We start from the raw sequence: 56320 nt of genomic DNA on the forward strand, positions 1-56320 counted from the left end.
CCCATGAAACAAAAGTACTCGGGCAACGCGACCAAACTGGCGCCGGACTCCGCCGCCTTTTGGATTAACTCACCCGCCTGTTTCAGGTTTTCATCAACATTCGGCGTGCTGACCATTTGAACAGCTGCCACGCGCCATGATCCACACAATTCTTTCGATTGCATTTCAGCCATGATACAAATTTGTCTCAGTCAGGATACAGTTTGAACGCAATAACCTAGTATTATTCACGCACAAAACCAAGCAGTAACTGTTCTACCAGCCGGCGAAGGCTATCAACTTATTGATAATCAGGATTAAAACTATGCCCCGCGAATCCTACGCAACGCAGCAAGCCAAGATCGAAAAAGAAATCACGAAGCTCCAGAAGCGAGCCGAGGCCCTGCTGACCAAGCGTCGCAAGCCAGTGCTTGCCTCCATCGTCAAGTCGATGCGCGACTACGATATTACTCCCGAAGAAATCACGGCAGCCTTCGGCGCTGCCAAGCCCGCCGCCACGCGCGCGCCCTCGGCCGGCGGCCGCCGCAAGGCAGCCCCCACCGGCGCCAAGCGCGCCGTGGCGCCCAAGTACCGCCATCCGCAGACCGGCGAAACCTGGAGCGGCCGCGGCAAGGCGCCGCGCTGGCTGGCTGCCGAGGAAGCCAATGGCGCCGATCGCGCCAGCTTCCTGATCGCCGCATAAGCTGGGATTACAGTCCCAACAAAATGGCGCGCCGAGGCGCGCCATTTTGTTGGGCGCAACATGGGGTATCGATGCGCCACCTGGATCCGCTTACCGGTCGATCGGATATTCAATCCGGCGCTCGCTGCCATTGTTGCCGGGAAACCCATCGAAAATGGCACGCACCAGATAAGGCATGGCGCGCAACAGGTTGTCGGCACGGCTGAGCGTATAGGACGAGGAACGATAGACCTCCGCCCCGCCCCGCTCCCGGTCATGGATCTCGACATTCAGGTAATGGCGGAACGCCGGTTCGGGCACATCGACCCAGTCGGGGCCCCAGAAGCCCGGGCCCCAGAAGCCATAGCCCCAGCGGCGCGGCCCGTAGTAACCTGGATAACCGCCATACATATACGGATCGTAGGCCTGACGGGTCATCACCGTGGTCTGCGACGTACCGTAGCTATATGAAACGGTGAATCGGGCCGGCTGGCCGGCGGGCGCTTCGGTCAGGCCGGTGGCGCCCAGGCCGGCGCGCAGGGTGTCGCGGTAGGACTGGTATTCGAGATTGTTGGATTGCTCGGGGGAGACCGCGGCAAAGGCATACGACTGCCCTTGCACGCCTTGCGGCCAACGTTGGAAGGAGGTGACGTGCATCGAGACGGTGGGCGCCGCGCAGCCGGCCAGCAGCACGCTGCCCAGCGCCAGCGACGCCCCGGCCATGCGCAGGCCGCGCGACCAGGAGAATTGGGACATGACTTGATTCCTCCGCGCCCCGTTCGGGCGACATGCAGATACGACCGCGCGCAGTCTGGAAAGTTTTCGCACGGCATGCCACTACAATAACCCGGTCTTCCCTTTGCATCGTGGAAACCCAATGCGTACCGACACGCCCGTGACGATTTACCGTAAAGATTACCGGCCCTATCCGTACGCAATCCCGCAGGTGGCGCTGGAGTTCGACCTGGACCCGGACACCACCACCGTCCGCTGCACCATGCAGGCCGAACGCCGCGCCGACGCGGCGGCGGACGCCGTCATGCACCTGGACGGCGAAGCACTGGAACTGGTCTCGCTGCGCGTCGACGGCCAGGCCTGGCCCGATGCGCAGTACAGCGTGGGCGCGCATGCGCTCGCCATCTCCGGCCTGCCCGAGCGCGCCGAGATCGAGATCGTCAGCCGCTGCCATCCGGCCGCCAACTCTACCCTGATGGGTCTGTACGTCTCGGGCGACAGCTTCTTCACGCAGTGCGAGGCCGAGGGCTTTCGCCGCATCACCTGGTTCGCCGACCGCCCCGACGTCATGTCGCGCTATCGCGTCACGCTGCGCGCGCCCGCCGCCTATCCGCTGCTGCTGTCCAACGGCAACCTGATCGCCACGCGCCAGTTGCCCGATGGCCGCGGCGAAGCCGAATGGGAAGATCCGTTTCCCAAGCCTTGTTATCTGTTCGCCCTGGTGGCGGGCCGCCTGACCCACCGGGAAACCCGCGTGGCCACGGCCTCGGGCCGTGAAGTGCTGCTGCAGGTCTACAGCGACCCGGGCTCCGAGAACCGCACGCAATGGGCGCTGGATTCGCTGGTGCGCGCGCTGCGCTGGGATGAAACCCGCTTCGGCCTCGAACTGGACCTGGACCGCTTCATGGTGGTCGCCGTGCGCGACTTCAATATGGGCGCCATGGAGAACAAGGGCCTGAACATCTTCAATGCGGCCTATGTACTGGCCGACCCCGACACCGCCACCGACGCCAACTACGAAGGCATCGAGTCGGTCATCGGGCACGAGTACTTCCACAACTGGACCGGCAACCGTGTCACCTGCCGGGACTGGTTCCAGCTCAGCCTGAAGGAAGGCCTGACCGTTTTCCGCGACCAGGAGTTCAGCGCCGACATGATGGCGCGCGACCTGGACCCGGCGGCCGCCGCCAGCGCGCGCGCGGTCAAGCGCATCGACGACGTGGCCACGCTGCGCGCGGCGCAGTTCCCGGAAGACGCGGGCCCGATGGCGCACCCCATCCGCCCCGACAGCTACCAGGAGATCGGCAACTTCTACACGGCCACGGTGTACGAAAAGGGCTCGGAAGTCATCCGCATGCAGCACACCTTGCTGGGCGAGGAAGGCTTTCGCGCGGGCATGGACGAGTATTTCCGCCGCCATGACGGCCAGGCCGTCACCTGCGACGATTTCGTCGCGGCCATGCAGTCGGTCTATGTGAAGCAGCACCCGGGCCGCAACCTGGAAGTGTTCCGCAACTGGTACCGCCAGGCCGGCACGCCGCGCGTGGCCGTGACGCTGGACTACGATGCCGCCGCGCAGCGCTGCACGGTCACGCTGGCGCAGCAATGCCAGCCCGTGGGCGTCGAGCGCCGCGCCGACAATCCCGCCAAGCAGCCCTTCCATATTCCGTTCGCGCTCGGCCTGCTCGACCGCCAGGGCAAGCCGATCGCGCTGCGCGTCGATGGCCGCGAACAGGAAACCGCCCTGCTCGAGCTCACCACCGCGCGCCAGCAATGGGTATTCGAAGGCGTGCCCTCCGCTCCCGTGCCCTCGCTGCTGCGCGGCTTCTCGGCCCCCGTCATCGTCGAGTACGGCTGGAGCGACGCCGACCTGGCGCTGCTGTCGGCCCATGACACCGATCCGTTCGCGCGCTGGGAAGCGGGCCAGGAACTGGCCACGCGCCAGATCCTGGCGCTGGCCCGCCAGCACCAGGCCGGCGACACGCTGCGCGCCGATGACGCCTTCATCGACGCCTGGCGCGCCCTGCTGACCGACCCCGCGCTGGACGCGGCCTACCGCGCGCGCACGCTGGCGCTGCCTTCCGAGAAGACGCTGGCCGAACGCATGGCGCAGATCGATCCGCCGGCGCTGGCCGCCGCGCGCGATTTCCTGCGCGCCGAGCTGGGCCGCCAGTTGCAAGCCGAATGGCGCGCCGCGTTCGACGGCAACCAGACCCCGGGCGAATACAGCCCCGCCCCTGGCCCCGCTGGCCGCCGCGCCCTGAAGAACCAGGCGCTGGCGCACCTGATGGCGGCCGGCATCGACGGCGCGCAAGGCCTGGCGCAGCAGCAATACGCGTCGGCCAGCAACATGACCGACAGCATGGCCGCGCTGTCCGCGCTGCTGAACTACGGCACGGGCGACGCCCCCGCGCAGGCGCTGGAAGCCTTCTACGAGCGGTGGAAGAACGATCCGCTGGTCGTCGACAAGTGGTTCACGCTGCAGGCCACGGCGCGCTCGGCCACGGTGGAAACCGTGCGCGCGCTGATGCAACATCCGGCCTTCACGCTGCGCAACCCGAACCGCGCCCGCGCATTGGTGTTCCAGTTCTGCCTGAACAACGCCCGCGGCATGCACCACGCCGACGGCACGGGCTACGCGTACTGGACGGAACAGGTCATTGCGCTCGATGCCCTGAACCCCGAGGTGGCGGCACGCCTGGCGCGCGCGCTCGACAACTGGTCGCGCTTCGTGCCTGCGTTGCGCCAGCCGATGCAGCAGGCATTGCAGGCCGTCAGCGCGCATCCCGGGTTGTCGCGCAACGTGCTGGAGATCACGTCCAAGGCGCTGGAGTTTGCGGCGCAATCGTAGGGCTGTTTTGTCGGGTTGGAGGTATTTGCTTCGTAGGGCGTCCTCGGTGGGGTTGGGGGGCGAGGGCCGGCCAAGTCGTCGGGCTCGGGCGCGCCATCAGGCGCCCTCGGTCCCCTTCGGGGACTGCCCCTCCTCCAATTGGCCGGCCCTCGCCCCCCAACCCCACCGAGGACTCACTGCAATGGCGCACGCAGGTCGCCGGCAAAGCCGCTGGCCTGCCGCTCGGCAAAAATTCGGCCTACGATTTGCAGAGGTATTGCACCCCGTACACCCGGCACCTGAGTTACGAGATCATTTGAACCAGAGATATTGTGAGCCTGGGTATGCCAATGGGGTCGAGCCGGCCAATTGGAGGCGGGGAAGTCCCGCGTAGCGGGACCGAGGGCGCCTGATGGCGCGCCCGAGCCCAACGACTTGGCCGGCTCGACCCCATTGGCATACCCAGGCGCCCCAAGAACCCAGATTCAGCCAAAGAACACCAACCTCACCCACCAATACGAAAGAACCTCCACACATCAAGACAGGAGAATCAATGAAACGTAAAACCCTCACTCAATACCTGGTCGAACAGCAACGTTCGGCCGAACTCGTCCAGCCCGAAGTCCGCCTGCTGATCGAAGTCGTCGCGCGCGCCTGCAAGGCCATCAGCCATGCCGTCAGCAAGGGCGCGCTCGGTGGCGTGCTGGGCAGCCTGGAAAGCGAGAACGTCCAGGGCGAAGTGCAGAAGAAGCTGGACGTGCTGTCCAACGAGATCCTGCTCGAAGCCAATGAATGGGGCGGTCACCTGGCCGCCATGGCATCGGAAGAGATGGAAACCATCCATCCGATTCCGAACCGCTATCCCAAGGGCGAATACCTGCTGCTGTTCGATCCCCTGGACGGCTCGTCGAACATCGACGTCAACGTGTCCATCGGCACCATTTTCTCGGTGCTGAAGGCGCCGCACACGGTGGATGGCGAAACGCCCATCACCGAGCAGGATTTCCTGCAGCCCGGCAGCCAGCAAGTGGCGGCGGGCTATGCGGTGTACGGCCCGCAGTCGATGCTGATACTGACGGTCGGCAACGGCGTGGTCGGCTTCACGCTGGATCGCGAGATGGGCTCGTGGGTGCTGACGCACGAAAGCATGCGCGTGCCGGAAGACACCAAGGAGTTCGCCATCAACATGTCGAACATGCGCCACTGGGCGCCGCCGGTGCGCCGCTACATCGACGAATGCCTGGCCGGCACCACGGGTCCGCTGGGCAAGGACTACAACATGCGCTGGGTCGCCTCGATGGTGACGGACGTGCATCGCATCCTGACCCGTGGCGGCATCTTCATGTATCCGTGGGATGCCCGCGAGCCGGGCAAGGCGGGCAAGCTGCGCCTGATGTACGAGGCCAATCCGATGAGCATGCTGATCGAGCAGGCGGGCGGCGCGGCCATTACCGGCACACAGCGCATCCTGGACGTGCAGCCCGAGAAGCTGCACCAGCGCGTCAGCGTGATCCTGGGGTCGAAGAACGAAGTCGAGCGCGTGGGCCGGTACCACGCCGAAGCGCAAGCCGTCGGCAAGGCCTGAGGCTGAAAAGACACAGGGCCTGTCTTGCACCGCCGTCAGGCGGGCGCAGACAGGCCCTGGTCATTTTTGCCGCGCACCGCAATGGGCGCGGCTGGCGGGCACGGCCGCCAACCGGATGCGGCCCCGTCCAGACTCGGTCAGGCTGCATGCGGCACAGCCGGAGGTCACGTCAGTCGACGTCCTCGATGGACTTCACGTCGTCCTTGTTGATGCGGACGATACGGCCACCCTGGTTGTATTCGTAGAAGCCGCTATCGTCGTTGTACTTCGGCCGGTCGGCCGTCGTGACCTGCGTGCCGTCGTTCTTGTGGATGATGGTCGGCGTGGAACAACCGGCCAGGACAGCCAGACTCGAAGCGGCAACGACCATCATCAGGGTTTTCGGGCTCATAAAGCCTCCGTGTGTTGTCATGAGGGTGACTCCACTGTAGAGGCGGCCCGCCCCGGCTTCCGTGACCGGATGTCTTGAAAATGTAAAGCCCGGGCGGGCTATGTCAGGCCTTGTATCCCGATCCCCGGGAAACCAGGCCTGCGTACCGAAGTCTTACACTTTGGCGTGCGCCTCAATGTAGCGCCGGACCGACACCGGGTCGCAATCCATGACCGTGACGCGCTGCGGCAACGATTCCAGATTGGCCAGGGCGGCGGGCGGCGGCGCGGGCTGGCCCAGCGCGGCTTCGATGGTTTCCGAGAACTTGGCGGGTAGCGCGGTTTCCAGCACCAGCATCGGAATGCCGGGCTCGACGTACTGGCGCGCCACTTTCACGCCGTCGGCGGTGTGCGGGTCGATCAGCACGCCGCACGTGTCGTACGTGGACTTGATGGTGGACAGGCGGTCGGCATGCGTGCTGACGCCGGCCACGAAGCCGTGATCGGCATCGAAGCGCGGCAGTTGGGCGGACAGGTCGAACTGGCCCTCTCGCGCCACGTCGTCCCACAGCGCCTTGACGCGCGCCGGATCGGCATCGACCAGGTCGTAGACGAAACGCTCGAAGTTGGAGGCGCGCGAGATGTCCATGGAGGGGCTGGACGTGGCGTAGGTCTGGGCCGGGGCGCGCGGACGGTAGATGCCCGTGCGGAAAAACTCTTCCAGCACGTTGTTCTCGTTGGTGGCCAGCACCAGGCGGCGGATCGGCAGGCCCATGCGGCGCGCGATGTGGCCCGACAGGATGTTGCCGAAGTTGCCCGAGGGCACGGCGAACGACACCTGCTGGCCAGCGCCGGTGGTGGCGGACAGCCAGCCGTGGAAGTAATACACCACCTGGGCCGCGATGCGCGCCCAGTTGATGGAGTTGACCGCGCCCAGGCGCCAGCGCGTCTTGAATTCCAGGTCGCCGGACAGGGCCTTGACGATGTCCTGGGCCTCGTCGAATACGCCGTGCACGGCGATGTTGTGGATATTCTCGTCCTGCAGCGAGTACATCTGGGCGCGCTGGAAGGCGCTCATGCGGCCGTGCGGCGACAGCATGAACACGGCCACGCCGCGCTTGCCGCGCAGCGCGTATTCGGCGGCCGAACCGGTGTCGCCGGAGGTGGCGCCCAGGATGTTCAGCGTGGTGCCGCGGCGCGTCAGCACATATTCGAAGACCTGGCCCAGGAACTGCATGGCCATGTCCTTGAACGCCAGCGTGGGGCCTTCGGACAGGCCCAGCAGATGCATCCCGTCGTGCAGCGGACGCAGCGGCACGATGTCTTCGCTGTTGAACGATTCCTGCCGGTAGGCCGCGCGGGTCAGCGCGCGCAGGTCGTCGGCCGGGATGTCGGTGGCGAAGCGCGACAGCACTTCGAAGGCCAGGTCGGCATACGGCAGGCCGCGCCAGGATTCGAGCGTGGCCGCGTCGACGCGCGGCAAGGTCTCGGGCACCGCCAGGCCGCCGTCGGGCGCCAGGCCCTCGAGCAGGATGTCGGAGAAGGCTTGCGGGGCCATGCCGCCGCGGGTGGATACGTACTTCATGTCAGCCTCGCTGGACCGCCGCGGCGGGCTGGCAGCCTGCCCGGCGGCAAGAAACGGAATGATCAGGACAGGTGCTCGACGCGCAGGCGCGTGACCTTGGACCGGACGAACGACGTGGCCTCGATCTTGGCGATGGCCTGGTCGACATCGCCTTCCCGCGCTTCGTGCGTCAGGAAGATGAGGTCGGCGCCACCGATGTGCGACGGCTGCTGGATCATGGAACCGATGGAAATGCCACGGTCGGCAAGGACGCGCGCGATGTCGGCCAGCACACCCGGCTGGTCGTCGACGCGCACGCGCAGGTAATACGAGGTGCTGACCTGTTCGATCGGCAGGATCTGCACGTCGGACAGCGCATCGGGCTGGAACGCCAGGTGCGGCACGCGGTTGCCCGGATCGGCGGTATGCAGGCGGGTGACGTCGACCAGGTCGGCCACCACCGCCGAGGCGGTGGGTTCTTCGCCCGCGCCCTGGCCGTAGTACAGCGTGGGGCCTACGGCATCGCCGCGCACCAGCACGGCGTTCATGGCGCCTTCGACGTTGGCCAGCAGGCGCTCGGCCGGCACCAGGGCCGGGTGCACGCGCAGCTCGATGCCTTCGGCGCGGCGCTTGGTGATGCCCAGCAGCTTGATGCGGTAGCCCAGGCGCTCGGCGTGGGAAATGTCTTCCTGCGCCAGTTGCGAGATGCCTTCGATGTAGGCGCGGTCGAACTGCACCGGCACGCCGAAGGCCAGCGAGGCCAGCAGCGTCAGCTTGTGTGCGGCATCCACGCCCTCGACGTCGAAGGTGGGGTCGGCTTCGGCGTAGCCCAGGCGCTGGGCCTCGGCCAGCACGTCGGCGAACGGCAGCCCGCGCGAGCGCATTTCGGACAGGATGAAATTGGTGGTGCCGTTGATGATGCCGGCGACCCACTGGATGCGGTTGGCGGTCAGGCCTTCGCGGATGGCCTTGATGATGGGGATGCCGCCGGCGACCGCGGCCTCGAAAGCCACCATCACGCCGCGCTCGGAGGCCGCGGCGAAGATCTCGTTGCCGTGCTTGGCCAGCAGCGCCTTGTTGGCGGTGACCACGTGCTTGCCCTGCGCAATGGCTTCGAGCACCAGTTCGCGGGCCAGGGTGTCGCCGCCGATCAGTTCGACCACGATGTCGATCCGCGGATCGCGCACCAGCGCATGGCCGTCGGTGGACACCTCGACGCCCTCGCCCACCTTGCTGCGGGCCTTCTCGACGTCGCGCACGGCGATGCGCGCGACCTCGATGCGGCGGCCCGCGCGGCGGGCGATCTCTTCGGCGTTGCGCGCCAGCACCGTCCAGGTGCCGCCGCCCACCACGCCCAGGCCCAACAGGCCCACGCGCATGGGTTGCATGCCCTGCGCCGCGGGCGAGGACGAATCGGAATGAAGCATGTGTACAGCCTGAGTCATGGTTAAGCCTTCCTGTCGCTATGCGACGCATCCCCAAGGGTGGGCGCGCCCAGCAGCCCGTCCTTGCGGAACATTTCCTTGATACCGCGCACCGCCTGGCGGGTGCGCTGTTCGTTTTCGATAAGAGCGAAGCGCACGTATTCGTCGCCGTATTCACCGAAGCCCACGCCGGGCGACACTGCGACCTTGGCCTCGGACAGCACGCGCTTGGCGAACTCGAGAGAGCCCATGGCGCGGTACGGTTCGGGGATGCGGGCCCAGATGTACATCGACGCCTTGGGGACCTCGACCATCCAGCCCGCCTCGTGCAGGCCGCGCGTGAGCACGTCGCGGCGGTTGCGGTATTGCTCGACCACCTCGTTCACGCAATCCTGGGGCCCTTCCAGCGCGGCGATCGACGCCACCTGGATGGGCGTGAAGGTGCCGTAGTCGTGGTAGCTCTTGATGCGCGCCAGCGCATTGACCAGCTCACGGTTGCCCACCATGTAGCCGATGCGCCAGCCCGCCATGTTGTAGCTCTTGCTCATGGTGAAGAACTCGACGGCGACGTCGCGCGCGCCGCGCACCTGCATGATGGACGGCGCCACGTAGCCGTCGAAGCAGATGTCGGCATAGGCCAGGTCGTGCACCACGAGGATGTCGTGTTCACGCGCCAGGGCCACCACCCGCTCGAAGAACGCCAGGTCGACGCACTGCGCGGTGGGATTGCTCGGGAAGCCCAGGATCATCATCTTGGGCTTGGGGATGGACTCGCGCACCGCGCGTTCGAGTTCCTCGAAGAAGTCCACGCCGGGCGTCATGCGCACCGAACGGATGTTGGCGCCGGCGATGACGGCGCCATAGATATGGATGGGGTAGCTGGGATTGGGCACCAGCACCGTGTCGCCCTGGTCGAGCGTGGCCAGCATCAGGTGCGCCAGGCCCTCTTTCGAGCCGATGGTGACGATGGCCTCGGCATCGGGATCGAACTCGACGCCGTAGCGGCGCTGGTACCAGTCGCAGATGGCCTTGCGCAGCCGCGGGATGCCCTTGGACACCGAATAGCCATGCGTGGTGGGCCGCATGGAGGCCTCGACCAGCTTGTCGACGATATGCTTCGGCGTGGGGCCGTCGGGGTTGCCCATGGACATGTCGATGATGTCCTCGCCGCGGCGGCGCGCCGCCATCTTCAGCTCGCCCGTGATGTTGAACACGTACGGCGGCAAGCGCTCGATGCGGGAGAACTTCCTCATGGGACCGGTCCTGGAAATGGGGCGGGAAAGAGAATGGCGGCAGCGCGGGGAATCACCCCGGGCAAACCCTGTAATCTAACGTAAGCACGCACTGGCGGCAAATAGGAACAAACCGTCTCCCGGCCCCCTTATTTCCCCTTGCGGCGCTGCGTCATCCGATGCGCTATCATCGGCACGTCTAGCGGAGTTTTTTATTGAAGCTGCATAACGATCCTGCGATGGCGCTCAATACCGTCACCGCCTATGGTGAAGGCTATATCGAGGTCAATCAGGTACGCTTTTCCCATGCGGTCGCCTTCGGTCCCGAAGGCAAGGTCGCCGACTGGCCGGCAACGTCGCCGGCCGACATCACTTCCGCCCTCCTGCTGCAGGCCGCCGGCGTGTCCATGGCCGCCCGCGATCCCCTGTCGTTCCTGGACGAACCCGAACAGACGCCCGCCCGGCCCGCCAACGCGCCGGAAGTGCTGCTGGTGGGCACCGGGCGGCGCCAGCGCCTGCTGCCCCCCGACGTGCTGCGCCCGCTGCTGGCCGCCGGCATCGGGGTCGAAGCCATGGACACCGAAGCCGCCGCCCGAACCTACAACATCCTGATGGCCGAGGGGCGCCGCGTGATCGTCGCCCTGATCCCCACCGACGGAGCCTCCTCCTGATGACCGCCCTGATAGGCAAGCCCGCCCCGCTGTTCGTTGCCGAAAGCACCATCGGACCGCTTTCCCTGGAACAATGCCGCGGCCGGGCCGTGGTGCTGTATTTCTATCCCAAGGACAACACCCCCGGCTGTACCACCGAGAGCCAGGACTTCCGCGACGCGCACGCCGAATTCCTGTCGTCCAGCACGGTGGTGGTCGGCATCTCGCGCGACTCGCTGAAGTCGCACGAGAATTTCCGCAACAAGTACGAACTGCCCTTCCCGCTGATCGCCGACACGGACGAGACCGTCTGCAACCTGTACGGCGTCATCAAACAGAAGAACATGTACGGCAAGCTGGTGCGCGGAATCGAGCGCAGCACCTTCCTGATCGACGCCTATGGCGTGCTGGTGCAGGAATGGCGCGGCGTGAAGGTTCCCAACCATGCGAAGGAAGTCCTGCAGGCCGCGCGCAGCATCGGCTGAGCACGTCCCGCAGACATCAGCAGGTCCCGTTTTTTCCAGGTCTCGTAGCCGCCCAGGGCCCATCGGCCCGCACAGGAGAGTGACGCGTATGCCGCTTCCGAAGTTGCCCACCCGCCCCGCCGCCATCCTGACCTTCCCAAAGGGCGAAGCCGCCCGCGCAGCAGTACGTAGCGAGAAACCGGCGGCCCCTGCCGCCAATCTGTCCGTTCAACCCGAGCTGGCCGGCCTGGCCGCGCTGCGCGCGCCGGTCGAGGACGACGAGATGCTCGAACCGCTGGACATGCCGCTGGCGCCGGCCGCCCCGGCCGCCAAGCCGGGCAAGGCCAAGTCCACGGCGCGCCAGCCCGCCACCGCGCGCGCCGGCAAGACCGCGCAAGCGTCCCCTGCCACGGCGGCGGCCACGCCCGCTGCCGCGCCCGTCGCTACGCAAGCGCGCAAGACCAAGGCGGCCGCGCGCAAGCTGTTCGTGCTGGACACCAACGTGCTGCTGCACGATCCCAGTTCGCTGTTCCGCTTCGAAGAGCACGACATCTTCCTGCCGATGATGACGCTGGAAGAGCTCGACCACCAGAAGAAGGGCATGTCCGAGGTGGCGCGCAACGCCCGCCAGGTCAGCCGTTCGCTGGACTCCCTGGTGCAGGACACGGCCAACCTGGACGACGGCCTGGCGCTGTCCGCGCTGGGCAACAAGGACGCCACCGGCCGCCTGATGTTCCAGACGACGGCCATCCACAGCACCCTGCCGTCCGACCTGCCGATGGGCAAGGCCGACAACCAGATCCTGGGCGTGGTGCGCGCCCTGCAGGAGAAATACCCGCAGCGCGAAGTCGTGCTGGTGTCCAAGGACATCAACATGCGCCTGAAGGCCCGCGCGCTGGGCATGCTGGCCGAAGACTACTACAACGATCACGTCCTGGAAGACAGCGACCTGATGTACACGGGCGTGATGCAACTGCCCGAGGACTTCTGGAACCGCCACGGCAAGGACGTCGAATCGTGGCAGCAGGGCGGCACCACGTTCTACCGTATCCGCGGTCCGCTGTGCTCGCAGTTCATGGTCAACCAGTTCGTGTTCTTCGAAGGCCAGATGCCGCTGTACGCGCAGGTGCGCGAAGTCAGCGGCAAGACCGCCGTGCTGGCCACGCTGCGCGACTACACGCACGGCAAGAACAACGTGTGGGGCATCACCGCGCGCAACCGCGAGCAGAACTTCGCCATGAACCTGCTGATGAACCCAGAATGCGACTTCGTGTCGCTGCTGGGCCAGGCAGGCACGGGCAAGACGCTGCTGGCGCTGGCCGCCGGCATCACCCAGGTGCTGGAAACCAAGCGCTATACCGAGATCATCATGACGCGCGTCACGGTGCCGGTGGGCGAAGATATCGGCTTCCTGCCGGGTACGGAAGAGGAAAAGATGATGCCCTGGATGGGCGCGCTGGAGGACAACCTCGACGTGCTGAACATGGGCGACGGCGAAGGCAGCGGCGACTGGGGCCGCGCGGCCACCATGGACCTGATCCGCTCGCGCATCAAGGTGAAGTCGCTGAACTTCATGCGCGGCCGCACCTTCCTGAACAAGTACCTCATCATCGACGAGGCGCAGAACCTGACGCCCAAGCAGATGAAGACGCTGGTCACCCGCGCGGGCCCCGGCACCAAGGTCATCTGCCTGGGTAACGTGGCGCAGATCGACACGCCCTACCTTACCGAGGGCAGCTCGGGCCTGACCTTCGTGGTCGACCGTTTCAAGGGCTGGCCGCACGCCGGGCACATCACGCTGCAACGCGGCGAACGTTCGCGCCTGGCCGACTACGCCGGGGACGTGCTGTAGCCATGTCCCACGACGCGCCCGTCAGGGCAGACGCCGGCGCGCCCGTCGGCTTCACGATGGGCGACGCCGCCGGCATCGGCCCCGAAATCATCGTCAAGGCCTACGCCCAGGGGCTGCAAGCCCCGGCGGTGGTCTATGGCGACGCCGGCGCGCTGCGCCGCGCGGCGCAACTGCTGGGCGCCCGCATCGATGTGGTTGAAATCGAGTCGGCGCGCCAGGCCCGCTGCGAGGCGGGACGTATCGAGGTCGTGGCCTGTCACCCCCCCCTGCCCGCTGACCTGCCCGTGGGCCAGGTCAGCGCGGCGGCCGGCGCGGCGGCCTACGCCTATCTGTGCGCGGCCATCGACGAGGCCCAGGCCGGCGCCTTGCGCGCCATCGTCACGGCACCGCTGAACAAGCACTCCATGCATCTGGCCGGCATCGACCAGCCCGGCCATACCGAGATCCTGGCCGAGAAGTCGCACACCGCCGACTACGCCATGATGCTGGCCAACGACGAGCTGCGCGTGCTGCTGGTCACCATCCACGTGGCGCTGGCCGACGTGCCGGCGCGCATCACGCCCGAGGCGGAAATCCGCGCCATCCGGCTGGCCGACATCGCCTGCCGCCAGATGGGCATTGCCCGTCCGCGCATTGCCGTGGCGGGCCTGAATCCGCATGCGGGCGAGGACGGCAAGTTCGGCCGGGAAGACATCGACGTCATCGCACCCGCCATCGCGCAGGCGCGCGCCGAGGAGCTGGATGCCTCGGGCCCGTGGCCCGGCGACACCATCTTCATGCGCGCGCGGCGCGGCGAGTTCGACATCGTGGTCGCGCAATACCACGACCAGGGCCTCATCCCCGTGAAGTATCTGGGCGTGGACCACGGCGTGAACGTCACCGTGGGCCTGCCCTTCGTGCGCACCAGCGTGGATCACGGCACGGCGTTCGACATCGCCTGGCAAGGCGTGGCGGACCATGCCTCGCTGGTGGCGGCGTTCGACCTGGCGCTGGCGATGACGCCGCCGCCCGCCTGAGCGGCGGCCGGCCGCACGGCGTTCAGTTCTTGCCCGCCTCCTCGTAGTCCGGGCTTTGCAATGCATGGTACTGGTGGCGGACCCGCGCCTGGTCCAGCCGCTCGCCGGCGCGGATCGCATCGCGGATGGCCGACTCCTTGCGCGTGATGTCCTCGGCCACCTCCAGCAAGGCCTCCTCGTGGCTGCGCGGCAGCACCACCACGCCGTCCGCGTCGCCGCGCACGATGTCGCCCGGACTCACCACCACCCCGCCGATCGTCACCGGCGCCTGCAGGGCCTTGAGCTGGATGCGGCCCTTGCCGGTCCGCATCCACCAGTCGCGGCTGAAGATCGGATAACCGATGCTGCGCGACAAGGCGACGTCGCGGCAGTTGCCATCGATCAGCGTGCCGGCCATGCCGCGCCGGTGCGCCATCTCGGTCAGGATGTTGCCCCAGGTGCCGACGTCGTCGCGGCCCCGGTTGTCGATGACGATGACGCTGCCGGGCTCGACGTCGTCGATGAATTCGCCGACATTGCCGTCACTGGTCGTGGCGGGCTCGTACTGCACGGTGTAGGCGCGGCCCGCCATGCGAAAGGACGGATCGCACGGCTTGATCTTGTAGCACTGCCCTGCGATGGACAGGCGGTCGAGCGCGTCGCTCAACGAGGCGCAATCGAGTTCCGCGGCGCGTGCGACATTGCGGTCTTGGTGGGTCATGCGTAAGGCTCCGGAGAAAGAGAGGTCAATCGACCTTGATGTTGGCGTTGCGGATGACGGGTTGCCACCGAGCGATGTCGGCATCGACCTGCTTGGCGAGTTCGGCGGGCGACAGGTAGCTGGGCTGGGCGCCAGCGGCATCCAGCGATCGCACCACGGCGGGATCTTTCAGGGCGTCGCTCACCGCCGCAGACAGCTTGTCGATGACGGGCTGCGGCGTCTTGGCCGGCGCGAAGAACGCCACCCAGGCTTCCAGTTCGAAGCCCGGAAAACCCGCCTCGGCCGCGGTCGGCACGTCGGGCAGCAAGGGCGAGCGCGTCTTGCTGGCGACCGCCAGCGCGCGCAGCTTGCCGGCCTTGATGAAACTGGCCACCGACGGCAACGTGGCGACGATGCTCTCGACATTGCCGGCCAGCACGTCCTGCACGGCCGGCCCGGCGCCCTTGTACGGCACGTGCACGACCTGGATCTGGTTGGTCTGCTTGAACAGTTCCATGCCCACATGGGGCACGGATCCGTTGCCCGAGGTGGCGTAGTTCAGCTTGCCCGGATGGCTGCGCGCGTATTCGACATATTCCTTCAGGGTGTTCACGGGCACCGAGGGATGCACCGCGACGACGTGCGGCGACACCACCAGCATGGCCACGGGTGCGAAGTCGCGCACGGGATCCCAATCCAGGTTCTTGAACATCACCGGATTGCCGACGTGGAACATCGAGTAGCCCGCCAACAGCGTGTAGCCGTCCGGGTTGGCGCGGGCCACGCTGTTGGCGGCGATGTTGCCGCTGGCGCCGGGCCGGTTCTCGACCACGATGGTCTGCCCCAGGCGCTTGGACATGGCCGGCGTAATTACGCGGGTGACCTGATCGATGATGCCCGCCGGCGGCACCGGCACGGTCACCATAATGGGGCGTTCGGGAAACTCCGCCAGGGCGGAAGGGGAAATGGCCAGGCAAAGCAGGGCCGCGGCGACGGCAAGGGCAAGGCCTACGCCGACCTGGTGTTGACCAGCGGCTGAACGCTTCTGGATAGACAGCGATATCGCCCACGCCGCCTCGTGCGTGCCACTACAATACGCGCAGCCTCTCCGTCCATCTCCCTCCTCATCTCATGTCACGCCTCACCCGCTTTCTGCCGGACCGCTTCACCCTCCTCCTGATCACCACCGTCATCATCGCCAGCCTGGTGCCCGCCCACGGCCAAGGCATCGTCGTGTTCGGCTGGATCACCAACCTGGCCGTCGCCGCGCTGTTCTTCCTGCACGGCGCGCGCCTGTCGCGCGACGCCATCGTCGCCGGCATCACGCACTGGCGCCTGCACGCCACGATCTTCTCGGCCACGTTCATCATGTTCCCGGTGCTGGGCCTGGCGCTCAAGCCGCTGCTCGAGCCCCTGGTCACGCCCGAGCTGTACCTGGGCATCCTGTTCCTGTGCTGCCTGCCGGCCACGGTGCAATCGGCCATCGCGTTCACTTCGATGGCGCGCGGCAACGTGCCCGCCGCGGTGTGCAGCGCCTCGGCCTCCAGCCTGCTGGGCATCTTCCTGACCCCGCTGCTGGTGGGCACGGTGATCGCGCAGGCGGCCAGCGCGCCGATCTCGTTCGATGCCGTGGGCAAGATCATGCTGCAACTGCTGCTGCCCTTCGTGCTGGGCCAGTTGCTGCGCCCCTGGATCGGCGCCTGGGTCACCAAGCGCAAGGCGATGCTGAAGTGGGTGGATCAGGGTTCGATCCTGCTGGTGGTCTACACGGCGTTCTCGGAAGCCGTCAACGAAGGCCTGTGGCAGAAGACGCCGGTGCCGGCGCTGCTGGGCCTGGTGGTGTGCTGCGTGGTGATCCTGGCGCTGGCGCTGATCGGCTCGCAATTGCTGGGCAAGCTGTTCGGCTTCAACCTGCCCGACCGCATCACGCTGCTGTTCTGCGGCTCGAAGAAGAGCCTGGCCAGTGGCATTCCCATGGCGCAGGTCATCTTCGCGGGCCAGGCTGTGGGCGCCATCGTGCTGCCGCTGATGCTGTTCCACCAGATCCAGCTGATGGTGTGCGCGGTGCTGGCGTCGCGCTATGCCAAGCGTCCTGAAGGCGAGGACGAGTAAGTCTCTCGTGCCGGTGATGCGCGGGTCTTCTTCTGAGTGCTCGTGAATTCGAGTTCTTGAGACGCCCGCGTATGCCGGCGGGGCCGAGGCGGCCAAGTCGCTCGGCTCGGGCGCGTCATCAGGCGCCCTCGGCCCCGCTACGCGGGGCTTCCCTTCTCCAATTGGCCGCCTCGGCCCCGCCGGCATACGCGGGCTCGCATTATCTGCGGCTCCGAAGATCTCCGGTCGTGCACCCCATATTTGCAAGAGTTAGCGGCCGTCTCAGATCGCGGTCTTGATTGTTGCCGCGCTGTTCGCCGGCGGCCATGCCGTCTGACCGACGCCTGTTGCTGGCGTGAGTCCTCGCCGAGGCGGTGGCGTGCGGGGCGGCCAATTGGAGGAGGGGAAGTCCCCGAAGGGGACCGAGGGCGCCTGCTGGCGCGCCCGAGCCTGACGACTTGGCCGACCCGCGCGCCACCGCCTCGGCGAGGACGCCCTGCGAAGAAAGAACGATCTCGACCGAACAAGATCGCCCTCGCCATCAATACTGCTGCGCCGCCGTGTAGTTCAGGAAGCGCGTGCTCATGCCCTGGAAGGTCAGGCGCACCGTACCGATGGGACCGTTACGCTGCTTGCCGATGATGATCTCGGCCGTACCCTTGTCCGGCGAATCGGGGTTGTAGACCTCGTCGCGGTAGATGAACAGGATCACGTCCGCGTCCTGTTCGATAGCGCCGGATTCGCGCAGGTCGCTCATCACGGGACGCTTGTTGGGACGCTGCTCCAGGCTTCGGTTCAGCTGCGACAACGCGATCAGCGGGCAGTTCAGTTCCTTGGCCAGGCCCTTGAGCGAACGGCTGATTTCCGACACTTCGGTGGCCCGGTTCTCGCCGTTGCCATTGCCCGACATCAGCTGCAGGTAGTCGATGATGATCAGGCCCAGTTGGCCGCACTGGCGCGCCAGGCGGCGGGCACGCGCGCGCACTTCCATCGAGCTGAGCGCGGGCGTTTCGTCGATGTAGACCTGCGCATCCTGCATCAGTTGCACGGCGTGCGTGACGCGCGGCCAGTCTTCGGCGACGAGCTTGCCGGTGCGCATGCGGTGCTGATCCAGCATGCCCACCGAACCCAGCATACGCATGGCCAGCTGCACCGCGCCCATTTCCATGGAGAACACGGCAACCGGCAGGCCCTGCTCGATGGCCACGTGCTCGCCGATGTTCATCGAGAACGAGGTCTTGCCCATGGACGGACGGCCCGCCACGATGATCAGGTCGCCGCCTTGCAGGCCCGAGGTCATCTTGTCCAGGTCGTCGAAGCCCGTGGGCACGCCCGTGACGTCGGACGTACTGTCGCGGTGATACAGCTCGTCGATGCGTTCGACCACCTGGCTGAGCAGCGGCTGGATCTCCTGGAAGCCGGCGGACCCCCGCTCGCTTTCCTGCGAGATCTTGAACACCTTGGATTCGGCTTCGTCCAGCAGTTGGCGCGCTTCCTTGCCCTGCGGATTGAACGCGGTGGACGAGATCTCGTCGGCGATGGACACCAGCTTGCGCAGCATGGAGCGCTCGCGCACGATCTCCGCGTAGCGCCGGATGTTGGCCGCCGACGGCGTGTTGTGGGCCAGCGCGTTGATGTACGCCAGGCCGCCCACGTCTTCGGACTTGCCGGCGCTGTGCAGCGACTCGTTGACCGTGATGACGTCGGCCGGGCGGGCCAGGCCGATCAGGCGCGCAATGTGGTGCCAGATCAACTGGTGATCGTGGCGGTAGAAATCGTCTTCGATCAGGACGTCGGCGATGCGGTCCCAGGCCGCATTGTCCAGCAACAGGCCTCCCAGGACGGCCTGCTCGGCCTCGACGGAATGCGGCGGAACACGCAGGTATTCAAGCTGGGGATCGGCGGGAGTATTCATGGATGCAATAGTAACTCTGGGCGTTGCGGCCGGGTACGCACGAGCCCTGCGGCAAGGCAACAACGGAGCGCGGCGACAGGCCACGGTTCCGGGGCAGCGCCATCAACGGCAGACGAAAAGAAAAAAGCCGGCACAGGCCGGCTCAAGGTCGAAACCGGGGCCGTCTGCTGGCCCCGGATCGAAACAGCACGAAGGAATGGCTCAGGCCATTTCGCCTTCGACTTGCACGTTGATGTCGACCAGCACGTCAGGGTGCAGCGACACTTGCAGGGGGAACTCGCCGACGGTCTTCAGGTGACCGTTCATCAGGCGGACCTGCGACTTCTCGATGCCTTCGAAGCCGGACTTGCGCAGGGCTTCGGCGATGTCGGCGTTGGTGACCGAGCCGAACAGACGGCCGTCCACGCCAGCCTTCTGGCTGATCTTCAGTTGGTAGCCGTTGACGCGCTCGCCCAGGGCCTGGGCGGCGGCCAGCTTCTCGGCCTGGACCTTTTCCAGTTCGGCGCGGCGGGCTTCGAATTCCTTCAGCGCGGCGTCGGTGGCGCGGCGCGCCATCTTCTGCGGGATCAGGAAGTTGCGGGCATAGCCGTCGCGCACGCGCACGACTTCGCCGAGGTTGCCCAGGTTGACGACTTTTTCGAGCAGGATAACTTGCATGTCAGCGCCCCGGATTAGTTGTGGTTGTCGGTGTAGGGCAGCAGAGCCAGGAAACGGGCGCGCTTGACGGCCGTGTCCAGTTGGCGCTGATAGATCGCCCGGGTGCCCGTCAGGCGAGCCGGGATGATCTTGCCGTTTTCTTGCACGAAGTCGCGCAGGGTGTCGAGATCCTTGTAGTCGATCTCTTCAACGCCGGCAGCGGTGAAGCGGCAGAACTTGCGGCGCTTGAACAGCGGGTTCTGCTGGGTGAATTTGCGTTTTTCCTTGCGTTTTCCGAAAGCCATGATGTATGCCTTTAGTTTGCTTGGGCCTGGGAGCGCCGTGTCGGCCTCTCGCCTGCCCTGATCTGTATTGTCCGAACTGCCCGCGCCGTCATGCCACGGCAGGATCGCCCCCGGCGCTGCCAGCGATGCGTCTCGCGCGCTGCAAATGCAGCTTGAGCTTTACCGAGTCTTTGCGCACCGGGGCCAGAAAGCCCTGTACGTGAAGGTCGGTGCCCAGCGGAACCTCTGCCAGCAACATCGCCAGGTCGCCCAATGCCACTGCGGCAATGGTGAGCGCGACGCGGCGCGGGTGACCTGCCTCGATGACGTCCGACTCGTGGGAGAACAGGAACTCGACCGCCGGCAATCCGCCTGGCGTGTGGCGCAGGGGTTCGCGTTCGAGAACGCGTACTTCCAACTCCACCGTGTTCATGCTGTGCTCCAGCGAGCGGGGCCGTCCGGCCGTCGTCCTGCTTACTCGGCGGCCTGAGCCGCGGTCGCTTCAGCCGAAGCCTTGCGGGCTTCTTCGCGCTCGACCGACTTCATCATGATCGAAGCGGCGGCCGGCGCCTTCTTGGTCTTGATGACCAGGTGGCGCAGCACGGCGTCGTTGTAGCGGAACGAGTGCTCGAGCTCGTCCAGGGTAGCCTGGCCGCACTCGATGTTCATGCAGACGTAATGGGCCTTGACCAGCTTCTGGATCGGGTACGCCAGTTGACGGCGGCCCCAGTCTTCCAGGCGGTGCACGGAACCACCCTGGCCCGTCACCAGCGACTGGTAACGCTCGACCATGGCGGGCACCTGCTCGCTTTGGTCCGGATGGACGATAAACACTACTTCGTAGTGACGCATAGGGTAAGACTCCTTGAGGATGTCTTGCGGAGAACGGGACCCATTACCCATCGGGGTTTGGCGCCGCTTGTTGTTTCAACCCCACGGCAGGGGTTTCAACCACGACGGCACTTCACCGGACACAGGCCAAAACCCCTGTCCGCCCGCCCGCAAGGGGCAGCCCGCCGCCAAAGAAACATGGCAGTCGAGCAAGAAAGCCTTCGATTATCGCCGAATTGTCACGCTATCGCAAGAAGTGCGTTGACAAACCGCAACGGCAAACCGGAACGCGGGGCCACGCCCCGGGTCCCGCTGGAGGATTCAGCCCTCGACCACGGCGTAGGCCGAGTGGTTGTGGATGGACTCGAAGTTTTCGGCTTCGACGCGGAAGCGCGCGATGCCGGGATACGTTTGCAGACGGGCAGCCACGTCGCGCACCAGGTCTTCGACGAACTTGGGGTTGTCGTAGGCGCGCTCGGTGACGTACTTCTCGTCGGGACGCTTCAAGAGGCCCCACAGCTCGCAGGACGCCTCGTCCTCGACCAGGCGGATGACCTGGTCCATGGCGACTTCGCCGCCCAGGACGGCCGAGACGGTGACGTGCGAACGCTGGTTGTGCGCGCCGTACTCGGAAATGGCCTTGGAACAGGGGCAAAGGCTGGTCACCGGCACCTGCACCACGAGTTCGAACTCGACCTGCTGGCCCACGGCGCGGGCGATCCACTGCACTTCGTAGTCCAGCAGGCTTTGCACGCCGGACACCGGGGCCGACTTGTTGATGAAGTACGGGAAGGTGACGGAGATGTCGCCGCGCTCGGCCTGCAGCAGGGGCAGCATCTCGCGGGCCATGTCGGCGAACGACGCCGGCGTCATGGGGATGGTGCGGTGCTTTTCGAGCAGGGCCACGAAGCGGGACATGTGCGTGCCCTTCTCTTCGGGCGGCAGCGCCACCGTCAGGGTCCAGGAGCCGACCGTGGGCTGCGCGCTGCCGTCGCCGGCGTGCACGAGCATGGGATGGCGCACGCCGCGGATACCGACGCGCTGGATGGTGATGTGCCGCGTATCCGCGGAGCTTTGCACATCGGGCATCACCACGGCGGGATCGATCGGGGAATTCATGTCGCTTACCTGTTCAGGGCGCGCGCGGGCGCGCTCACTGGAAACAAACTGGAGGGCCATTATGACCGAAATCGGCAACCGGGTCGGGGAAAACCCTTTTGGCGGTAGGCACGTGGCGCTGCAACGGTGCGTTCCAGACGCAGGGAACACCACGGCCCCCCAGGGCGTCGTGGCGGCTGTGTCACAACGGCGGGCGCGGGCGGACTCCGCCACGCTCGCCCGCGGGACAGCCCGCCAGGCGTCAGGCCTGCGCGTCGCCGAAACGAGTGCGGACCGACGCCTCGATGCCAGCGGCATCCAGCCCCACGCCGGCCAGCAGCGCGGCCTGGTCGCCGTGATCGATGAACAGGTCCGGCAGGCCCAGTTGCAGCACCGGCACGGTGACGCCGGCTTCGTTCAGCGCTTCGGTGACGGCGCTGCCCGCGCCGCCCATGACGGCGGCCTCTTCCACCGTGACCAGCGCGTCGTGGCGCGCGGCCAGGTCGAGGATGAGTTCACGGTCGATGGGCTTGACGAAGCGCATATCGGCCACGGTGGCGTCCAGCCGTTCGGCGGCCTGCAGGGCGGCGGGCACCAGCGTGCCGAACCCCAGGATGGCGATGCGCTTGCCTTCGCGGCGCACCACGCCCTTGCCCATCGGCACGGCGTCGAGCGATTCGCCGGTGGGCGCGCCCACGCCCGAGCCGCGCGGATAGCGCACCGCGGCCGGTCCCGGATGGAGATAACAGGTGGTCAGCAACAGGCGGGTCTCGGCCTCGTCGGACGGCGTGGCCACCACCATGTTGGGAATGCAGCGCAGGTAGGCAATGTCGTAGTTGCCGGCGTGCGTCGCGCCGTCGGCGCCGACCAGGCCGGCGCGGTCCAGCGCGAACGTGACGTCCAGGTTCTGCAGGGCCACGTCGTGAACCAGTTGGTCGTAGCCGCGCTGCAGGAAGGTGGAATAGATGGCGACCACCGGTTTCTGGTCTTCGCAGGCCAGGCCGGCGGCGAAGGTGACCGCGTGCTGCTCGGCGATTCCCACGTCGAAGTAACGCTGCGGGAAGCGCTTTTCGAACTCGACCAGGCCGCTGCCCTCGCGCATGGCGGGGGTGATGCCGACCAGGCGGGCATCCTGCTGCGCGGTGTCGCACAGCCACTGGCCGAACACCTGCGTGAAGGTCTTCTTGGAAGGCGTCTTGGCCTTCTGGATGCCGACCGCGGGATCGAACTTGCCCGGGCCGTGGTACAGCACGGGATCGGCCTCGGCCAGCTTGTAGCCCTGGCCCTTGCGCGTGACCACGTGCAGGAACTGCAGGCCCTGCAACTGGCGCAGGTTCTGCAGCGTGGGCACCAGCGCGTCCAGGTCATGGCCGTCGATGGGACCGACGTAGTTGAAGCCGAACTCTTCGAACATCGTGGCCGGCGTGACCATGCCCTTGGCGTGCTCTTCGAAGCGCCGCGCCAGTTCCAGCATGGGCGGCACGTGCTGCAGCACGGCGCGGCCGACGTTGCGCGCGGTCGCGTAGAAGCGGCCGGACATCAGGCGCGCCAGGTAGCGGTTCAGCGCCCCCACGGGCGGCGAGATCGACATGTCGTTGTCGTTCAACACCACCAGCAGGTTGACGTCGGGCGTGACGCCCGCGTTGTTCATGGCCTCGAAGGCCATGCCCGCCGACATGGCGCCGTCGCCGATGACGGCGATGTGCTGGCGCGAGATGCCCGCGTTGCGCGAGGCCACGGCCATGCCCAGCGCGGCCGAGATGGACGTGGACGAGTGCGCGGTGCCGAAGGCGTCGTATTCGGATTCGCTGCGCTTGGGAAAGCCCGAGATGCCGCCCTGCTGGCGCAGCCGGGCCATGCCGTCGCGGCGGCCGGTCAGGATCTTGTGCGGGTAGGACTGGTGACCGACGTCCCAGACGATGCGGTCGTGCGGGGTGTCGAACGCGTAGTGCAGCGCCAGCGTCAGCTCCACCGTGCCCAGATTGGAGGACAGATGGCCGCCCGTGCGCGAGACCGAATCGAGCACGAAGCCGCGCAGCTCGTCGGCCAGGCGCTTGAGCTCGCGGCGGTCGAGGCGCCGGAGTTCTGCGGGGGAAGCGATGCGGTCCAAAAGATCTGTGGTCATACCTGGGGGTCGGATATCCGGTGCGCGGACCAGCCGCGCGTTGTGTCAACGGTCTCGCAGGACGATGAAGTCGGCCAGTTGCGCCAGCCGCGCTCCACCCTCGCCCAGCGGCTCGAGCGCGCGGTGAGCGGTTTCGCCCAGCTCGCGCGCGAAGCGGCGGGCTTCTTCGAGGCCCAGCAGCGAGACGTATGTAGGTTTGTTGTCGGCGGCGTCCTTGCCGGGCGTCTTGCCCAGGCTGGCCGAATCGGCGGTGACGTCCAGCACGTCGTCGACCACCTGGAAGGCCAGGCCGATGGCCTGCGCATAGGCATCCAGCGCCTGGCGCACGCTGGAGCTGGCGCCCGCCACGATGCCGCCCAACGAGACGCTGCACGCCAGCATGGCGCCCGTCTTCATGCTGTGCATGGTTTGCAGTTCTTCGCGGGACAGGGTGCGCCCCACGCTGCCGAGATCGATGGCCTGGCCGCCCGCCATGCCCAGGCTGCCGGCCGCCCGGGCCAGCACACGCGTGGCCTGCAGCCCCAGCGCCGGGGCGATGGGCATCTCGGCCAGCAGTTCGAAGGCCAGCGGCTGCATGGCGTCGCCGGCCAGCATGGCGGTGGCCTCGTCGAACTGGATGTGCGTGGTGGGACGGCCGCGGCGCAGCGTGTCGTCGTCCATGCAGGGCAGGTCGTCGTGCACCAGCGAGTAGGCGTGGATCAGTTCGACAGCGGCCGCGGCGCGGTCCAGCGAGGCGTCGACGGCAACCGTGCTGCCGCTGATGGGGCAGGCATGGCCGGCCGCGTAGACCAGCGCCGCGCGCACGCGCTTGCCGCCGCCCAGCACGGCATAGCGCATGGCTTCGTGCAGGCGGGCCGGGGCGGCGTCGGCGGCGGGCAGCAGTTCGTCGAGCACGTGTTCGACGTGTTCGGCGCATTCCTGCAGCCAGTCCGCGAAGGCGAGTTGATTCTGCTTCATGCGTTCACTCGTCGTCGAGCGCGGTCGGGTCCAGCGGGCGCAACAGGTCGCCTTCCAGCACCCTGACCTGTTGTTCGGCCTGCGTCAGGCGTTCCTGGCACACGCGCGTCAGTTCGACGCCACGGCGATAGGCGGCCAGGGATTGTTCGAGCGGCAGGGTGCCGTCCTCCATGGCGGCCACCAGGGATTCGAGTTCGGCCAGCGCCGTCTCGAAATCCTGCGGCAGGGGCCGGTCGTTCCGGGTCTGAGGATCGGCTTGCTTCGTCGGGGCCAAGCGGGTCTCCGGGGCGCAACAAAAAATAGGGAGGGGAATCCCGGGATTGTACGGGATCGCGGCCCACGGGAAGCGGCCACGCCCGCCCGCCCCGCGGCGACCAGGCATTGGCCTGGCGCCGCGGGGTTCAGCGCACGGCGCCAGGGGCGGATAGCTGCGCCACCGCCGCGCGCAGCATCGCCGCGACACGCCCGCGCAAATCGGCTTCGGGCAACAAGTTCTCGGAGCCGCCGCAACTGAGCACGAAACGGCCCTCGCCCGTGATCGAGGTGAACGGCACGGCCACGGCGTTGATGCCCGCCTGCCATTCGCCGATGGCGTAGCAACAGCCGCCTTGCCGCAATTCGTCGGCCGCGCGTTCGATCACGTCCACCGCGGGCGCCGCGCCGCCCAATCGGGCCAGCAGCGCATCGCATTGCACGCGCGGCAGACCCGCCAGGCAGGCGCGGCCCATGGCGGTATCGAGGCTGGCGCGATAGCCCACCGGCAGCCGCAGGTACAGCGCGGACGACCCGTGCACCGCCTCCAGGTAGACCATGGCGTCGCCATCCAACGCCCCCAGCGCGACGGCGCCGCCGGTGTCCTGCGCCAGGGTCGTCATCGCGCTTCTGGCCAATTCGCGCACCTCCAGCCCGGCCAGCAGGCCGAAACCCAGCGCCAGCACGCCGTAGCCGGGCGAATACTTGCCCGTGTCGCCGTGATAGCGCAGGTAGCCCAGCTCAGTCAGCGTGTACGCCAGACGGCTGACCGTGGCCTTGGGCAGCCCCGTCAGCCGTGCCAGATCCTGGTTGCCCAGCGCGGGCGTATTGGGCTGAAAACAACGGAGCAAGGCCAATCCGCGCGCCAGGGCAGTGATGAATTCGGGACGGGCGGCGGCGTCCTCGGCTGCGCCGGCCCGCTTGCGCCGTGCCGGGCCGCTGGGCCCGGGAGTGGGGTTTTCCCCATTCAAAAAGGATTGCATGACGTCCGCAAGATTTTTATAGTTTGTTTCGAATGACAAAATTAAATTCCACTATACGGAATTTATTCCACATCAGCGTCACGCGCAATACAAGGGACTTACATGCTTCGCAACGGATTCAAACTGTTTGCCGCCGCCCTGCTGTCGTCGGCTATCGCCACCGCCGCCTCCGCAGCCGGCTACCCGGAACGCCCCATTTCGGTGGTAACGCCGTTTCCCGCGGGCGGGGCCACCGACGTGCTGACCCGCATCCTGGCCGAACGCATGGGCAAGGAACTGAACCAGTCGATGATCGTGGAGAACAAGGCCGGCGCAGGCACCAACATCGGCGCCGCCTACGTTTCGCGCGCCAATCCGGACGGCTACACCATCCTGATGGCAACCAACTCCACGCTGGTCACCAACCGGTTCCTGTACAAAGAACTGCCCTACGACCCGGACGGCTTCGCACCGATCGGCATGGTCGGCATCGGCCCGCTGGTGCTACTGGCCAGCCCCAAGGCGCCGTTCAAGAACACCCAGGACCTGGTGGCCTACGCCAAGAAGAATCCGGGCAAGCTGAGCATGGCCAGCTTCGGCCCGGGCACCTCGTCCCACCTGGCTGGAGAACTGTTCAAGGAGCAGGCGGGCATCGACATGCTGCATGTGCCGTTCAAGGGCGCCACCCAGGCCTTGCCCGCGCTGATCAGCGGCGACGTGGACGTCTTCTTCGACATGGTGGCCACCGGCATGCCGCAGGCGGACGCCGGCAAGGTGAACGTGTTCGGCATCTCCAGCCCGACGCGACTGCCCACGCTGCCGAACCTGGCCACGCTGGCCGAGGAAGGCTACCCCAAGTTCGACATGACGGCCTGGTTCAGCTTCGTCGCGCCCAAGGGCACGCCGGCCGACGCCGTGGCGCGTCTGCAGCAGGCCCTTCAGGCCACGCTGAAGGACGAAACCGTGCGCAAGAAGATGCTGGACATGGGCATCAATCCGCGCAACGGCACCGCCGAAGAGCTGACCACCCAGATCAAGAACGAGCAGCCCGTGGTCGGCCAATTGGTCAAGCAGGCCAACATCCAGGTGCAGTAAGCGCCGGCACGGTAACAATCCGTGCCCCCCATGCGCCCCCAGAGCGGGGCGCGCCGGCCGCCCGGGCTTTGGCCTGGGCGGCTAACAGCTCGAAACAGCAGGCCCGCAACGGGCGCTGCTAAGGTGAAAGCGGCCCGCATGTGAATCGACTTCCGGTTCGCGCGGCAGCCGCGATCCCGAGCCCATGCCCGCCCTCACCGACCGCTACGCAAGACTGGACGCCGCCCGTTGGGTGGCGGCGCTGGCCGTCGTGCTGCTGCACAGCGCCGCGCAGACCGTCTCCGATGCCGCCACTTACGGCAGCAATGCGTGGCTGGCTGCGAACCTGTACGACTCGGCGGCGCGCTGGTGCGTGCCGGTGTTCGTGATGGTCAGCGGCGCGCTGCTGCTGGATCCTGCCCGCAGCCAGGACATCCGCGGCTTCTACAGCCGCCGCGTGGCGCGCATCCTGGCGCCGCTGGCGTTCTGGACGCTGTTCTACCTGGCCTGGCGCACCGCGCTGGACTGGTGGGACGACGGCCGGCTGGACTTCTCGTACTGGCCGCGCAAGGTGGCCGAAGGCGCCCCGTACTACCACCTGTGGTACCTGTACATGATCGTGGGCCTGTACCTGTTCGCGCCGCTGGTCCGCATCCTGTATGCGCGCAGCAGCATCGAAGGCCGCAGGCTGTGGGTGGTCGGCATCCTGGGGGTGGCGATACTGGACGCGCTGTACCGGCAGGCACTGGGCATCAGCAGCGGGTTCTTCCTGACGTGGTGCCTGCCCTACCTCGGCTATTTCGTGGCGGGCCGCATGATCTTCGACGGCGAACTGCGCCTGCCTCGGCCCGGGCTGCTGGCGCTGGGCTGCATCGCGGCCACCGCCGCCGGCGTACACCTGCTGTCGCGCACGGGATCGCTGAACCTGTATTTCTATGATTATTTCAGTCTGACGGTGCCGCTGATGTCGCTGGCGGCCTTCCAGTGGATCGTGAACTCGCCGCGCATCCCCGCCCTGCCCCAGTTGGCGCCGCTGACCTTCGGCGTCTACCTGATCCATCCCGTCTTCCTGGACCTGGCCCATCGCGCCGGGCTGTATACAGGCGGCGCCGCGCAAGCCTGGCAATTGCCGCTGATCGCCGCGGGGGTCTTCGCGCTGTCGGCCGCCCTCAGTTGGTTACTGCGCAAACAGGCGATGACGCGAGCGCTCGTTTGAAAAAAGCCTGAAGTTTCATGACACTGTCATAAAAAGAGTGCGGGCATTTACCCCCCGATTCGGGTACACTCTAGGGTTTGGTATCGGCCAGTCCGATTTTTCTTCGCGCCAGGTAAGCAGCACGGCACGGGCGAAGCGAGACATATCTACCAAGATTCCTCCCGCTTATCCACGGCACCCACGTCAGCATTGCAACGTGGCCGGGACACCCTTACGCCGCGTCGCGAGACCTGGCTTTTTGATCCGAGCGGAGGGAATCATGACCGACGTTGGTCGGATGGCACATGTCGTGCCAGCTCGCACCCAGCTTCCTGTCAATGCGTATTTTGACGAAGCCCGTTTGGCGCGCGAGCAAGAGCTCATCTTCAAGCAGTCTGCCTTGTATGTCGGTCACGAGAAGCTCGTGCCCGAAGTCGGCGACTATCGCACTTTGGTCCAGGAGAATGGAGGCCGCGCGCTGGTTCGCAATCAGCAAGGCGTGGAACTCATCTCAAATGTCTGCCGTCACCGCCAGGCATTGATGCTTGGCGGCGCCGCGGGCAATGTCAGCGGCAACGTGAACACGCACGGCAGCCTGAAGGGCACGGGCGGCAATATCGTGTGCCCGCTGCACCGCTGGACCTACAACGATCGCGGCGAACTGCTGGGTGCGCCCCAGTTCGAGGCCACGCCCTGCATGAACCTGCAGCGTTTCCGCCTGCGCGATTGCCACGGCCTGCTGTTCGAAGGTCCGCGCGATCCGGCCGCCGACCTGGCGCCGCTGTTCGCGCGGCCCGAGTTCGACTTCGGCGACTACGTGCTCGACCACGTTGAAGTGCACCAGTGCAACTACAACTGGAAGACGTTCATCGAGGTCTACCTCGAGGACTATCACGTGGGGCCGTTCCACCCGGGCCTGGGCCGCTTCGTCACGTGCGACGACCTGAGCTGGGAGTTCTCCGACCAGTACAGCATGCAGCGCGTGGGCGTGCACCAGGCACTGGCGCAGCCGGGCTCGGACGTGTATCGCCAATGGCACGACCGCCTGCTGGATTTCCGCGCGGGCAAGGCCCCCGATTTCGGCGCGGTGTGGGTCACGTATTTCCCGACCCACATGATCGAGCTGTATCCGCACGTGCTGGTGCTGTCGACTCTCTATCCCAAGAGCCCGCAGGAAACCATCAACGTGGTCGAGTTCTACTACCCCGAGGAAATCGTCGCTTTCGAGCGCGAGTTCGTCGAGGCGCAGCGGGCCGCGTATATGGAGACGGCGATCGAGGACGACGAGATCGCGGAGCGCATGGACGCGGGGCGTCGGGCGCTGATGGAACGCGGCACGACGGAAGCCGGGCCTTACCAGTCGCCGATGGAAGACGGCATGCAGCACTTCCACGAGTGGTATCGGAAGGTGATGGGGGAGGAAGAAGGGGCTTGATATCTTCTCTATTCGGGAAGGTTTGGGCTTCTTCTTTATTGGCGACGTTTGATTGTTGAAGGGTCGTCATCGTGTTCTTGAGGCGTCCTTGTCCATTGGCAGTGCCCGCGCCGGCCAAGTCGGTCGGCTCGGGCGCGCCACCAGGCGCCCTCGGCCCCGCTGCGCGGGGCTTCCCTCCCTCCAATTGGCCGTCACGGGCACTGCCAATGGCCAAGGACTCACTGCATCAGCAGGGGCGAGTCCGATTCAACATTTTTCATATCCGGCGCAATGCTGATGGCAGCATCAATGGCTTGCCGGGACCGAGGCCGTGCGCGGCTTCCTCCCACCATTTGGGGAGCGGTTCATCCGCCTCGCTTGCGCATCGGGGAAGCCGGGAAAGTACTATCACTCCATCATGAATTCAGGAGCGATGATGACCCGCGCAGCATTCGGCAAAGCCATTCCCGTACTGGCGTCTCTCGACATGAAACGGACGCTCTCGTTCTACGAGTCAATCCTTGGCTTCGAGACGCGCCATTTTGAAAATGAATCGTATGGCATCGCGGTTCGCGGTGATACCGAACTGCATTTCTGGGCGTGCGACGACAGGAAAATTGCCGAGAACACGTCCTGCTATCTGCGCGTTCCCGATATCCATGCCGTGCATCGCGAGCTGAGCGCGAAGCTCCCCAAGCTTGGACAGGTGGTGCAAACGGCCTGGGGCATGGATGAGCTTTACATCCTCGACCCTGATGGCAATCTGATCAAGTTCGGACAGGAAAGGCTGGCTGCCAAATGACGGCATCGCCCTTCGCTATTGACGAAGCACGTCCGTCAGATGAACATCGCTGCTCGACCAGGCAATGATTACGACGCGACGGATTGTCGATGTTGCAGCCGCAGGCCGTCATGCGGGGCCGTGCCGGCCAATTGGAGGAGGGGCAGTCTCGCGCAGCGAGACCGAGGGCGCCTGATGGCGCGCCCGAGCCCGACGACTTGGCCGGCGCGGCCCCGCATGACGGCCTGCGGCGGTCCAAGAACACCAAAAACCTCCGCATCAAAAAAAGAAACGCCCGAGAAAATCAGAGACATCACAAATGTGATATTCCAATCACCTCGGGCATCACAAGATGACAGAAAACCGTCAACCAAGCACTGCGGCCACCGCGTTCTCGCCAATCGCCAATCCCACCGTCATGCCGACGCCCGAGTGCATCACCGACACCGTCGTCTGCGCATCGGCCTGAAGCACCGAGAAAGGCGCCGGACCATGCGCCCCGTACACCCCTTGCCAACGCTCGACCACCTTCAACCGGCAGGCCAGGGTCTGCTCGGCCAGATCCAGCATCATGTTGTCGACGTCTTCCGCATTGAACGGCGAGGCGTCCACGCCATACGCGTGCGAATCGCCGATGATCAGTTCGCCATACGGCGTGGGGCTGATCAGCAGGTGGATGCCGTTGTCCAGCAGTTCCGGATGCTGCTCCTGCAGCGTCGCGCGCAACACCTGCGCCGACGGCAGATCCGACCAGGCGCCGTAGTGCACGCATGACAGGCCCGTCAGCAGCGGACGGTCCAGCTCGAAGGCATGCCTCTCGAACTGCACGCGCAGCATCTGCAGGCGCGAGACCTCCAGGTTCAGCGGCGCGAACAGCTCGGGATACAGCGTCAGGTAGTCATGGCCCGGGCACACGAAGACGTGCCTGGCACGCAATGTACCGGACGAGGTGTGGACCTCGCCGCCCGCCGCCGCGCGCGCCAGCGTGGCGGTTTCGAAATGCACGCCCATGTCGTTGGCCAGGTAGGCCGTGATCGTGGGCAGCGTTTCGCGCGAATAGACCTGCAGGTCGTCCAGGCCGCGCAGCGCGGCGCGGTGGTGGCCCAGGCGGCCGCCGAACAGGCCGGCCAGTTCGCGGCCCGTCAGCATTTCCGCACGATAGCCTTCGGCGTCCAGGCGCGTGGCCATGAACTCCTGCAGCACGTCCTCTTCCTGCGCCGTGCGCGCCACCACCAGGCTGCCGTTGGCACGCACGTGGAAGCCCGCCTTGCCGGCCAGTTGCAGCCACAGTTCGCGCGCCTGCCGGGCGTGCCGGGCCATCAGGCCAGGCGCCTGGCCCGTGACCAGCACCTGGCCGAAATTGCGCACGGTGGCGCCATGCGCCTGGCGGCTGCGCTCCACCACGGCTACCGACAGCCCACGGCGCGCCGCGGCCCAGGCGTGGGCGATGCCGAGAATGCCGGCGCCGACCACCACTACGTCATACGTCTTCATTTTTTCTTGGGCTCGGACTTGCCGTCGTAGCGCTTCGTCCACTCGGCCAGGATCTTGTCGCGGTTGGAGGCAGCCCACACGAAGTCGTTCTTGATCATGCGGTTGCCCAGGTCCTTCGGCAGGTTGGGGTTCGACGTGGCCACCGACGGGATCGCCAGCACGGCGAAGTTGGTCTTGTACAGCTCGTTGGCCTCGCGGCTGGCGGAGAAGTCGGCCAGCTTCTTGGCGGCGTCCAGGTTCTTGGTGCCCTTCATGATGGCGGTGGCTTCGACTTCCCAGCCCAGGCCTTCCGAGGGGAACACGGGCTCGATCGGCGCGCCGTCGGCCTTCAGCTTGGCGGCACGGTAATCGAACGACACACCGATCGGGAACTCACCCGCGGCGGCCATGTTGCAAGGCTTGGAACCCGAGTGCGTGTAGCTGCCGATATTCTTGTGCAGGGCATCCATGAACGCCCAGCCCTTGTCTTCACCGAAGATCTGCAGCCAGGCGCTGACGTCCAGGAAACCCGTGCCCGACGAGGCCGGGTTCGGCATGACGATCTTGCCCGCGTACACCGGCTTGGTCAGATCCTGCCACGAGGTGGGCATGGGCAGGTTCTGCTTCTTGGCTTCGATGGTGTTCACGCAGACGGCGGCGGCGAAGGCATCCATGCCAACCCACGACGGCGTGGCGGCGGCGTCGCGCATCTTGGCGTCGATCTGGTCCAGGCCCTTGGGGGCGTAGGGTTCCAGCATGCCTTCCTTGGCCATCAGGCCCAGCGAAGTGCCGGCCAGGCCCCAGATCACGTCGGCCTTGGGGTTGTTTTTCTCGGCCAGCAGCTTGGCCGTGACGATGCCGGTGGAGTCGCGCACCCACTGGATCTTGATGTCGGGGTTGGCCTTCTCGAAGGCGGCCTGGTAGGCCTTGATCTGGTCGGCTTCCAGGGCGGTGTAGACGGTCAGCGTCGTCTCGGCGGCGGCGGCACTGCTGAGGCCGGCCAACGCCAGGGCGGCCAGGGTAAGGGTGTATCGCTTCATGGGTAACTCCTGCGGAGGTTTGTTGTAGGTGCAGCGAAAGATCGGGCCGCGCCATCGGCTTTCCGCCCCTGCGTGGCGAGCAGGCCACGCAGGGGCATCGGCCATACGGCAGCCCCCGTACGAAAATCAGCAGTGTTGCGGCCGGTCGCCGGCCGCCAGGCGTGCGGCGATCTGCGCCAGCACGTCGGGCAGGTCGCGGATGGTGTCGATCAGGTAATGCGGCGCGGCGGTGTCCAGTTCGGCGCGGGCACGCTGGCGCGCGGCCTCGCGGCCGGCCTCGTCCAGCGCCTCGTATTCCTCCAGGGACAGTCCGGCGGCATTGCCCGACAGCAGCAGCCCCACCGTCCACATGCCGGCGCGGCGGCCTTCCTCGATGCCGGGCGCGGTGTCGTCGACCTTCACGCAGCCAGCCACGTCGGCCAGGCCCATCAGCACGACGTTGCGCAGCGCCATGCCGGGCGCGGGCCGCGCGCGCGGCACGTCGTCGCTGGCCACCACGCAGTCGGGCCGGATGCCCGCGGGCTCGGCGCCCTCGCGCACGTGGCGCATGACGACATCCGGATAGCCCGAGCACGAGCCCAGCTTCAGGCCCTGCGCGCGCAGCGTGCGCAGCACGTCGGCCGCGCCGGGAATGGGCGCGGAATACTGCGCCACCTTGGCCACCTGCATGGGCAGGAAGCGCTCGTAGATGGCGGTGACGTCGTCATCGGTGGGCGTGCGGCCGAAACGTTCGCGGTACTGGCCGGCGATGCCGGGGTCGTTGCACAGCGTGCGGATGTGGTCCCACTTGCCCATGCCCATCGGGCCGCGCGCCTGCTGCAGCGTGACGGTCATGCCGAACTCGGCGAAGGCATCGACGAACACGCGCGTGGGCGCGAAGGATCCGAAGTCCACCAGGGTGCCAGCCCAGTCGAAGATCACCGCCTCCAGGCGGACGGGCAGTTGCGTTTGGGTCATGTCAAAAAAGCCTTTTCAGGAAAGAGCCGGACGGCGCCAGGCCTGGCTGCGCGCCACCAGCGCGCGGCTGGCCAGGTGCAGCAGCAAGGCGGCCACGGCCGAGGTGGCCATGATGACCGTGCACATCGCCGCGGCCGGTCCGATGAAACCCGCGTCGTCCATGTTCAGCACGGCCACTGAGGCCAGCACGGTTTGCGGGCTGTAGAGAAACACCACGGCCGACACGGTGGTCATGGCCGAAATGAAGAGATAGCGGGCGGTGTCGATCACCGCGGGCAGGCACATCGGCAACGTGACGCGCAGGAAGGTGACGGGCGCCGGCACCTTCAGGGACGCCGATGCCGCCTCGAACTCCGGATCCAGCGCATTCAGCGCGGTGGTCGCCGTCAGGTGCGCGCTGGTGTAGAAGTGCACGACGGAGCACGCCACCAACAGGGCCATCGTGCCGTACAGCGGCGCCAGCGGATTGGCCGGATGATTGAAGAAGAAGATGTAGCCCAGGCCCAGCACCAGGCCGGGGACGGCCATGGGCGTCAGCGCCAGGGCGCGGGTCACGCCGCGCAAGGCCTGCGCCGGCCGGCGGCGCGCGGGCAGCTTCTCCAGCAGCCACGCCCCCGTGAACACCAACGCGGTGCCCAGTACGGCCGTCCAGCACGCCATCTGGACGCTGTTGCGCCAGGCCAGCCAGCCGCCGCCGTCCATGTTGTCGAAGTCGTACGAACGCAGTCCCAGCGACAGGTTGTACGGCCACATCTTCACGAACGAGGCCCAGACCGCCACGCCGACGATGCCGACGATGACCAGCGCCAGCACGGCCAGCAGCGCCAGGAAGCCCGCGTCGCGGCCACGGTTGGGCCCGGGCGCATAGGGTTGGGCGCGGCCAGTGAGCGAGGCGCCGGCGCGCGCGCGCAGGTGGCGGTCGCACAGGAAGGTCAGTACCGCGGGCACCAGCAGCAGGATGCCGATGGCCGCTCCCTTGGCAAAATTCTGCTGCCCCACCACCGCCTTGTAGGCCTCCATGGCCAGCACGTTGTAGTCGCCGCCCACCACCTTGGGCACGCCGAAGTCGGTGACAGTCAGCGTGAACACCAGGCAGCAGGCCGAGAACACGGCGTAGCGCGTGCCGGGCAGGGTCACCGTCCAGAAGGTGCGCAGCGGGCCCGCGCCCATGGCGCGCGCCGCGTCGTACAGCCGGCCATCGGCCAGGCTCAGGCCCGTCAGCAGGATCATCAGCGCATGCGGGAAGGTGTAGAAGGCCTCGCCCACCACGATGCCCCAGAAGCCATAGATGGTCTGTCCTCCCGCCAGCGCCTTCAGCAAGCCCTGGTTGCCCAGCAGGTAGATCAGGGCAATGCCCGGCAGCAGCGACGGCGCCAGCAGCGGCAACAGGGCCGCCAGCCGCAGCGCGCCCTTGCCCGGGATGCGGGTGCGCGCCAGGCCGTAGGCGTAGGCATAGGCGCACGGCACCACCAGCAGCACGGTGGTGGCGCCCACCATCAGGCTGCGGCCGACCATGCCCAGGAAGGCGGCGTCGGCGACGATGTCCACGATCACGGCCGCGCCCGCCTCGCCGCCGAAGGCACGCAGCAGGATGGCGACCAGCGGCAAGGCCAGGAACAGCGCCAGCAGCAGCGCGTAGACCGACTGCCCGGCGGGCGTGCCCAGGCGCGAGGCCCAGCCTGGCAGCGGACGGCGGGCGGGAACCGCCCCGCCCTGCCCCGCCAGGGCAACAGGCTTCGATGCCGTGGCGCCTGCCATCAAGGGCGGCATGGGCGTGGCGTGCGCGGCGGGTTGGGAATCAAGCATAGGCACGGAGCGCATCCTGCGGCAGTTCCACCCAGCAACGGCCGGCGGCATGGGCGTCCAGCAGGGCGTCCCCGGTTTCGCTGGAGACGATGGACTGCAGCGTGGTGCCCGGCATGCCCTCGGGCCGCAGGGACATGCGATAGCCACGGCCCAGGAATACGCCGTCCAGCACCTCGGCCAGCAGCGCATTGGCCACGCCGTCGGGCCTGGCCGCCGTGACGCGCACGGCCTCCGGGCGCAGGAACAGGCGGCCCGCGCCATCGGCCAGGGGATGGTCCACGGCCAATACGTGCCGGCCCACGCGGGCGCGGTGCGCCTCGACGCGTTCGTAAGGCAGCCAGTTGGCCTCGCCCACGAAATCGGCGATGAAGGCCGAGGCCGGCGTGCGGTAGAGTTCGCGCGGCGTGCCGACCTGCTCGATCACGCCGGCATTCATGACGGCGATGCGGTCGGCCATCACCATGGCCTCTTCCTGGTCGTGCGTGACCATCAGCGTGGTGATGGACAGGCGGCGTTGCAAGGCGCGCAGTTCGGTGCGCAGGTGGTCGCGCACGCGCGCGTCCAGGGCCGACATGGGTTCGTCCAGCAGCAGCAGGGACGGCGACGGCGCCAGGGCGCGCGCCAGCGCCACGCGCTGCTGCTGGCCCCCGGAGATCTGGCCAGGATACTTGCCGGCGATGCCGGCCAGGCCGACCATTTCCAGCATTTCCTCAACGCGGGCGGCGACCCGGGCGCGCTGGCCCAGCCGGCCACTGAGCCCGTAGGCCACGTTCTGCGCGACGGTCAGGTTGGGAAACAGCGCATAGGACTGGAACAGGATGCCGTAGTCGCGCGCCTGCGGCGGCGCCTGCGAGATGTCGCGCCCGCTGAGCACGATGGCGCCGCTGTCCTGCTGCTCCAGGCCGGCGATGGCGCGCAGCAGCGTGGTCTTGCCGCAGCCCGACGGCCCCAGCAGGCAGACCAGCTCACCCGCCTGGATGTCCAGCGATACGTCGGACAGCGCGCGATGCGCCCCGTAATGCTTGACGAGATTGCGCACCGAAAGGAACGCCTGCTCGGGAATTGCCATGACGTCTCCTTTGGGCCTGGACAAGTACCCAGGCAGTATCGGAGGCGCGCATGCACCATTTATTACACATATCAAAAATGCAGTAATGAAAACATCAAGGAATTTTGGTGAACTGGCCGGTCCCTGATTTTTTGCGAAGGCTTCGCGCGCCGTGCTGGTCGCTGAACTGAAATCCTTCTATGCCGTGGCGCGCTGCGGCACTGTCACCAAGGCCGCCGCCCAGCTGGGCGTCAGCCAGCCCACCGTAACCGCCCAGCTACGCCAGTTGGAGTCGCGCTATGGCGTCGAACTGTTCCACCGCCAGGGCCGGGGACTGCACCTGTCCGAGGCCGGCCGCCGGCTGATGCCCCAGGTGGAAAAGCTGGTGCAGCAGGAAACCGAGATCGAATTCCGCCTGCGCGACGCCAGCGACCTGCGCGAAGGGCTGCTGCGCATCGGCGCCACAGGCCCCTTCTACATCATGGAGACCGTGCAGCGCTACAACCAGCGTTATCCGGGAGTGGATCTGGTGCTGACCATCGGCAATTCGCAGTCGATGTTGCAGGCGCTTCATGACTACCGTATTGAAGTCGCCACCTCGTCCTACCTGATGCAGGACGCCCACCTGTATCACCGCCAGATCGCCAGCGATCCGCTGCGCATCGTGGTGCACCGCAGCCATCCGCTGGCCAGCCGCAAAGAGGCCAGCCTGCAGGACCTCGCGCACTATACCTTGCTGTTACGGGAACCTGGCTCCATGACCCGGCAACTAACCGAACAGGCGTTGCAGGAAGCGGGGGTCGCCCCCAAGCGGGTGCTGGAGATCGGCAGCCGCGAATCCATCCGGCAGGCCGTCCTGTTCAACCTCGGGATCAGCCTGATTCCGAGCCGCGAGATTCCCGCGCATACTGAGCTGGCCACGCTGGCCGTGGCAGGCGCTGAAATCCTGATGCACGAATATCTCTATTGCCTGCGCGAGCGGCAGCCCGCGCAGTTGATCGCCCGCTTCCTGGAAATGGCTCCCGCCGCCACCACGGGTACGGGCTGAAAGGAGCGATCATGGCCCTGAGCCTGAGCGACATCGAACGGGTTTTCCTCGAGCGCGGCCACCGTGCCTACGACGGCGAACCGGTCAGCCACCTGAAGCACGCCCTGCAGACGGCCACGCTGGCCGAGCAGAACGGCGCCACGCCCGAATTGGTGACGGCCTGCCTGCTGCACGACCTGGGCCACTTGCTGGCGGATCATCCCGACACCCCGACCCTGGCCGGCATCGACGACAAGCACCAGTATTTCGTGCTGCCGTTCCTGCGCGGGCTGTTCGGCAGCGGCGTGCTGGAGCCGATCCGGCTGCACGTCGAGGCCAAGCGTTATCTCGGCTTCGTCGAACCGGGCTATCTGTCATTGCTGTCGGAGGATTCGCGCCGCAGCCTGGCGCTGCAAGGCGGCAGCTTCGATGCCGTGCAGGCCACCGATTTCGCCGCCCTCCCCGGCGCGCCGGACGCGATCCGGCTACGCCGCTGGGACGACATGGCGAAATCGCCGACCATGTCGACGGGATCACTGAATTACTTCCTGGGCGTGGCGGAAGGCATCGCGCGCGTGGCGGTGGCCCACCGGTAGCACGGCGGCATTGCGCCAGGCGGCGCCCGTCAGCACGACGTCGCCACCGCTGGCCTGGACTCAGCCCTTGGCCACCGGCCGGCTGGGATCCGCCACCCATTCGCTCCACGAGCCCGGATACAGGCGCGAACCGCCCAACCCGGCCATTTCCATGGCCAGCAGATTGTGGCAGGCCGAAATGCCCGAGCCGCATTGGTGCACGATGGATTCCGGCGCACGGCCCGCCAGCAGCGTGTCGAACTCGGCGCGTAGTTGCGCGGGCGCCTTGAAGCGGCCGTCGGCCTCCAGGTTCTCGCTGTTGGGCCGATTCAGCGCGCCCGGAATGTGGCCAGCCACCGGGTCGATGGGCTCGGTCTCGCCGCGATAGCGGTTGGCCGCGCGCGCGTCGATCAGCGAGAAGGCGGGCTTGTCGATGTTGGCCAACACGGCCTGCACGTCCACGGTGCCGGCCAGCGGCTTGCCAGCCTTGGCGTCCGCCAACGGCGCCAGCGGCGCGGCGGGCCCCGCCTGCACCGGCAGCCCGGCGGCGTTCCAGGCCTGCCAGCCCCCGTCCAGCACCACCACCCGATCGTGTCCGATCCAGCGCAGCATCCACCACAGGTGCGCGGCGAACGTGCCGCCGCTGGCGTCGTACGCCGCCACCAGCGTCTCGGGACGCACGCCGTGCGCGGCCATCAGGCCGGCGAAACGGTCCCGCTCGGGCAGCGGATGGCGGCCGTTGGCGCCGGTCTTGGGCGCGCACAACTCGGTTTCATGGTCCAGGAAGCGCGCGCCCGGCACGTGGCCCGGTTCGAAGGCGCGGCGGCCAGCGGTGGCGTCCATCAGGTCGTGGCGCACGTCGAAGATGCGCAGCGCGCCGGCATCGAGGTCGCCGGCATCGACGCGCGCGGCCAGATCAGTGGCCGAGATCAGAGGGGTCGTCATGGGAAGGGCTCCGAGGAAGGACTGCCGCAAGCCTGGCGAGCAGGCTGGCTCATTGCAGCAGTGTATCCAGATCGGCCGTCCGGCCGTCTATTTCGACTTCGTCCGAGCCGGCGCCGCCACCGGCTCGCGCATCGTGCGCCACACCGACAGCAGCCCCGCGCAGATGATCATGCCCATGCCGGCCCAGGCGAACTCGTCCAGCGTATCGCCCCAGAACCCCATGCCGATCAGCGCGGCAAAGATGATGGTGGTGTATTGCAGCGCCGCCGTCAGCAGCGCCGAGCCGTGGCCGAAGGCGCGCGTCAGCGCCAACTGGCCGAACATGCCGGCGGTGCCTACGCCCACCAGCGACAGATAGCCTCGCCAGTCGGCATCGCCCCAACCGCCGATGAACAGGCCCACCATGCTGCTGACGCACACGCCCACCGAGAAGAACAGCACGGTGCGCCACTCGGGTTCGCCGATGCGGCCCAGTTGGCGGATCTGCATCATGGCCACGGCAGACATGGCGCCAGCCACCAGGCCGGCCGCGGCGGCCATCCACTGGTCTTCACCGATGCTGGGCCGCAGCACCGCGATGACGCCGAAGAAGCCGATGGCCACGGCCATGATGCGCACGGGGTCGCGCTGCGCCCCGCCCCAGCCCAGCATGTAACAGGCGATGAACAGCGGCGCCGTGTAGTTCAGGCTGGTGGCGGTGGCCAGCGGCAGGTGCGAGACGGCGTAGAAACCCATCCACATGGACGTGACGCCGGCCAGATTGCGCCACAGGTGCAGGCGCCAGCTGGTGGGGATGATGGATTGCCGTGCCGCGCGGGCCCACAGCAACAGCAGCACCACCGACGGCAGGCCGCGAAAGAGAATCACCTGCGGCAGCGTGGCGCCGTGATCGACGCCCAGCTTCACGAAGGACCCCATGACGGCGAACATCGCGGACGCCAACAACATCCAAAGAGCCTGCATGGGGCCAACCGCCAGGGAATATTGAAATAAGGGAAAGCGATACTATACTCCCCCTCGAAAGGCCAGCCTCCAGCAGCCCGGTTCCGCGGGGAACCCGGCGCCGGACAGGCCGTCCAACCGGGTCACTCCGCTCGCAGAGGAATACAAGAAACATGAAGCGCATTTTCCTGTTCATCATCACCAACCTCGCGGTCATGGTCGTGCTGTCGGCCACGCTGCGTATCCTGGGGGTGGATCGTTACATCACCGCCCAGGGCCTGAACGTCCAGGCGCTGCTGATCTTCTCGGTGGTGGTCGGTTTCACGGGTGCGATCATCTCGCTGCTGATCAGCAAACCCGTGGCCAAGTGGAGCACCGGGGCACGGGTCATCGACCCCAACGCCCCCGCCAGCCACCGCGAAGCCTGGCTGGTGGAAACCGTGCACCAGTTGGCCGACCGCGCCGGCATCGGCCGCCCCGAAGTCGCCATCTACGAAGGCGAGCCCAATGCGTTCGCCACCGGCGCCTTCAAGAACGACTCGCTGGTCGCCGTGTCCACCGGACTGCTGGAGAGCATGACCGAAGAGGAAGTGGCGGCGGTGCTGGGCCACGAGGTCGCGCACATCGCCAACGGCGACATGGTCACGCTCACGCTGATCCAGGGCGTGGTGAACACGTTCGTGGTGTTCCTGGCGCGCGTGGTGGGCTACTTCATCGACAAGGCGATTTTCAAGAATGAACGCGGCGTGGGCCCCGGCTACTACATCACGGTGCTGGTCTGTGAAATCATCTTCGGCATCCTGGCCTCGATCATCGTGGCCTGGTTCTCGCGCCAGCGCGAATACCGCGCCGATGCCGGCTCGGCCCACCTGATGGGCTCGCGCGAGCCGATGATCCGCGCCCTGGCCCGCCTGGGCGGCCTGGAGCCGGGCGACCTGCCCAAGTCGTTCCAGGCTTCGGGCATCACCGCCAAGGGCGGCATCGCCGCGCTGTTCGCCTCGCACCCGCCCATCCAGAACCGCATCGCGGCGCTGCAACAGAACCGCGTGGGCTGATCGCCCTGCCCGTGATGGCTGCCTGGGCGGCCGTCACCGCCAGCAAGAAAACCGGGCCGGACTGCACCCTGCAGTCCGGCCCGATTTTTTGTGCCCCGCGCCCGGCGACGACCGCCGCCGGACGGGGATGCACCGGGATCAACCCAGCGTCAGCACCGTGGCGCCCGTGGTCTTGCGGCCTTCCAGCGCGGTCTGCGCCTGGCCGGCCTGCTCCAGCGTGTAGCGCTGGTCGATGCGGACCTCGATCTTCTTCCTGGTCACCAGGCCGAACATCTCGTCGGCGGCGGCCTTCAGCTTTTCCGGGGTGTTGACGTGCAGGCCCAGCGAGGGGCGCGTCAGGTACAGGCAGCCCTTCTGGTTCAGTTGGCCCACGTTCACGCCCGTGACCGGACCCGAGGCATTGCCGAAGCTGACCATCAGGCCGCGCGGCTCCAGGCAGTCCAGCGAGGTTTCCCAGGTGTCCTTGCCCACGCCGTCGTACACCACCGGGACTTTCTTGCCCTGGGTCAGTTCCAACACGCGCTCGGCGACGTTCTCGTGCGAGTAGTCGATGGTTTCCCAGGCGCCGTTGGCGCGCGCCAGCTCGGCCTTCTCGGGGCTGGACACCGTGCCGATCAGCTTCACGCCCAGGGCGCGGGCCCATTGGCAGGCGATCAGGCCCACGCCGCCCGCGGCCGCGTGGAACAGGATGGTTTCGCCGCCTTGCAGGCGATAGGTCTGGCGGAACAGGTATTGCACCGTCAGGCCCTTGAGCATCAGCGCGGCGGCGTCTTCGAAATCGACGCCGCGCGGCAGCTTGACGACCTGCGCGGCCGGCACGTTGCGCGCTTCGGCGTAGGCGCCCAGCGGGCTCTGGCCGTAGGCCACGCGATCGCCCACCTTCAGGTGGCCGACTTCGGCGCCGATGGCCTCGACCACGCCGGCCGCCTCGAATCCCAGGCCGTGCGGCAGCGGATGCGGATACAGGCCGGTGCGGTAGTAGATGTCGATGAAGTTCAGGCCGATGGCATGCTGGCGGATGGTGACTTCGTTGGGCGCGGGCGCGGGCACCTCGACCTCGGCGACCTTCAGGACTTCCGGTCCGCCGTGCTGTTCGATTCGGACTGCCTTGACGAGCTTGCTGGCCATGCCGGCCTCCTTTCTTTTATTACGGATGCAATGAACGAAACCCAGGGCCCGCGACAGGGGCCAAGGGAAGAAATGACGAAGACCTATCCCGCCCGCTTGCCGCGGCCCGACAGCACGAACACGCCGCCCAGCACCAGCGCCGTGCCGGCCAGTTGCCAGAGCGTGATCGGCTCATCCAGGAACCAGGCCGCCAGAAACAGCACCGACACCGGCCCCAACATGCCCAGCAGCGCCGCCGTGGGAGCGCCGATGAGCGCCACGCCCCACATCAGCATGAATACGGGCAGCACCGTGTTGAAGGTAGCGTGGATCAGCGAATAACCGTACACGCCGGCGGGCTGGGTGAACAGCAGCGACAGCGGATGCACCACGGCGAACTGCACCAGGCAGGCCACGCACGACACCGTCATCGCATAGGCCACCAGACGGGTGGCGCCGACGCGCTTGACGATCTCGCCCGAGCAGATCAGGTAAACAGCATAGCTGAGGGCGGACAGGAAAACGAAGAAAGACCCTGTCACGACATCGGAGCCGGCGTTCTGGCCCAGGTCGTGCGCGAACACCAGCACCACGCCCAGATACGACAGGCCCATCGCGATCCACTGCCGCGACAGCACCGGCCGCTTGAACCAGGCGGCCGACAGCAGCACCACCATCGACGGCGACAGGAACAGGATCAGGCGTTCGAGACCCGCCGAGACGTAGCGCAGCCCGATGAAGTCCATGAAGCTGGAGAAGTAATAGCCCAGCAGGCCGAGCAGGCAGATCTTCAGGCGCTCGCGCACGGTCAGCAGCGGCAATTCGCCGCGCACGGCGCGGCGCGACTGCCACCAGGCGATGGCGGCGAAGAACGGCAGCGCGAACAGCATGCGGAACGCGATCAGCGTGACCGCGTCGATGCCGTAGCGGTAGGTGAGCTTGACGACGATGGCCTTGGCCGCGAACAGGATCGCGCCCAGCGAGGCCAACAGAAAGCCCACCAGCCTTTGCTCGGAGGAAGAGCGGGGAAAGCGGGTGGGCACAGACTCGGCGGAAGGATTCATGCGATCATTTTATAGTTTGCCCGCGCCCGCCCGCGCGCCATGCGCAGGTTTTTCAGCGGGACGCGCCACGCTGCCGGCGGGATGCCGCCGCGAACACGACTCGAACAATACGCCCATCCGGCAGATCCCGTCACATGACTTCCCACCGCTCCGCCCTGATCCAGATCCACTTCGCCGCCGTGCTGTTCGGCCTGACCGGCGTATTTGGCGAGCTCATCCATGCCAGCGCCAGCGTCATCACGCTGGGCCGCGCGCTGTTCGCCGTGGCAGCGCTGATCTTCTTCGCGCGGCTGCAGCGCCGCAAGCTGCTCAGCCCGCTGACGCCCGCGCAAATGACCGGGCTGATCCTGGCCGGCCTGCTGCTGGCGGCGCACTGGGTCACGTTCTTCATCTCGGTCAAGGTGGGCGGCATCGCCATCGCCACGCTGGGCTTCGCCAGTTTTCCGGCCTTCATCACGCTGCTGGAAGGCCTGGTGTTCCGCGAGAAGGTGCGCCTGGCCGAATGGATCGTGTTGGGGCTGGTCACCGCCGGCCTGGTGCTGGTCACCCCCTCGTTCGACCTGGCCGACCAGGGCACCGTCGGACTGGCCTGGGGCCTCTTGTCCGGCCTGGCCTTCGCCTTGCTGGCGCTGATGAACCGCCGCTCGGCCGCCGGCATCGACGCCATGCAGGTGGCCTGCTGCCAGAACATCGTGGTCGCGCTGGCCCTGCTGCCCGCCGCCGCGTCGCAACTGCCCGCGGTCGCCGCCGTGGACTGGATGTGGCTGGCGCTGCTGGGCGTGTTCTGCACGGGCCTGTCGCACTATCTGTTCGTCTCCAGCCTGACGCGCCTGAATGCGCGCAGCGCCGGCCTGGTGATCGCGCTGGAACCCGTCTATGCCATCGCCTTCGCCTGGGTGCTGTTCAACCAGCAGCCCACCGTGCGCATGGTGGCGGGCGGCGTGCTGATCGTGGCCGCCATCGTCTGGTCGGGGTTGCGCAAGCCGGCGCATTGAAGACGCGATTCACGATACTGTCACGATCTTCTGCATTGACAGTAGCTGCCTAGTCAGATAAATTGGCGGCCATCATGACCGCATCCCGATCTTCCTCCGACGGCGTCCAGCATTACCGCAGCGACAGCCAGAACCTCAGCGACGACAACACCGGCTTTCTCATCAAGCAGGTGTTCTTCTCGATGAATCGCATGCTCGACCAGGAAATGGCGCCGCTGGAGCTGACCGCCATGCAGTGGCGGCCCATCGCCCTGCTGTGCAAGGGCCGCGCCGACACCCCGGCCGAACTGGCCCGCCTCAATGGCGTGGACACCGGCGCCATGACCCGCACGCTCGACCGCCTGGAAGCCAAGGGCCTGGTGCGCCGCAACCGCAGCCTCGAAGACCGGCGCGTCATCCGCATCGAGCTTACCGAAAGCGGCAAGGAAAAAGGCCGCCAGATCCCGCATTACATCGCCAAGGTGCTCAATCACCACCTGCGCGGGTTCTCGCCCGAAGAGGTCAACCAGATGCGCCACCTGCTGCGCCGCATGCTGGCCAACGGCTCGGACGACGGTCTCTGACAGCAGGCGGACAACCCTGCCGCGGGTACGGGCACCAAGGCTGCCCGTTTTTTCCGGACATATAATTGCCTAGGCAATTACAGATCAGTCAAATAATTTCAGCTTTTCGTCAGAATGAAACGCCTCCTCCTCACGACCCTGGTGCTTGCGCTCAGCGGGTGCGCATTGATGGATCCGGCCGCGCCGCCGGCCCCCGAAATCGACGGCGCCCGGCTGGGCCTGGTCCGGCAGGACGTCGCCTGGCCCGACGCCCAATGGTGGCGCCGCTACGGCGACACGCAGCTCGATCAGCTGGTCGATGAAGCCCTGGCCGGCAACCCGTCGCTGACCGCCGCCCAGGCGCGCCTGGCCCAGGCCAACGCCGCCGTGGCCCGGTCCCGCGCGCCCCTGCTGCCGCGCGTGGACGGCAACTACTCGCTGACGCGCGAGCACATGCCCAAGAACTACATCTATCCCGCTCCGCTGGGCGGATCGGTGGCCAGCGACAACCGCCTGGCGCTGGACTTCACCTGGGAACTGGATTTCTGGGGCAAGAACCGCGCCCTGCTTGCGTCCGCCGTGTCGCAGCGCGACGCCGCCTCGGCCGATGCCCAGGCCGCGCGCAACCTGCTGTCGCGGTCGGTGGTGCGCAGCTACCTGAACCTGCAGAACGGCTTCGCGCAGCGCCAGGTGCTGGAACGCACCGTGAAGCAGCGCGCCGACGTGCTGGACCTGACCCGCGGCCGCGTCGGCGCGGGGCTGGACACCCAGGTCGAGGTGAAGCAGGCCGAATCCTCGCTGGCGGCGGCCAAGGTGGAACTGACGCAGGAAGAGACCACCATTGCCCAACTGCGCAACCAGATCGCCGCGCTGGCCGCGGCCGGTCCGTCGCGCGGGCAGTCCGTGCAGCCCGTGACGCTGACGGCGCCCTCGGGCGTGGTGCCGGCCTCGGTGCCGCTGGACCTGCTGGGCCATCGCCCCGACGTGGTCGCCGCGCGCTGGCGCGCCGAAGCGGCGCGCAGCCAGATCGACGCGGCGAAAGCGCAGTTCTATCCCAACGTCAATCTGGTGGCCTTTGCCGGCTTCCAGGCCCTGGGCACGAACCAGTTGCTGGACGCGGGCTCGCGCACCGCCGGCATCGGCCCGGCCGTCACGCTGCCGATCTTCCATGGCGGCGAATTGAACGCCAACCTGGCGGGCCGGCGCGCCGACGCCGACGTGGCCGTGGCCGACTACAACCAGACGGTGCTGGACGCCGTACGGCAGACCGCCGATGCCCTGGACGCCCTGCGCCTGATCGACCGCGAGAAGCAGGAGCAGCGGCAGGCCCGCGAAGCCATCGAATCGGCCTACGACATCGCGGTGCAACGCTACAAGGCCGGCATGGGCAACTACCTGTCCGTGCTCACCGCCCAGACCTCCGTGCTGACGCAAGCCCGCCTGGACACCGACCTGCAGGCGCGGGCCTACCAGCTCGACGCCGACCTGGCCTATGCGCTGGGCGGCGGCTACCGCCCCGACCAGGCTGAGACGGCCCAGGCCCAGAGGGCCCAAGCCGACGCCATCCATTGATATCGAACGACACGACTACGACGTCATGACTACCGCCACCCCCAATCCCAAGCGCAAGCGCCTGCTGCTGATCGCCGCCGGCGTGTTCATCCTGCTGGCCATCGCCTACGCCGTCTGGTGGGCGATGTTCGGCTCCCACTACGAAAGCACCGACGACGCCTACGTGCACGGCAATCTGGTGCAGATCACCCCGCAAGTGGCCGGCACCGTGGTCGCCATCGAGGCCGACGACACCGACACCGTGAAGGCCGGCCAGCCGGTCGTGCGCATCGACCCGGCCGACACCGACGTGGCGCTGCAGCAGGCCGAGGCGCAACTGGCGCAGACCGTGCGCCAGACCCGCACGCGCTACGTGCAGAACGACTCCCTGGCGGCCAACGTCGAGGTGCGCCAGGCTGACATCGAGCGCGCCCAGGCCGAACTGAACCGCGCGCAGAGCGACCTGAAGCGCCGCCAGGAACTGGCCCGCTCCGGCGGCGTCAGCGGCGAGGAAATCCTGCATGCGCAGACCACGCTGAAGTCGGCCCAGTCGGGTCTGGCGCAAGCCCGCGCCGCGCTGTCCGCCGCGCAGGCCGAACTGACCACCAACCAGGCGCTCACGCAGGGCACCGACGTGGCGCGCCACCCCGACGTGCTGCATGCCGCCGCCGCGGTGCGCCGCGCCTGGCTGGACAAGTCGCGCACGGTGCTGCCCGCGCCGGTCGACGGCATGGTCGCGCGCCGCAGCGTGCAGGTGGGCCAGCGCGTGGCCCCCGGCTCGGTGCTGATGAACGTGGTGCCGCTGGACCAGTTGTGGATCGAAGCCAACTTCAAGGAAGGCCAGTTGCGCAAAATGCGCATCGGCCAGCCCGCCACGCTGACGGCCGACCTGTACGGCGACGCCGTCACATACCACGGCAAGATCGTGGGCCTGGACGCCGGCACCGGCAGCGCCTTCGCCCTGCTGCCCGCGCAGAACGCCACCGGCAACTGGATCAAGGTCGTGCAGCGCGTGCCCGTTCGCATCGCGCTCGATCCCGCCGAACTGAAGCAGCACCCGCTGCGCGTGGGCCTGTCGATGAACGTCGAGGTCGACATCGCCGACCAGGAACATGGCCAGGCCCTGACCGCCGCCGCGCGCACCGAACCCGCCTGGTCGACGCGCGCCTTCGAGCCCACGCATGACGACGCCGACCGGCAGATCGCCCGGATCATCCAGGCCAACCTCCAGTAATCCAGGCCCTGCCATGAGCGACGATACCCAGGCGACCGCCCCCGCGGCGGCGCCCAAACCCGCGGGGGCACCGCCGGCCCCGCGAACGTTCCCGCCGCTGGAAGGCGCCACGCGCATCCTGGGGTCGGTGGCGCTGTCCACGGCGGTGTTCATGAACGTGCTGGACACCTCCATCGCCAACGTGTCCATTCCCACCATCTCGGGCGACCTGGGCGTCAGCTCCAGCCAGGGCACATGGGTGATCACCTCGTTCGCGGTGGCCAACGCCATCACGGTGCCGCTGACGGGCTGGCTGACGCAGCGCTTCGGCCAGGTGCGCCTGTTCCTGGCCTCCACGCTGCTGTTCGTGCTGGCCTCGTGGCTGTGCGGCTTCGCGCCGTCCCTGGAAGCCCTGATCCTGTTCCGCGTGCTGCAAGGCGCGGTGGCGGGCCCGATGATCCCGCTGTCGCAGACGCTGATGCTGGCCAGTTTTCCCAAGGAAAAGGCCGGCATGGCCCTGGCCATCTGGGGCATGACCACGCTGGTGGCGCCGGTGGCCGGGCCGCTGCTGGGCGGATGGATCTCGGACAACTACACCTGGCCCTGGATCTTCTACATCAACGTGCCGGTGGGCCTGTTGGCCGCGTGGATCAGTTGGTCCATCTACAAGGACCGCGAATCCGTCACCCACAAGCTGCCCATCGACAAGGTCGGCCTGGCGCTGCTGGTGGTGTGGGTCGGCGCCATGCAGATCATGCTGGACAAGGGCAAGGAACTGGACTGGTTCGCCAGCGGCACCATCCAGATCCTGGCCCTGATCACCGTCGTGGCCTTCGTGTTCTTTTTGATCTGGGAGCTGACCGACAAGCATCCCATCGTGGACCTGCGACTGTTCAAGGTGCGCAACTTCACAGTGGGGTCCATCACGCTGGCCGTGGCCTACGGCGTGTTCTTCGGCAACGTGGTGCTGCTGCCGCTGTGGCTGCAGAGCAATATGGGCTATACGGCCACCTATGCCGGCCTGGTGACGGCGCCGGTGGGCATCCTGGCCATCGTGCTGACGCCCATCGTGGGCAAGCTGCTGGCCACGCGCGACCCGCGCCAGATCGTGACCGTGTCGTTCATCATTTTCGCCACGGTGTTCTTCATGCGTTCCGGCTTCAACACCGACGTGGACGTGCGCGGGCTGATGATTCCCACCATCATCCAGGGCGCGGCCATGGCGGCGTTCTTCGTGCCGTTGACGTCCATCACGCTGTCGGGCCTGGAGCCGTGGCGCATTCCGGCCGCCTCGGGGCTGTCGAACTTCCTGCGCCTGACCCTGGGCGCCTTCGGCACCTCGATCGCCACCACGCTGTGGGAAAACCGCACCACGATGCACCACGCGCAACTGACCGAAGTGGCCAAGCCCGGCGAACAGGCCTTCGACCACTTCATGAACACTTTCCAGCAGACGCTGGGCGCGACCCGCGAACAGGCGCTGGTGATGATCGACCGGCTGATCAACACGCAGGCGGCCACGCTGTCGGCCACCGACGTGTTCCATGCCTCGGCCATCATCTTCCTGTTCCTGACGGTGCTGGTGTGGTTCGCCAAGCCCAAGCCGAACAAGGGCGGCAAAGATGGCGGCGCGGCAGAGGCCGCGGCGGGCGCGCACTGATACGGTGCTCATGATGGTGCGCGGGATCCGTACGGCGCACCATCATCGAGTATTCGCGGCGGTAATAGACAGTATTAGCACAAAGACATTGACCGCCAGGCCGCAACGACCGAACACTAGCCTCCTTTGATCGCATACAAAGAGAGGCCATGAGTTCCCCACCCGCCGACATGGACTGCACGCCCGAGGAATGGGCCGTCCGCACCGATCTCGCCGCGCTGTACCGGCTGGTCGCCCATTTCCGCATGACGGACATGATCGACACGCACATCTCGGCGCGCCTGCCGACAGACGAGCCCACGTTCCTGATCAACCGCTACGGCATCCTTTTTCACGAGATGCGCGCGTCCGACCTGGTCAAGATCGATCATCTGGGCAACGTCATCGACCCGCGCGCCCAAACCGAACCGCAGCGCTTTCGCGTCAATGCGGCGGGTTTCACGATCCACTCGGCCATCCATCTGGCGCGCCACGACCTGCACTATGTGGTGCATACGCATACGGCGGCCGGCATCGCGGTATCGGCGCAGCGCGACGGCCTGCTGCCCATCAGCCAGCATGCGCTCAAGTTCTACGGCAAGCTGGGTTACCACGACTACGAAGGCGTCGCACTGGACCTGGCCGAACGCGACCGCCTGGTGCACGACCTGGGGCCGCACAAGGCCATGATCCTTCGCAATCATGGCCTGCTGGCCGGTGGCGCCACGGCGGCCGAGGCCTTTCACGAGATCTACTTCCTTGAACGGGCTTGTCAGGCGCAGGTGCAAGCCATGGCCGGCGGCGCCGCACTGATCTTTCCTCCCGAGCAGGTGCGCACCCGTGTCGCCGGGCAGTTCGCGCGCGACGAGTCGGAAGAGATCCGCAATACCGCATGGCTTGCGGCGCTGCGCCTGATCGACGACAGCTATCTCGGATGAACCGAATGGCGCGACCGCACGGCGCGGCGGCCCGCGATGCCGCTCACGCGCCGCCGCGCCGCACCACCAGTCCCGTCAGCAAGTCCTGCTTCTCGATGAAGCCGTGCAGCGCAGCCATGAATTCGCTCTCGGCCACGCTCAGCTTGCGGTTGCGAGACCACAGCAGATGCACATCCACGTCGGCCACGCCCTGGTCGGGCGGCAGCCGCTGAAAGCGTCCGCTGCGCACGTCGTCATACACGGTATGCTCGGGCAGACAACCGATGCCGAAGCCTGCATAGATCAGGCGCTTGATCTCCGTCATGCTCGATGACGAGCCGATCACCCTGCCCGTGAATCCCATCTCGTCGCGAAAGATCGCCAGGGGCGACAGATGTCCGCCCACCCTGTCGCTGTTGAAGGACACCAGCGGATAGCTGGTGATGTCCGCGATGCGCAGGTCATCGCGGCCGAACAGCGGATGGTGCTGCCCACAAAACAATGCATAGCGCTGACGCAGGAAGATGCGCGCATCGATGCTGGCCGGCAGCGTGCGGCGAGGCGTCAGCCCCAGCGTGATGGCCTTCTGCTGCAGGCCATTCACGACGTCGGCGCTGCGCATGACCTGCACCTCGAATTCGATGCGCGGATAAGTGCGATGGAATTCGGACAGGAATCCGTCATAGGCCGGGTAGTCGATGCCGCTGGCCGCTCCGATGCGGATCGTGCCCGAGATGTCGGTATCGCGATCCACGTCGGCCAGGGCCAGGCGGGAAACCGTGCCGTAGATTTCCTCAGCGATCTTCTGCACCTCGATGCCGGCCTGCGTGACCTCGATGCGCGGACCATGGCGGTCGACCAAGCGCATGCCCAGCCGGTCTTCGAGCCGGCGCAGGGCCTGGCTGACCGCGGGCTGCGTCAGATGCAGATGCATGGCGGCGCGGCTGACGCTGCGCTCGCGCGCGATGGCCAGGAAAGTTCTCAGCAGGTTCCAGTCCAGGCGGTCGTTCAGGTAGGTATCGGGCTGGTCGTCGCCCATCTCGGATTTCATGGCTCGCGCGCGGGAATTCCATGCCGGCTGCACGGTTTTGTGCATGTTGCTCGCCTATATGCACACCGGTCAAGCATAAATGCTGCTAATACTTCGAATTGAAAAAGCGAATTTTACGAACGCCGCCGATGCGGTGACACTTCAGTGACCGCCCGGCCACAGGCCGTGCGCATAACGCGACGGGAACCCGTCCAAGACACTTTGCAAGGGGAAATCTTGCAGCCTGATACGCAACGCATCACTGATGCGGTCGATGCGCTGGAGCCCTATATGCTCCAGGCGCTGGCCTGCACGGCGACCATCAACGCCAAACACTTCCGCCACGCAGGGGGGCCCGTGACCTGCCATGGCCCTGAAGCCCGCAACATCCGCGACATCGACGAAGCCGTTTCCCTTGCCAGCATGAAGCGCGTGACGGTCGCCATGGCGCAACTCATGGTCGATTGGTGCGGCGTCGAGCCCGCCACGCACTGACCCGCGGGCAGATCTGCCCATCCACCCTCGTTGTCCCCAGCCGGAGATTGATCGTGAAGTTCAAGCAAATCCTGAAACTGTCGGCCGGCGCACTGGTCCTGTCGGCCCTTCTGCCCCTGAACGCCGTGCAGGCGCAAACCCGCGGCGGCACCCTCAACATGATCGTGCAGCCCGAGCCGCCCATCCTGGTGCCGGCGCTGAACCAGCAAGGCCCCACGCAGTTCGTCGCCGGCAAGATCTACGAGAGCCTGCTGACCTACAGCTTCGATCTGAAACCGCAGCCCGGCCTGGCCAAGTCGTGGGAGGCCGCCCCCGATGGGCTGAGCTACACCTTCCATCTGCAGGACGGCGTGAAGTGGCACGACGGGCAGCCGTTCACCGCGGACGACGTGGTGTTCTCGCTGACCGAAATGCTGCCCAAGACGCACGCCCGCGCCAAGGTCATCCTGGGCAACTTCATCGACAAGGTCGAGAAGAGTGGCGACCTCACCGTCAAGATCACCCTGAAATCGCCCTTCCCGGCCTTCATGCTGATGTTCGAGCCGGGCTTCGCGCCGATGATGCCCAAGCACATCTATGCCGGCACCGACTATGCCAACAACCCGGCCAACCAGAAGCCCGTCGGCACGGGCCCCTTCATGTTCAAGGAATGGAAGCGCGGCCAGTACATCAAACTTGAGCGCAACCCGAACTACTGGAAGTCCGGCAAGCCCTACCTGGATGAACTGGTGTTCAACGTGATTCCGGACTCGGCATCGCGCGCCGTGGCCTATGAGCGCGGCAGCGTGGACGTGCTGCGCGGCGGCGACGTGGACAACGTCGACATCAAGCGCCTGCGCGCCGTGCCGGGCACGGAGTTCAGCACACAGGGCTGGGAGATGTTCTCGCCGCAGGCCTATCTGATCTTCAACCAGCGCAAGCCGCCCTTCGACAACCTGAAGGTGCGCCAGGCGGTGATGCACGCGATCAACCGCAAGATGATCGCGGACAACATCTTCTTCGGCCTGGGCCGGCCGTCGACCAGCCCCTTCGTGGCCAGCGAGATGTTCTTCGACAAGAGCATCCCCGCCACGCCGTTCGACATGAAGCAGGCGCGCGCACTGATCAAGGAATCCGGCATCAAGCCCGAGGACTACACCATCCGCCAGTTGAGCTTCCCGTACGGCTCGACCTGGGACCGGCTGGGCGAATACACCAAGCAGGCGCTGACGCAGTTGGGCTTCAAGGTGAACACCGAGTCCACGGACGCCGGCGGCTGGGCATCGCGAACCGGCAACTGGGACTTCGACATCACCACCAACTTCACGTACCAGTACGGCGATCCCGCGCTGGGCGTTCAGCGCCTGTACATCTCGTCGAACATCGTCAAGGGATCGCCCTTCGCCAACGTGCAAGGCTACAACAACCCCGCGACGGACAAGCTGTGGACAGCGGCCGCGGCCGAGTCCGATCCCGCCAAGCGCCAGCAGATGTACAGCGAGCTGCAGAAGGTGCTGGTCGACGAAGTGGCCAATGGCTACCTGCTCGATCTCGAGTTCCCGACGCTGTACCGCGGCAAGGTGAAAAACCTCGTCAAGACGGCCATTGGCCTGAACGAGTCGTTCGACGACGTCTACATCGAGAAATAAGCCGTGCGTTTCCTGTCCTTTCTTGCCTCGCGCCTGGGCAAGGCCATCCTGGTGGTCCTGGGCGTGGTGGTCATCAACTTCTTCCTGATCAGGCTGGCCCCCGGCGACCCCGCCGAGGTGCTGGCCGGCCAGGCCGGCGCGGGCGACCCCGCTTTCGTGCAGCAACTGCGCCAGCAGTTCGGCCTGGACCAGCCCCTGCTGGTGCAGTTGGGCATCTACCTGAAGGGCGTGGCCACGCTGGACCTGGGGTACTCGTACCGCAGCCAGTTGCCGGTGCTCGATCTGATCCTGGAGCGCCTGCCCGCGACCTTCCTGCTGATGGCCTGTGCCTTCGTGTTCTCGCTGGTCCTGGGCGTGTTGCTGGGCGTGCTGGCGGCCCGCGTCCGCTACGCCAACAAACGGCGCTGGCTGGACAGCGGAATCATGACCGGCGCGCTGCTGCTGTACGCCACCCCGCTGTTCTGGCTGTCGCTGATGGGCATCCTGCTGTTCTCGGTGCTGCTGGGGTGGCTGCCGGCATTCGGCATGGAGACCGTGGGCGCCAATCTGCAAGGCTGGGAGCGCGCCTGGGACATCGCACAACATCTGGTGCTGCCGACCGTCACGCTGGGCTGCTTCTTCATGGCGGTCTACGTGCGGCTGACCCGCGCCTCGATGCTCGAAGTGATCGGCATGGATTTCGTCAAGACGGCGCGCGCCAAGGGCGTGCCGGCGGGCCGCGTGATCCGTTCGCACGTGCTGCGCAATGCCCTGCTGCCTGTCATCACGTTCGCGGGCATCCAGCTCGGACAGATGGCCGGCGGCGCCGTGCTGACGGAGACGGTGTTCGCCTGGCCCGGCATCGGCCGCCTGATGTTCGACGCGCTGCTGCAACGCGACTACCAGTTGCTGCTGGGCATCTTCCTGGCGACGTCGATCATGGTCGTCGTCTTCAACCTGATAACAGACATGGTGTATCGCTGGGTGGACCCGCGCATCGCCGCCGGCGGACACGGAGGCGCGGCATGAAACTGCTAGCCAAACGCTATGCCCGCAATGCGGGCGCCGTCATCGGCCTGGCGATCCTGCTGGCCGTGATCGTAGTGGCGCTGGCCGCGCCGCTGCTGTACGAAGAGTCGCCGTGGACCATGGTGGCCGCGCCGCTGATCCCGCCGTTCACGGATGCCGCCTACCCGTTCGGCACAGACATGCTGGGCCGCGACATCACGGCCGGCCTGATCTGGGGTGCGCGAGTATCGCTGCTGGTCGGCCTGCTGTCCACGGGCGTCGCGCTGCTGTTCGGTATCTTCGTGGGCACGGTCGCCGGCTACTGCGGCGGCCGCATCGACGATGCGTTGATGCGCTTCACCGAGTTCTTCCAGACCATTCCGCAGTTGGCCATGGCCGTGGTGCTGGTGGCCGTGCTGGGACCGTCGGTGTATTCGATCATGGGTGCGATCGCGGTGGTGTCCTGGCCGCCAGCTGCACGCCTGGTGCGTTCCGAGTTCATGACGCTGAAGCAACGCGAATTCGTGCAGGCGGCCATCGTCATCGGCCAGACGCCGGCACGCATCGTCTGGTCGCAGATCCTGCCCAACGCCATGGCGCCCATCATCGTCTCGGCGTCGTTCATGGTGGCCACGGCCATCCTGACCGAGTCGTCGCTTTCTTTCCTGGGCCTGGGCGATCCCAACATGATGAGCTGGGGATTCATGATCGGCGCGGCGCGCACCATGATTCGCGAGGCCTGGTGGATGAGCGTGTGGCCCGGCGTGTCCATCCTGCTGACCGTGCTTGCCATCAATCTGATGGGCGAAGGGCTGAACGACGCCCTGAACCCGCAGCTGCGCAAGCGCGGCGAATAAGGAGTCCTCCGTTGAACAAGTCCTCCGCTTTGTTGTCCATCCGCGGCCTGAGCATCGCCCTGCCGGAAGGCGGCGACCGCCCCTGGGCGGTGCGCGACGTCTCGTACGACATCAACGCTGGCGAGATTCTCTGCATCGTGGGCGAATCGGGCTCGGGCAAATCCATGAGCGCCAACGCCATCATGGGCCTGCTGCCCGGCTACCTGACGCCGCAGTCCGGGCAGATCCTGTTCCGTGGGGAGGATTTGCTGACCCTGTCCGAAGAACGCCTGCTGGGCATGCGCGGCAAGGACATCGCCATGATTTTCCAGGAACCCCTGTCGGCCCTGAACCCGCTGATGCCGGTGGGCGAGCAGATCGCCGAGGTGATGCGCGTGCATGGCATGGATGGACCGGACGCCGCCTTGCCGTCCCCTGACCAGACGCGCCCCCGGAACCGCGAGACGGCACGGCAACGACGCGTGCTGGAACTGCTGGATTTCGTCGGCCTGCCCGATCCCACCGCCTTGGCGCACGCCTATCCGTTCAGGCTGTCCGGCGGCCAGCGCCAGCGGGTCATGATCGCCATGGCGTTGGCCCTGGAGCCCGCGCTGTTGATCGCCGACGAACCCACCACCGCGCTGGACGTGACCACCCAGGCGCAGATCCTGGCGCTGATCGCCCGCATCCAGAAAGAAAAAGGCATGGGGGTGATGTTCGTCACGCACGATTTCGGTGTGGTGGCGGAGATCGCGCATCGCGTGGCGGTGAT

General features: G+C 66.7%; 54 protein-coding genes (2 of these 54 only partly in view). 26 read left to right on the top strand and 28 right to left on the bottom strand.

Annotation, left to right across the window (positions count from 1 at the left end):
- Window positions 1-164 carry the start of a carbon-nitrogen hydrolase family protein gene (locus tag A7W11_RS17270; protein WP_066415756.1) on the bottom strand. Its footprint begins 658 nt before the window's first position, so the window shows 164 of its 822 coding nt (coding positions 1-164); it begins with the start codon at window positions 162-164; its stop codon lies off the left edge, out of view.
- Between the two features lie 140 nt (window positions 165-304).
- On the opposite strand from A7W11_RS17270, the gene A7W11_RS17275 reads away from it, so the two are divergent.
- A complete protein-coding gene (locus A7W11_RS17275) occupies window positions 305-682 on the top strand; it encodes an H-NS histone family protein (protein WP_066415759.1) in 378 nt (125 codons plus the stop codon).
- A 90-nt stretch (window positions 683-772) separates the two neighbouring features.
- Here the strand turns inward: A7W11_RS17275 and A7W11_RS17280 are convergent, their stop codons facing one another.
- A complete protein-coding gene (locus tag A7W11_RS17280) occupies window positions 773-1417 on the bottom strand; it encodes a DUF4136 domain-containing protein (protein WP_066415761.1) in 645 nt (214 codons plus the stop codon).
- A gap of 121 nt (window positions 1418-1538) precedes the next feature.
- Between A7W11_RS17280 and pepN the strand changes: the two genes are divergently transcribed.
- A complete protein-coding gene (pepN, locus tag A7W11_RS17285) occupies window positions 1539-4247 on the top strand; it encodes an aminopeptidase N (protein ID WP_066415763.1) in 2709 nt (902 codons plus the stop codon).
- A 532-nt stretch (window positions 4248-4779) separates the two neighbouring features.
- Window positions 4780-5811 carry a class 1 fructose-bisphosphatase gene (locus tag A7W11_RS17290; RefSeq protein ID WP_066415767.1) on the top strand — a complete coding sequence of 344 codons (1032 nt, stop codon included), beginning with the start codon at window positions 4780-4782 and terminating at the stop codon, window positions 5809-5811.
- A gap of 169 nt (window positions 5812-5980) precedes the next feature.
- On the opposite strand, the gene A7W11_RS17295 is transcribed toward A7W11_RS17290, so the two are convergent.
- From A7W11_RS17295 to alaC, 4 genes are all read right to left on the bottom strand, one after another.
- Window positions 5981-6202 carry a YgdI/YgdR family lipoprotein gene (locus A7W11_RS17295; protein ID WP_066415770.1) on the bottom strand — a complete coding sequence of 74 codons (222 nt, stop codon included), beginning with the start codon at window positions 6200-6202 and terminating at the stop codon, window positions 5981-5983.
- Between the two features lie 153 nt (window positions 6203-6355).
- Window positions 6356-7765: a threonine synthase gene (gene thrC / locus A7W11_RS17300; protein WP_066415772.1), complete on the bottom strand. Its 1410-nt coding sequence runs from the start codon at window positions 7763-7765 to the stop codon at window positions 6356-6358.
- Between the two features lie 62 nt (window positions 7766-7827).
- Complete coding sequence (locus A7W11_RS17305) at window positions 7828-9132, bottom strand: homoserine dehydrogenase (RefSeq protein ID WP_066416228.1); 1305 nt, start codon at window positions 9130-9132, stop codon at window positions 7828-7830.
- A 59-nt stretch (window positions 9133-9191) separates the two neighbouring features.
- The gene (gene alaC / locus A7W11_RS17310; RefSeq protein ID WP_066415775.1) at window positions 9192-10421 is read right to left on the bottom strand and encodes an alanine transaminase; all 1230 of its coding nucleotides are present in this window, start codon (window positions 10419-10421) and stop codon (window positions 9192-9194) included.
- Between the two features lie 194 nt (window positions 10422-10615).
- Here alaC and A7W11_RS17315 point away from each other — a divergent pair, with 194 nt between their 5' ends.
- The 4 genes from A7W11_RS17315 to pdxA all read left to right on the top strand — a co-directional run bounded on the left by A7W11_RS17315 (window position 10616) and on the right by pdxA (window position 14382).
- Complete coding sequence (locus tag A7W11_RS17315; RefSeq protein WP_066415779.1) at window positions 10616-11071, top strand: Mth938-like domain-containing protein; 456 nt, start codon at window positions 10616-10618, stop codon at window positions 11069-11071.
- Window positions 11071-11535 (top strand): peroxiredoxin, encoded by a 465-nt coding sequence (locus A7W11_RS17320; RefSeq protein ID WP_066133439.1) that lies wholly within the window; start codon window positions 11071-11073, stop codon window positions 11533-11535. The genes A7W11_RS17315 and A7W11_RS17320 overlap by 1 nt, the downstream gene beginning before the upstream one ends.
- 88 nt (window positions 11536-11623) lie before the next feature.
- Window positions 11624-13366 carry a PhoH family protein gene (locus A7W11_RS17325; RefSeq protein WP_066415783.1) on the top strand — a complete coding sequence of 581 codons (1743 nt, stop codon included), beginning with the start codon at window positions 11624-11626 and terminating at the stop codon, window positions 13364-13366.
- Between the two features lie 2 nt (window positions 13367-13368).
- Window positions 13369-14382 carry a 4-hydroxythreonine-4-phosphate dehydrogenase PdxA gene (gene pdxA / locus A7W11_RS17330; RefSeq protein ID WP_066415786.1) on the top strand — a complete coding sequence of 338 codons (1014 nt, stop codon included), beginning with the start codon at window positions 13369-13371 and terminating at the stop codon, window positions 14380-14382.
- A gap of 22 nt (window positions 14383-14404) precedes the next feature.
- Here the strand turns inward: pdxA and A7W11_RS17335 are convergent, their stop codons facing one another.
- Window positions 14405-15082: an RraA family protein gene (locus A7W11_RS17335; protein WP_066415789.1), complete on the bottom strand. Its 678-nt coding sequence runs from the start codon at window positions 15080-15082 to the stop codon at window positions 14405-14407.
- A gap of 25 nt (window positions 15083-15107) precedes the next feature.
- Complete coding sequence (locus A7W11_RS17340; protein ID WP_156523127.1) at window positions 15108-15986, bottom strand: Bug family tripartite tricarboxylate transporter substrate binding protein; 879 nt, start codon at window positions 15984-15986, stop codon at window positions 15108-15110.
- 206 nt (window positions 15987-16192) lie between these two features.
- Between A7W11_RS17340 and A7W11_RS17345 the strand changes: the two genes are divergently transcribed.
- Entirely contained in the window at window positions 16193-17173 is a 981-nt protein-coding gene (locus A7W11_RS17345) for a bile acid:sodium symporter family protein (protein ID WP_066415795.1), read from the top strand.
- A gap of 520 nt (window positions 17174-17693) precedes the next feature.
- On the opposite strand, the gene A7W11_RS17350 is transcribed toward A7W11_RS17345, so the two are convergent.
- From A7W11_RS17350 to A7W11_RS17395, 10 genes are all read right to left on the bottom strand, one after another.
- On the bottom strand, window positions 17694-19067 hold the full coding sequence (locus A7W11_RS17350; RefSeq protein WP_066415799.1) for a replicative DNA helicase: 1374 nt from the start codon (window positions 19065-19067) through the stop codon (window positions 17694-17696).
- A 201-nt stretch (window positions 19068-19268) separates the two neighbouring features.
- Window positions 19269-19724 (bottom strand): 50S ribosomal protein L9, encoded by a 456-nt coding sequence (gene rplI, locus A7W11_RS17355; RefSeq protein WP_066133408.1) that lies wholly within the window; start codon window positions 19722-19724, stop codon window positions 19269-19271.
- 14 nt (window positions 19725-19738) lie between these two features.
- Window positions 19739-20011 (bottom strand): 30S ribosomal protein S18, encoded by a 273-nt coding sequence (rpsR, locus tag A7W11_RS17360; RefSeq protein ID WP_156513536.1) that lies wholly within the window; start codon window positions 20009-20011, stop codon window positions 19739-19741.
- An 85-nt stretch (window positions 20012-20096) separates the two neighbouring features.
- A complete protein-coding gene (gene priB, locus A7W11_RS17365; RefSeq protein ID WP_066415802.1) occupies window positions 20097-20420 on the bottom strand; it encodes a primosomal replication protein N in 324 nt (107 codons plus the stop codon).
- A gap of 41 nt (window positions 20421-20461) precedes the next feature.
- Window positions 20462-20839, bottom strand: coding sequence for a 30S ribosomal protein S6 (rpsF, locus tag A7W11_RS17370; RefSeq protein WP_066133401.1), 378 nt, complete (start codon window positions 20837-20839; stop codon window positions 20462-20464).
- A 300-nt stretch (window positions 20840-21139) separates the two neighbouring features.
- Entirely contained in the window at window positions 21140-21937 is a 798-nt protein-coding gene (folE2, locus tag A7W11_RS17375; RefSeq protein ID WP_066415815.1) for a GTP cyclohydrolase FolE2, read from the bottom strand.
- A 241-nt stretch (window positions 21938-22178) separates the two neighbouring features.
- Window positions 22179-24041, bottom strand: coding sequence for a 1-deoxy-D-xylulose-5-phosphate synthase (gene dxs, locus A7W11_RS17380; protein ID WP_066415817.1), 1863 nt, complete (start codon window positions 24039-24041; stop codon window positions 22179-22181).
- A gap of 45 nt (window positions 24042-24086) precedes the next feature.
- A complete protein-coding gene (locus A7W11_RS17385; protein ID WP_066415819.1) occupies window positions 24087-24998 on the bottom strand; it encodes a polyprenyl synthetase family protein in 912 nt (303 codons plus the stop codon).
- Window positions 24999-25002: 4 nt separating this feature from the next.
- Complete coding sequence (locus A7W11_RS17390; RefSeq protein ID WP_066415821.1) at window positions 25003-25272, bottom strand: exodeoxyribonuclease VII small subunit; 270 nt, start codon at window positions 25270-25272, stop codon at window positions 25003-25005.
- 127 nt (window positions 25273-25399) lie between these two features.
- Window positions 25400-26233: an IclR family transcriptional regulator gene (locus A7W11_RS17395; protein WP_066415827.1), complete on the bottom strand. Its 834-nt coding sequence runs from the start codon at window positions 26231-26233 to the stop codon at window positions 25400-25402.
- A gap of 102 nt (window positions 26234-26335) precedes the next feature.
- On the opposite strand from A7W11_RS17395, the gene A7W11_RS17400 reads away from it, so the two are divergent.
- The 4 genes from A7W11_RS17400 to A7W11_RS17415 all read left to right on the top strand — a co-directional run bounded on the left by A7W11_RS17400 (window position 26336) and on the right by A7W11_RS17415 (window position 30697).
- A complete protein-coding gene (locus A7W11_RS17400) occupies window positions 26336-27307 on the top strand; it encodes a Bug family tripartite tricarboxylate transporter substrate binding protein (RefSeq protein WP_066415830.1) in 972 nt (323 codons plus the stop codon).
- Between the two features lie 184 nt (window positions 27308-27491).
- On the top strand, window positions 27492-28502 hold the full coding sequence (locus tag A7W11_RS17405) for an acyltransferase (protein ID WP_066415837.1): 1011 nt from the start codon (window positions 27492-27494) through the stop codon (window positions 28500-28502).
- A gap of 259 nt (window positions 28503-28761) precedes the next feature.
- Entirely contained in the window at window positions 28762-29916 is a 1155-nt protein-coding gene (locus A7W11_RS17410; RefSeq protein ID WP_066415842.1) for an aromatic ring-hydroxylating oxygenase subunit alpha, read from the top strand.
- A gap of 412 nt (window positions 29917-30328) precedes the next feature.
- The gene (locus A7W11_RS17415; protein WP_066415850.1) at window positions 30329-30697 is read left to right on the top strand and encodes a bleomycin resistance protein; all 369 of its coding nucleotides are present in this window, start codon (window positions 30329-30331) and stop codon (window positions 30695-30697) included.
- 345 nt (window positions 30698-31042) lie between these two features.
- Here A7W11_RS17415 and A7W11_RS17420 read toward each other — a convergent pair whose 3' ends face one another.
- The 5 genes from A7W11_RS17420 to A7W11_RS17440 all read right to left on the bottom strand — a co-directional run bounded on the left by A7W11_RS17420 (window position 31043) and on the right by A7W11_RS17440 (window position 37021).
- The gene (locus A7W11_RS17420) at window positions 31043-32170 is read right to left on the bottom strand and encodes a TIGR03364 family FAD-dependent oxidoreductase (RefSeq protein WP_066415862.1); all 1128 of its coding nucleotides are present in this window, start codon (window positions 32168-32170) and stop codon (window positions 31043-31045) included.
- Window positions 32167-33189, bottom strand: a complete 1023-nt coding sequence (locus A7W11_RS17425; protein WP_066415864.1) for a putative 2-aminoethylphosphonate ABC transporter substrate-binding protein — start codon at window positions 33187-33189, stop codon at window positions 32167-32169. Before A7W11_RS17425 ends, A7W11_RS17420 begins: the two co-directional genes overlap by 4 nt.
- A gap of 126 nt (window positions 33190-33315) precedes the next feature.
- Complete coding sequence (gene phnX / locus A7W11_RS17430; RefSeq protein WP_066415867.1) at window positions 33316-34146, bottom strand: phosphonoacetaldehyde hydrolase; 831 nt, start codon at window positions 34144-34146, stop codon at window positions 33316-33318.
- A 15-nt stretch (window positions 34147-34161) separates the two neighbouring features.
- Window positions 34162-35904 carry a putative 2-aminoethylphosphonate ABC transporter permease subunit gene (locus A7W11_RS17435; protein ID WP_156523132.1) on the bottom strand — a complete coding sequence of 581 codons (1743 nt, stop codon included), beginning with the start codon at window positions 35902-35904 and terminating at the stop codon, window positions 34162-34164.
- A gap of 40 nt (window positions 35905-35944) precedes the next feature.
- The gene (locus tag A7W11_RS17440; protein WP_066415874.1) at window positions 35945-37021 is read right to left on the bottom strand and encodes a putative 2-aminoethylphosphonate ABC transporter ATP-binding protein; all 1077 of its coding nucleotides are present in this window, start codon (window positions 37019-37021) and stop codon (window positions 35945-35947) included.
- A gap of 151 nt (window positions 37022-37172) precedes the next feature.
- Between A7W11_RS17440 and A7W11_RS17445 the strand changes: the two genes are divergently transcribed.
- Both A7W11_RS17445 and A7W11_RS17450 read left to right on the top strand, forming a co-directional pair.
- Window positions 37173-38048: a LysR family transcriptional regulator gene (locus A7W11_RS17445; RefSeq protein ID WP_066415876.1), complete on the top strand. Its 876-nt coding sequence runs from the start codon at window positions 37173-37175 to the stop codon at window positions 38046-38048.
- An 11-nt stretch (window positions 38049-38059) separates the two neighbouring features.
- Window positions 38060-38623 carry a phosphonate degradation HD-domain oxygenase gene (locus A7W11_RS17450; protein WP_066415878.1) on the top strand — a complete coding sequence of 188 codons (564 nt, stop codon included), beginning with the start codon at window positions 38060-38062 and terminating at the stop codon, window positions 38621-38623.
- 60 nt (window positions 38624-38683) lie between these two features.
- Here the strand turns inward: A7W11_RS17450 and A7W11_RS17455 are convergent, their stop codons facing one another.
- Entirely contained in the window at window positions 38684-39547 is an 864-nt protein-coding gene (locus A7W11_RS17455) for a sulfurtransferase (protein WP_066415884.1), read from the bottom strand.
- 87 nt (window positions 39548-39634) lie between these two features.
- A complete protein-coding gene (locus tag A7W11_RS17460; RefSeq protein ID WP_066415888.1) occupies window positions 39635-40510 on the bottom strand; it encodes a DMT family transporter in 876 nt (291 codons plus the stop codon).
- A gap of 152 nt (window positions 40511-40662) precedes the next feature.
- Between A7W11_RS17460 and htpX the strand changes: the two genes are divergently transcribed.
- Window positions 40663-41544, top strand: a complete 882-nt coding sequence (htpX, locus tag A7W11_RS17465; RefSeq protein WP_066415894.1) for a protease HtpX — start codon at window positions 40663-40665, stop codon at window positions 41542-41544.
- A 138-nt stretch (window positions 41545-41682) separates the two neighbouring features.
- On the opposite strand, the gene A7W11_RS17470 is transcribed toward htpX, so the two are convergent.
- Window positions 41683-42672 carry a quinone oxidoreductase family protein gene (locus A7W11_RS17470; protein ID WP_066415900.1) on the bottom strand — a complete coding sequence of 330 codons (990 nt, stop codon included), beginning with the start codon at window positions 42670-42672 and terminating at the stop codon, window positions 41683-41685.
- Window positions 42673-42755: 83 nt separating this feature from the next.
- Window positions 42756-43715, bottom strand: coding sequence for a DMT family transporter (locus A7W11_RS17475; RefSeq protein WP_066415907.1), 960 nt, complete (start codon window positions 43713-43715; stop codon window positions 42756-42758).
- Between the two features lie 134 nt (window positions 43716-43849).
- Here A7W11_RS17475 and A7W11_RS17480 point away from each other — a divergent pair, with 134 nt between their 5' ends.
- The 6 genes from A7W11_RS17480 (at window position 43850) to A7W11_RS17505 (ending at window position 50593) form a co-directional block, all read left to right on the top strand.
- Window positions 43850-44710, top strand: coding sequence for a DMT family transporter (locus tag A7W11_RS17480; RefSeq protein ID WP_066415910.1), 861 nt, complete (start codon window positions 43850-43852; stop codon window positions 44708-44710).
- Window positions 44711-44784: 74 nt separating this feature from the next.
- Window positions 44785-45273: a MarR family winged helix-turn-helix transcriptional regulator gene (locus A7W11_RS17485; RefSeq protein ID WP_066416234.1), complete on the top strand. Its 489-nt coding sequence runs from the start codon at window positions 44785-44787 to the stop codon at window positions 45271-45273.
- A 114-nt stretch (window positions 45274-45387) separates the two neighbouring features.
- Complete coding sequence (locus A7W11_RS17490; RefSeq protein ID WP_066415914.1) at window positions 45388-46824, top strand: efflux transporter outer membrane subunit; 1437 nt, start codon at window positions 45388-45390, stop codon at window positions 46822-46824.
- 25 nt (window positions 46825-46849) lie between these two features.
- The gene (locus tag A7W11_RS17495; RefSeq protein WP_066415916.1) at window positions 46850-48037 is read left to right on the top strand and encodes an HlyD family secretion protein; all 1188 of its coding nucleotides are present in this window, start codon (window positions 46850-46852) and stop codon (window positions 48035-48037) included.
- A gap of 13 nt (window positions 48038-48050) precedes the next feature.
- Window positions 48051-49676: a DHA2 family efflux MFS transporter permease subunit gene (locus tag A7W11_RS17500; RefSeq protein ID WP_082887314.1), complete on the top strand. Its 1626-nt coding sequence runs from the start codon at window positions 48051-48053 to the stop codon at window positions 49674-49676.
- A gap of 149 nt (window positions 49677-49825) precedes the next feature.
- Window positions 49826-50593: a class II aldolase/adducin family protein gene (locus tag A7W11_RS17505; RefSeq protein ID WP_066415923.1), complete on the top strand. Its 768-nt coding sequence runs from the start codon at window positions 49826-49828 to the stop codon at window positions 50591-50593.
- Window positions 50594-50636: 43 nt separating this feature from the next.
- On the opposite strand, the gene A7W11_RS17510 is transcribed toward A7W11_RS17505, so the two are convergent.
- Window positions 50637-51611: a LysR family transcriptional regulator gene (locus tag A7W11_RS17510; RefSeq protein ID WP_156523133.1), complete on the bottom strand. Its 975-nt coding sequence runs from the start codon at window positions 51609-51611 to the stop codon at window positions 50637-50639.
- A gap of 228 nt (window positions 51612-51839) precedes the next feature.
- Between A7W11_RS17510 and A7W11_RS17515 the strand changes: the two genes are divergently transcribed.
- The 5 genes in view from A7W11_RS17515 to A7W11_RS17535 are tightly spaced (at most 53 nt apart) and all read left to right on the top strand, a layout consistent with a single transcriptional unit that may run on beyond the window.
- Window positions 51840-52097 carry a hypothetical protein gene (locus A7W11_RS17515; protein WP_066415925.1) on the top strand — a complete coding sequence of 86 codons (258 nt, stop codon included), beginning with the start codon at window positions 51840-51842 and terminating at the stop codon, window positions 52095-52097.
- Window positions 52098-52150: 53 nt separating this feature from the next.
- A complete protein-coding gene (locus A7W11_RS17520; RefSeq protein WP_066416245.1) occupies window positions 52151-53725 on the top strand; it encodes an ABC transporter substrate-binding protein in 1575 nt (524 codons plus the stop codon).
- Window positions 53726-53728: 3 nt separating this feature from the next.
- A complete protein-coding gene (locus A7W11_RS17525; RefSeq protein ID WP_066415932.1) occupies window positions 53729-54733 on the top strand; it encodes an ABC transporter permease in 1005 nt (334 codons plus the stop codon).
- On the top strand, window positions 54730-55569 hold the full coding sequence (locus A7W11_RS17530; RefSeq protein ID WP_066415936.1) for an ABC transporter permease: 840 nt from the start codon (window positions 54730-54732) through the stop codon (window positions 55567-55569). Before A7W11_RS17525 ends, A7W11_RS17530 begins: the two co-directional genes overlap by 4 nt.
- A gap of 11 nt (window positions 55570-55580) precedes the next feature.
- Window positions 55581-56320, top strand: the beginning of a protein-coding gene (locus A7W11_RS17535) for an ABC transporter ATP-binding protein (RefSeq protein WP_066415944.1). The gene runs 940 nt beyond the window's last position; the window shows 740 of its 1680 coding nt (coding positions 1-740); the start codon lies at window positions 55581-55583; its stop codon lies beyond the right edge, outside the window.

The organism is Bordetella ansorpii (genome assembly GCF_900078315.1).
GTDB lineage: Bacteria > Pseudomonadota > Gammaproteobacteria > Burkholderiales > Burkholderiaceae_B > Bordetella > Bordetella ansorpii.

Bases quoted from the DNA above. Each gene is read 5' to 3' on its own strand.
- A7W11_RS17325 (WP_066415783.1), top strand. From the start codon at position 11,624: ATGCCGCTTCCGAAGTTGCCCACCCGCCCCGCCGCCATCCTGACCTTC.
- A7W11_RS17305 (WP_066416228.1), bottom strand. From the start codon at position 9,132: ATGCAACCCATGCGCGTGGGCCTGTTGGGCCTGGGCGTGGTGGGCGGC.
- pepN (WP_066415763.1), top strand. From the start codon at position 1,539: ATGCGTACCGACACGCCCGTGACGATTTACCGTAAAGATTACCGGCCC.
- A7W11_RS17405 (WP_066415837.1), top strand. From the start codon at position 27,492: ATGCCCGCCCTCACCGACCGCTACGCAAGACTGGACGCCGCCCGTTGG.
- A7W11_RS17475 (WP_066415907.1), bottom strand. From the start codon at position 43,715: ATGAATCCTTCCGCCGAGTCTGTGCCCACCCGCTTTCCCCGCTCTTCC.
- A7W11_RS17470 (WP_066415900.1), bottom strand. From the start codon at position 42,672: ATGGCCAGCAAGCTCGTCAAGGCAGTCCGAATCGAACAGCACGGCGGA.
- A7W11_RS17435 (WP_156523132.1), bottom strand. From the start codon at position 35,904: ATGGCAGGCGCCACGGCATCGAAGCCTGTTGCCCTGGCGGGGCAGGGC.
- A7W11_RS17530 (WP_066415936.1), top strand. From the start codon at position 54,730: ATGAAACTGCTAGCCAAACGCTATGCCCGCAATGCGGGCGCCGTCATC.
- A7W11_RS17490 (WP_066415914.1), top strand. From the start codon at position 45,388: ATGAAACGCCTCCTCCTCACGACCCTGGTGCTTGCGCTCAGCGGGTGC.
- A7W11_RS17395 (WP_066415827.1), bottom strand. From the start codon at position 26,233: ATGCAATCCTTTTTGAATGGGGAAAACCCCACTCCCGGGCCCAGCGGC.
- A7W11_RS17510 (WP_156523133.1), bottom strand. From the start codon at position 51,611: ATGGGCGACGACCAGCCCGATACCTACCTGAACGACCGCCTGGACTGG.
- pdxA (WP_066415786.1), top strand. From the start codon at position 13,369: ATGTCCCACGACGCGCCCGTCAGGGCAGACGCCGGCGCGCCCGTCGGC.
- htpX (WP_066415894.1), top strand. From the start codon at position 40,663: ATGAAGCGCATTTTCCTGTTCATCATCACCAACCTCGCGGTCATGGTC.
- A7W11_RS17495 (WP_066415916.1), top strand. From the start codon at position 46,850: ATGACTACCGCCACCCCCAATCCCAAGCGCAAGCGCCTGCTGCTGATC.
- phnX (WP_066415867.1), bottom strand. From the start codon at position 34,146: ATGACCCAAACGCAACTGCCCGTCCGCCTGGAGGCGGTGATCTTCGAC.
- alaC (WP_066415775.1), bottom strand. From the start codon at position 10,421: ATGAGGAAGTTCTCCCGCATCGAGCGCTTGCCGCCGTACGTGTTCAAC.
- A7W11_RS17280 (WP_066415761.1), bottom strand. From the start codon at position 1,417: ATGTCCCAATTCTCCTGGTCGCGCGGCCTGCGCATGGCCGGGGCGTCG.
- A7W11_RS17460 (WP_066415888.1), bottom strand. From the start codon at position 40,510: ATGCAGGCTCTTTGGATGTTGTTGGCGTCCGCGATGTTCGCCGTCATG.
- A7W11_RS17480 (WP_066415910.1), top strand. From the start codon at position 43,850: ATGACTTCCCACCGCTCCGCCCTGATCCAGATCCACTTCGCCGCCGTG.
- rpsF (WP_066133401.1), bottom strand. From the start codon at position 20,839: ATGCGTCACTACGAAGTAGTGTTTATCGTCCATCCGGACCAAAGCGAG.
- A7W11_RS17345 (WP_066415795.1), top strand. From the start codon at position 16,193: ATGTCACGCCTCACCCGCTTTCTGCCGGACCGCTTCACCCTCCTCCTG.
- A7W11_RS17320 (WP_066133439.1), top strand. From the start codon at position 11,071: ATGACCGCCCTGATAGGCAAGCCCGCCCCGCTGTTCGTTGCCGAAAGC.
- A7W11_RS17450 (WP_066415878.1), top strand. From the start codon at position 38,060: ATGGCCCTGAGCCTGAGCGACATCGAACGGGTTTTCCTCGAGCGCGGC.
- folE2 (WP_066415815.1), bottom strand. From the start codon at position 21,937: ATGAATTCCCCGATCGATCCCGCCGTGGTGATGCCCGATGTGCAAAGC.
- A7W11_RS17295 (WP_066415770.1), bottom strand. From the start codon at position 6,202: ATGAGCCCGAAAACCCTGATGATGGTCGTTGCCGCTTCGAGTCTGGCT.
- rplI (WP_066133408.1), bottom strand. From the start codon at position 19,724: ATGCAAGTTATCCTGCTCGAAAAAGTCGTCAACCTGGGCAACCTCGGC.
- A7W11_RS17335 (WP_066415789.1), bottom strand. From the start codon at position 15,082: ATGACCCACCAAGACCGCAATGTCGCACGCGCCGCGGAACTCGATTGC.
- dxs (WP_066415817.1), bottom strand. From the start codon at position 24,041: ATGACCACAGATCTTTTGGACCGCATCGCTTCCCCCGCAGAACTCCGG.
- A7W11_RS17385 (WP_066415819.1), bottom strand. From the start codon at position 24,998: ATGAAGCAGAATCAACTCGCCTTCGCGGACTGGCTGCAGGAATGCGCC.
- A7W11_RS17290 (WP_066415767.1), top strand. From the start codon at position 4,780: ATGAAACGTAAAACCCTCACTCAATACCTGGTCGAACAGCAACGTTCG.
- A7W11_RS17455 (WP_066415884.1), bottom strand. From the start codon at position 39,547: ATGACGACCCCTCTGATCTCGGCCACTGATCTGGCCGCGCGCGTCGAT.
- A7W11_RS17500 (WP_082887314.1), top strand. From the start codon at position 48,051: ATGAGCGACGATACCCAGGCGACCGCCCCCGCGGCGGCGCCCAAACCC.
- priB (WP_066415802.1), bottom strand. From the start codon at position 20,420: ATGAACACGGTGGAGTTGGAAGTACGCGTTCTCGAACGCGAACCCCTG.
- A7W11_RS17505 (WP_066415923.1), top strand. From the start codon at position 49,826: ATGAGTTCCCCACCCGCCGACATGGACTGCACGCCCGAGGAATGGGCC.
- A7W11_RS17410 (WP_066415842.1), top strand. From the start codon at position 28,762: ATGACCGACGTTGGTCGGATGGCACATGTCGTGCCAGCTCGCACCCAG.
- A7W11_RS17420 (WP_066415862.1), bottom strand. From the start codon at position 32,170: ATGAAGACGTATGACGTAGTGGTGGTCGGCGCCGGCATTCTCGGCATC.
- A7W11_RS17340 (WP_156523127.1), bottom strand. From the start codon at position 15,986: ATGGTGACCGTGCCGGTGCCGCCGGCGGGCATCATCGATCAGGTCACC.
- A7W11_RS17440 (WP_066415874.1), bottom strand. From the start codon at position 37,021: ATGGCAATTCCCGAGCAGGCGTTCCTTTCGGTGCGCAATCTCGTCAAG.
- A7W11_RS17425 (WP_066415864.1), bottom strand. From the start codon at position 33,189: ATGAAGCGATACACCCTTACCCTGGCCGCCCTGGCGTTGGCCGGCCTC.
- A7W11_RS17350 (WP_066415799.1), bottom strand. From the start codon at position 19,067: ATGAATACTCCCGCCGATCCCCAGCTTGAATACCTGCGTGTTCCGCCG.
- A7W11_RS17275 (WP_066415759.1), top strand. From the start codon at position 305: ATGCCCCGCGAATCCTACGCAACGCAGCAAGCCAAGATCGAAAAAGAA.
- A7W11_RS17400 (WP_066415830.1), top strand. From the start codon at position 26,336: ATGCTTCGCAACGGATTCAAACTGTTTGCCGCCGCCCTGCTGTCGTCG.
- A7W11_RS17485 (WP_066416234.1), top strand. From the start codon at position 44,785: ATGACCGCATCCCGATCTTCCTCCGACGGCGTCCAGCATTACCGCAGC.
- thrC (WP_066415772.1), bottom strand. From the start codon at position 7,765: ATGAAGTACGTATCCACCCGCGGCGGCATGGCCCCGCAAGCCTTCTCC.
- A7W11_RS17415 (WP_066415850.1), top strand. From the start codon at position 30,329: ATGATGACCCGCGCAGCATTCGGCAAAGCCATTCCCGTACTGGCGTCT.